This is a genomic window from Chryseobacterium sp. SIMBA_038 (assembly GCF_046535115.1).
Taxonomy (GTDB): Bacteria; Bacteroidota; Bacteroidia; order Flavobacteriales; family Weeksellaceae; genus Chryseobacterium.
Window position 1 is genome coordinate 1 of record NZ_JAWRXH010000012.1, and the last position, 57,671, is coordinate 57,671.

Genomic DNA, 57,671 nt, shown 5'->3' on the forward strand with positions numbered 1-57,671 from the left:
ATTAAAATTACTCTTTTTATGAAAACACTCCTTAAATTTCTAATATCAAATGTCCACTTTTTGCTGACGATTTACACTTTTTTCACTCTACTAAATAACTCTTTTTCAAACTTTTACAAGTATTAAGTGTTGCTTAGTTTTGGATAGAATTGTTCTATTTTGGATCCATTACTTTCTTACGCATTGCTAACATAATAAGACAAGACACTAGAATACAAATTAAATGATAACTACCAACAAGTAAACCATAAGCCATTGGATGCGGAATATTTGGATTGATTGCAATATCAAAAGTATTAGCGACCAAAAAACCAATTCCAATGATTAATGCAAATTCAATAGCAGCTTTTTTTGTGTTTATATTTAGTACTATCATCAATAACGCTGTTGTAATTATAGTGGGGAGAATTGTCAACGGTGGACCATAAAAATAAATAGGATCTGGTTCCACAGGTAATAATCCCAATTTACCTAATGTGCCAGCATATTGGTTAGGGAATAAAACGGTGAACCAAAGCCAGCCAAAAAATGAATAAAACACCAATGATAGTAAAACTGCTAACCAATTTATTTTTGAAATGTATTTAAGCATACTTTTAAAGTTTAATTGTTTGAAGCTGCTAAAGAGTAAAATAAAAAGTCAGTTGAAGGCATTTCTGTAAATCTAAGACTGTGTGCCATTGTTATAATTTGCCCACGATGATAAGTGCTGTGATTAAAAAGATGTTGCAGATATTCAGCAATTGTAAGATTTGCTTCAAACCAAGGTGTTTTTATATGCATACTTTCGGCTAACTCTTCATCTGTAAGCTGCTCAACTTTCCCTGCAATTATTGTAGATCTTTTTAATAACCCGTCAAACACTTCTTTGGATTTCAAGTCTTGCACATCGTAACGATTTACTGCATCATCATTTTTGAAGAGGTCAGCGCACCACATTTCTTCAATAGCCCAAATATGGTTCAGAGTTTTAAGAACTGCGTTAAAACTTGATGGAACATCTTGTTGCAATTGTTCTTCCGATTGCTTGCTTAACCAATTTACGAATTGTTGATTTGCGCTTAAATTGTAAGCAGCATAGCTTGTCATTAATTTCTTGATACTCATTTTATTTTTGTTTAAATTATTTATAATGCAAAATTAAAATGAGCTAGTGACAACTGTATGTCAAGGGTATTTAATGTTCATGATATTTTTCAAAAAATTCTTGTAATGTCATTTTATGAGGTATGAAATTGTCAGATAAGATTTCTAATTTTTTAATTCTGTCCAACCGAAAAAAACGGAATTCTGCCCGTAAACGGCAATAGGCAACCAACAGCCAACTCTCTCTAGTATTAAGCAAGGCAAAAGGTTCAACAATTCGTTCGCTTTTTTTACTTTCGGCATTTATGTAATCTAATTTTATTAAATAAAAGTTGGTCAATGCGTTTTGTAAAGCTGATAAATTATTGCTATTAATTTCAAAGTCTTTAAGTTTATCAAATTTTGTTCTTAATGAAAGTAAGTTAACTTTGTCTTTTTCGCTTTGTCTTAATACCGCTTTTACTTTGTCTATCGCATCGGCATAATCCTTTATTAGCGAACTATCTCTATTTTTTAAAACTAATTGTTCTGCAATGATTAAAGCATTTGCCTGATTTTCGGTAAACATAACTGGTGGAATTTTATACCCTTCCATTAAGCTATAGCCTTTGCCGTCTTCTGTCAAAATAGGAACCCCTGCTTGATCTAATGTTTTTAAATCTCTGTAAATAGTTCGTGTACTTACACCAAATTTTTCAGCAAGCGATGCAGAGGTTATCAATCGTCTTGTTTGCAAAATTGTTAAGATTGCAACAAGCCTTGAAAGTCTATTTATAACAATATCATTCATTTCACAAATATCATAAAATTCTTTTTAAGTTGATTCAACACATTATATTTCACAATAAAGCTTTGAGGAAGTTTGCCTTTCGTAACTGAAATACTTTGATGAACTACAATTTTCAATCTAAACAAACGATAAACTTTGCGCTTTCTTAGGACTCAGCATATCCCGATTTAGGATAAGTAATATATCCGTTATCTTCTCCTGAATAATATGTATTCGGGTCACTTTCTGATAAAGGCAAGTTGTATTTAAATCGTTCAACCAAATCGGGATTAGCAATAAAAAGTTCGCCGAAAGATACTAAATCTGCATCCCCTTTTTTCAGAATTACATTAGCGCTTTCCTTCGAAAAACCTAAGTTCGCCAAGATTCTTCCACGGTAATTATTGCGAAAATGAGTAAAATAATCTTTTTGTAATTCCTCTACGTCAGTGCCTGACAAATCTTCTGACGGTCCTACAATATGTACAAAAGCCAAATTGTAATTTTCCAGTTTATTTAATATATATTTGAATAAAACAATTGTTTCTTCGTCCGGTTTCACAATTCCAACATTGCTTAGCATCACAGGACTAAATTTTATGGCAACACGATGACTGTCCCAAACTTCTGTAACGGCATCTAATATCTCAAAGACAATACGGGTACGGTTTTCAATACTTGCGCCGTATTCATCGGTGCGATGATTGGTGGCTTTGCTAAGAAATTGTGGGATAAGCATGCCTGCTATTGCATGAATCTCAATGCCATCAAAGCCAGCATCTTTTGCATTTTGAGCAGCCTGTCTGTAATCCTGTATCGTTCTGTGAATTTCAGTAACCGTCATTTCACGAGGTGTTACGGTATCTTTAAAACCTTCGGGAGTGAAAGATTTTGATTGTATATTGATTGCTGATGGCCCAACAGGAAGCTCTCCATTCTGCAGATCCGGATGTGCTCCCGCACCAATATGCCCTAATTGTGAAAAAATCAGACCACCGCTTTCATGTACGGCATTGGTTACGATTTTCCATCCTTCCACCTGCTCTTGGGTATAAATACCTGGAACGTTAATAAAACCAATTGACTGCATATTTACCCATGTACCCTCTGATAAGATAAGACCGGTAGAAGCACGCTGTGCATAATATTCCGACATGAGCATGGTAGGTAATAAATCTGGATTAGTAGCTCTGCCACGGGTTAAAGAGGCCATTACTACACGGTTTTTTAATGTCAAATCTCCTAATTGATATTCCTCTAAAAGAGGCTGTGATGCATTTTTCATTGCTTTTTATTTTGAATTTTAGTCTTGGCAAAGTTCATCTAATAGCAATGAAAGAACAATATCGGAGAAATTAAGATCATAGGGATAAATTTATCCCTACGCACATTTTAGGGAATATAATGTATTTTTGTCTAAATTTCAATTTATGTACGAAAGAAAGATTCCTCTTACTATTGATTGCGGTCTACACTTAACAAGAGAAATATTAAATGGAAAATGGAAACCGGCATTACTCAATGCAGTTTCTATGGGTGTGAAACGACCAAGTGAAATTTTGAGAATACTGCCGGATGCCACACGCCGTGTTTTAAATGTACAGCTGAAAGAATTGGAAAAGCATGGTATGATAGAAAAAAAAGTTTTCCATCAGCTACCACCTAAAGTGGAATATTCTCTTACTGAAATGGGTTGGTCAATAATACCCATTATTGATGCTATGAATATTTGGGGAGATAAAAATAGGGACTTTTTAGAGAAAGCCATTACCGAAAATCCGCAAGTAACAAAAATATCAAAGTCTCCCTGCGACCTCATTCAAATAATGCAAACAAATGAAAAATGATATAAACTCCAAATTTCATTTAGAAGTTCCTTTGCAGCAGGTCTTTGGCTAAATATGATTACGTCGCTTATTTTGTCAATCTGTGATCCCCTATTTTTTCTCTTGTACTCGTTTTTTAAAATCTATTGACCATTGTTTCATAAGGTCGAGAATAGGTTTTAGCGTCAACGCTTCATCAGTCAAACTATACTCAACTGTAATGGGTACGGTATTAAATGTTTGACGATTCAGAATGCCAATGGCTTCTAAATCTTTCAATTCTTTGATAAGCATTTTAGGTGAAATTCCTGTTACCTCTCTTTCCAATTCTTTGAACCGCTTTTTACCAAAGTACAAACTGGAAAGAATGAAAAGCTTCCATTTTCCACCCAAAACTTGTAATATAAACTGTAAATCTGCTACATCTACAACACAATCTTTATGATTATCCATTTTATTCACTCTATTAAACTATTGAATTTTAATAAACTAACCAAATGCATATTAATATACTTTATGGTAACTACTTGCAAAAGTATAGTATTAGAATTACATTTGCAAACAAATCAGAAAATTAAGTAAAAAATGAAACCAAGTGGAAATGTAATTTTAATAACAGGTGGTGGAACAGGAATTGGTCTATCATTAGCAGAAAAGTTTTTGAATGAAGGAAATGAAGTGATAATCTGTGGCAGAACCAAGGCAACTTTAGACGATGCTCAAAGAAAATTTCCAAAACTAAAAACAATTGTGGCAGATCTAGTCAATAGTGAAGGAAGAGCAAATTTGATTACAGAGATCAGTGATCGTTTTCCAAAATTAAATGTTCTTATAAACAATGCCGGTGTCTACAGCATTACAGATATTTTAGACAGCAATTATATAGCTACTTTAGAAAAAGAGTTAACCATTAATTTGGTAGCACCCATTTCTTTAATTCAACAGTTATTTCCTATTTTAGAAGGGCAGAAAGATGCTACTATTGTAAATGTAACAAGTGGCTATGCATTTATTCCCTCTGCACAGTCAAGTGCATACAGTGCTAGCAAAATGGGATTAAGAGCTATCACACAAGGTTTGCGGTTTCATCTTCGCAATAATAAAGCAATTCGTATCGTGGAAGTAGTACCTCCGGCCGTTGATACGCAAATGAACAAGGGAAAAAATATTTCTTTGATGACTACTCAAATTTTTGCTGAAAAAGTTTTCAAAGGATTGATTGGTGATGAAGATGAAATTATTATTGGCATGTCAAAAATGGCAAAACTCTTATCTCGTTTAGCTCCAAAATTTGGTTTCAAAAAAATGAATACCGATGAAGAAAAGCAAAGGAATATTGTCGCTGTTTGATATTAAAACAAACTAAACTTCTTAAGGCTCAAAAGGTCAGTAACAGTTGTAGAGAAGTAAGAATTCAGTGTTTTGGCTTCTTGACTATTACCTACGGCTTTCTGTGATTTATTATTCCATATCCTTGGACCGATCTTTTAGCCACAATCTCTGCAGCCTTGCCGTCTACTGTGATTCGTAAGTAGATAGAGCGGTTGCATCTGTTCTGATTTTATTCTTTTTTATAAAGAATAACAGGTTGAATGTTTTGTTCATTGTGTGATAACTTTAGTTGTTTAATAATTTACTTTTTGTTACCACTTTCTGTAAGATGTACAATCGTTAGACTGCTTGTTAGTCGGCTTTCCCTGAATTTTCGTGACACATTTTCAAATTTTCAGGATGGGTCATGGAATAGTTCATATAAATCGTGACCAATTTTGATTTTTTTTGATTCTAGCGCAAAACAAAAAAACGCTGTAAACAATTATGTCTACAGCGTTTTGGCTTATTTTTGTTTCTCAACTTGCGGAGAGAGAGGGATTCGAACCCCCGGACCTGTTACAGTCAATAGTTTTCAAGACTATCGCAATCGACCACTCTGCCATCTCTCCTTAAACTCCGATTGTATCGTTGTTTTCAGTGGTGCAAATATAGAAAGTTTTTCAATTCTGTCAAAACATTTTCGAAAGAATTTCACTCAAAAAACAATAATCACCTATAAATCAACTTAATTATTTTTCGTAAACATCGACTATTACAGTGAAGTTTGAATTTTCATTCCTAAAATTACAGCTCCAAATCCTAAAATAAGGCTTAATAAAACATATAAAGATAAGATTCCGTATTGTTGATTTTGCCACAAAGAGAAATTTTCTACAGAGAAAGTAGAAAAAGTAGTGTAACCTCCGCAAAGTCCTGTAATTAAAAGAAACTTCAATGAGTTGTCATTCTTCACAAAATAAGAAGTCAGAAAACCAATAAGAAGGCAGCCTGTGATATTCACCAAAAAAGTGCCCATCGGAAATGAATTTACATTCCAAAGTTTTTGGGTATAGTTTGATATCAAATATCTTAGAATACTCCCTAAACCACCACCTATAAATATGTAGAAAAGATTTCTCATCGTAAAAAACAAACGCACCAAAAAGGTGCGTTTTATATTTTAAAATTAACTATTAATGTAATTCAGCTAAATATTTTTCAGCATCCATGGCAGACATACATCCACTTCCGGCAGCTGTAATCGCTTGTCTGTAGATATGATCCTGAACATCTCCGGCAGCAAATACTCCAGGAAGATTGGTTCTTGTAGACCCTTTTTCAGTTACGATATATCCGTTTTCGTCAAGGTCGATTTGTCCTGCAAAAATATCTGTATTTGGTTTGTGACCGATCGCGATAAAAATTCCGTGAACATCAACTGTAGATTTCTCCTGAGTCTGGTTGTTAATGGCAACTGCTCTTTCTACCAAATTATTTTCACCTTCAATACCAATCAATTCGTGGAAAAACTTTACTTCAATATTTGGTGTATTCTGAACTCTGTGAATCATCGCTTTTGACGCTCTGAACTCCCCTTTTCTCACCAACATCGTAACTTTATTTACCAATTTGGCAAGGTAAGTCGCTTCTTCAGCTGCTGTATCTCCCGCTCCTACTACCACAACATCTTTTCCTCTGTAGAAAAATCCGTCACACGTAGCACACGCAGAAACTCCTCCTCCATTGTATTTTTTCTCGTCATCAAGACCTAAGTATTTCGCTGTAGCCCCTGTTGAAATAATTACTGTTTTAGCAAAAATCTCTTTGGTTCCGGCATATAATTTATGAACTCCTCCAACTTCTTTAGAAAATTCAACTTTAGTGATCATTTCGTAATGAACTTTAGTATCAAATCTTTCAGCTTGTTTTTGCAAATCCATCATCATTTCCGGACCTGTAATCCCTGCCGGATACCCTGGAAAGTTATCAACTTCTGTGGTTGTCGTTAATTGTCCGCCCGGCTCCAAACCTGTGTATAATTCAGGTTTTAAGTCTGCTCTTGCTGCATAAATTGCCGCTGTGAAACCAGAAGGTCCAGATCCAACGATCACACAATCTAAAATGTTTTGCTCCATAATTTGCTTTTCAAAAGATTTAAAAATTTCCGACTGCTAATTTCGGAATTTTTAATATTTAATTAAAGTTATTTTAATGATACTTGTCAATATTTAATATGTCGAATTTCGATAGTTGATGGTTGATCGTTTTTGGTTAATAGATTTTAATATCCATCAACTGAAAACTAACAACAAGCAACAAAATCAAACTTTCATCTTAATCTTATCAACATTGATAATCTTGTAAACCAATTCTTTGATTAATTCTGCTTCACTCATATTTACAGCTCCTAGGCCTTTTCCTTTCATATCAAATTCTCTTAAAATAGAGATCACTCTTGTGGCATGTTTTAAAGGATATAATCTTGCACTTTCGGCATAATCTTTAACAAAATAAGGATTTATTCCCATCTGCGAAGCGATAACCTGGGGTGGCTGACCAGCCATCGTATTGTAAATGATAACATTGGAAAAGTAACTGTACAAATTCGCCAACATCATTACAAAAGGGTTGTTTTTAGGATTCTTACCCATAAAATGAGCAATTTTAAAAGCTGCATTAGCATTTTTTGTTCCTAAAGCTTTCTGTAATTCAAAGACATTGTATTCTTTACTGATTCCGATGTGGTTTTCAATAATTGTTCCGTCAAGAACTTCTCCTTCTTTAAGGATTATTTTTAATTTATTTAATTCATTGGCGATTCTGGAAAGGTCATTTCCAAGGTATTCTGCCAAGAGATTTGAAATATTGGGGGCTGTTTTTATTTTTAATTTAAGACATTCGTCAGCGATCCATTTTGGGAGATTATTTTCCCTGATAGATTCGCTCAAAAAAAGAGCTTTGGCTTTATCTAAAGATTTCGTAACCTTTTTTCGACTGTCTAACTTCTTGTGTTTGTGAGCAAAAACCAAAACGGTAGATGGAACAGGATTTTCAACATAAGCATCTAGAGCTCTTCCCTCTTCTTCATTTAATTTAAGATCCTGCGCTTCTTTTACAATAATTACCTGCTTGTCTCCCATCATCGGAAACTGTCTGGCTAACGAAAGAATTTCCTGATAAGTAGTATCTTTTCCGTAGGTAACAGTTTGGTTGAAAGCTTTTGCATCTTCTTCCAAAAAGTCGTGTTCAAGAGCTTTTACTGCTAAATCAATAAAATAAGGTTCATCTCCGTGGAAAAAATAAATAGGTAAAACTTCTTTATTTTTAATATTTTTGAGGATTAAATCTAATTCTTTCATCTTACTATAATGGAACTCCCAAAACTGAATTTTCAGGAAACTTTTGATTTTAAATTCAAGAAAGACAAAGATAAGTTTTTTATTTATGATGTCGTTCGTAAAACTTACCTTTTGCTCACCCCCGAAGAATGGGTGCGCCAGCATTGGATACATTATTATTTGACTGTAAAATCATATTCTGTATCGGCCTTAATTACTGAAAAAAAGATCGTTTTAAACGGCTTGACGAAAAGAATTGACCTTTTAGTTACCGAAAAAGCACAGCCTAAAATCTTGATTGAATGCAAAGCTCCATCTATTAAATTAACGGAAAAAACGTTTGAACAAACGGCAAGATATAACTCTATTATCGGAGCAACAGAAATTGTTTTGACGAATGGATTGCAACATATTAATGCGTATTACGAAAATGGCGAGTATCAGTTTTATAAAGCTTAATTTTTTATAACGTTTTATTAATCGTTGTTGTGAGTTATTTTCATTAATTTAGATGAGGATTTCGTCATTGCGAGGAGCGAAGCGACGAAGCAATCTCAAATTAAAAACAATGTTTAGACTTAACTTTTCTTAAATTCTTAATAGAATCTTAATGGTTAGAAAATTGAAACATTAAGATTTATTTAAGTTGTTAAGATTATTAAGAGATTGCTTCGTCGCTTCGCTCCTCGCAATGACAAATATCTGTAAATCCGACAAATACCCTAGCCCCGATTGCAGTGAAAATCCTTTTTTGAAAAAAAAGATTGCAACGGAAAGCGGGAAATAGCTCCTAAAAAAATAAATTACAAAATATGATACGTTCAATATTATTAACAGTCTCTCTAATGGCTTCAGTAATAGTTTTCAGTCAAAATCTTAAAACAGTTTCTTATCAGGATGGTGCTCAAAAGCTGAATGGTTTGGTAACCTCTAATGCTGGTAAAAAACTTCCAGGAGTTCTGATTCTTCCAGCTTGGAAAGGTATTGATGATGAAGCAAAAACTGCTGCTGCTGAATTGGAAAAACAAGGCTATATTGCTTTTGTAGCCGACATTTACGGTGAAGGAAATATTCCGGCAGACAATACGGCTGCGGGGAAAACAGCGGGATATTACAAACAAAATTACGAAGCTTACCAGAAAAGAATTTCCTTGGCTTTAGAACAATTGAAGAAAAACGGAGCAATTTCCAATAAAATTGCTGTGATCGGATATTGTTTCGGAGGAACGGGAGCTTTAGAATCTGCGAGAGGAAGCCTGCCTGTTGTGGGAGTAGTTTCTATTCACGGAAGTATTGGAAAAGATCAAACCAGAAAAAATGGAGCAATCTCTACTAAAATTTTAGTTGAAAACCCTGCAGATGACAAAGGTGTAACACCGGAAGATTACAATAATTTGGTTAAAGAAATGAATGACGGCAATGCGGATTGGCAAATCATCACTTATGCGCACTCAAAACATACTTTTACAGATCCTAAGTCGCCTGATTACAATGAAGTTATGGCCAAAAGAGCTTGGAACCATACGTTGATGTTTTTGAAGGAGATTTTGAAGTAAATTTTAAATATAAAAAGTGCTTCGACTACGCTCAGCATGACATCGCTAAAAATTAACGCTAAAATAAGCTGTTAGTATTAGAAATGTCATGCTGAGCGTAGTCGAAGCATTTTTATAAAATATTGGGTAGATCAAATAACAAAGAGAATGCTTTATACTCAAACTCTAAAACACTCTTACTCTAAAACCCTACCACCCTCAAACAAACTACTCTTCCCTGTTCACCAAATCCATTGAAAAGGCAGGAAGACAAATGGCAACATATTCGCAAGGCTCAGAAAACGGATTGCTGTAACGTACTCTCGCTCCTTTTTCCACTAAAATGCTTTGTCCTTTTTCGAGGATGACAATTTCGCCATCGATTTCAAATTGTTTTTTACCTGAAATAATCATGGTAAATTCATCAAATTGAGGAGTCTGATGCGGTTCACTCCAATCCGGCGGAGCAACCATATGAGCAATTGAAATATTTGAATTTTGGGTAGAATTTCCCCAATGTTCTTCAATTAATTTCCCGTCTGTGGTCGGAACTACGAACGGTGATTTTTGGATTTTAAATTTTTTCATGACCAATTTTCTTTTTTGATTTCGTAAACAAAATTAGTTCTCGTAGGTTCTCCGAAATAGGCAACTTCCTCTTCCGCAATCTTCTCACCTCCAAGTCTTCCCAGAGCAATCTGTGAACGGAAATTCTCTTTACCAATATGGAAAAATACTTTGTCTACAAACTGGAAAATATAATCCAACATTAATTTTTTGATCTTCGGATTAATTCCTTTTCCCCAAGATTTTGTCCCGTAAAAAGTATATCCAACAAAAATTCTGTTTTTATTTTTATCAAAATCATAAAAACGGGTACTTCCCAAAACGTCTCCGGAACTTTTATCTATAATTTTAAAAGCACCTTTACTTTCTATCGCACCTTTGAAAAAGTTTTCAAAAACTTCTCTCTGATAACGATCTTTATTGGGATGCTGTTCCCAAACTTTAGGATCAGAAGCCACTTCGTATAAAGATTCAAAATCCCCTTGCTGTAAGGGGATTAATTGATATTCTTGATTTTCTAAAATAGGTTGAATAGAAAAATCCATCTCTTAGCTTTTTGTTTTTGCAGCGTCTGATTCAATTTTCTTGATCTCTCTCAGTTTTTCAGCAATTTTGGTTACTGCGTCTGGTTTTGCCGGTTTTAAAGCAACTTCTGCCTGAGCAAGATCCCATTTGATTACTAAATTCCCAGAATTTTCATCCGTTGGATTTAATGTAATTTCAAACCACTCTTGTTTGTCTGCCAATTTATTAACAGGTACTGTAACATCTACAACATCCTGTTTTGCGTCATAAGTATAAGCACCCCATTGTTGGAAATCTTTATTCAAGATCACTTTCCATTCTTTTTCTGTCGGAACGATGAACAATCCGTAAGTTCCTGCAGGAACGATTTTTCCACCGAAGTTAACCGACTGTCCGAATGTAATTTTTGTAGAAGAGTTTGCTCCCGCTCTCCAAACTTGTCCGTAAGGAACCAATTCTCCAAAGATCTTACGACCTTTTACGCCCGGTCTTCCGTAATCGATAGTGATTTTAGACATTGAGAACTGCTGCTCTACCTGTTGACGCGGACTTGCTGCCGGTACCGAGTAGTCTTGTGCAAAACTGAAAGCTGAAGCTGATATGCAAAGTGCAAATAGTAACTTTTTCACGTGTAAATTTTTGTTTAAAAATACGAAAATCAAAACAAAATAGCCTTCTCTAGTTCTAATAATTTTTGTTTTCTCCAGATTCCTCCTGCGTATCCTACCAGTTCGCCGTTTGAACCAATCACTCGGTGACAGGGAATTAAAATGGCTATTTTATTGATTCCGTTTGCAGTTCCTACGGCCCGAATTGCTTTTACATTTCCCAAAAATTCAGATTGTTGTTTGTAGGTTCTCATTTCGCCGAAAGGAATTTCGGTCAGCAGTCCCCAAACTTTTGTCTGAAATTCGGTTCCTGTTGTGAATAAAGGAATTTCAAATTTTTCTCTTTTCCCTTCAAAATATTCTTTTAACTCTTCTTCCAATTGATTGAAATGGTGATGATCTCCTTCTACAATTTCGGCATTTAAAACCTTAGTTAAAGATTTAAACTTTTTATCTAAATTTTTTCCATCCGTAAATTCTAGCAAGCAAATTCCCCCGTCAACAGCACAAGCATACATTTCGCCAAGAGGTGTTTCTATTATTTTGCGATATATATTTTTCATCGAATTAAAATTAATAAAATTCTGGCATTTCTTATTTGTTTATTTTGAATCTATAATTTTTTGTTTTAAAACTTGTTTAAACTTTTTATTTTAACCACAAAAGAGACAAAAGCCATGATTGAATGATCTATAATTTAGCTGTTTTGAAAACAAAAGCTCTCAAAAAATAAAAATCAAAGATTTTTAAAGCTAATGTGGTCTTATTTGCGGTTTATTGGTACCTTAAAATATTAATGTGGTTATCTTTTGTGGTTAAAATAAAAAGTTTAATCAGGTTCTTAAGTTTCGAAAATAAAAGGTAATTTACTTCCTTTAAAACATCAACTCATATTTAAATCATCTATGTTCAAAAAAGCAAGTTTTCTCGTTCTTCTTTTCATTAATTTTTTACTTGTAAATGCTCAGGAAAAAATTCCGTTTAGAATAACCAAACATAACAATATCATTGTAAAAACTTTGGTGAACGATAAAGATTCTCTAGATCTGATGTTTCAAATCGCTATGGAAGATGCGTCCATTTCTCCTGAACGCAAAAGAAAAGCCGATCATATTGTTTTTAAAGATGAAATCAGTGAAAATAATACTGTAAAAATCGGAAAATTAACCAAGAAAAATATCCAATTTTTTGATAATGAATTGACTGGTCATGAAGCCGATGGAAAAATTGGAACAGGAATTTTCAAAGGAAAAGCTTTTACAATTGATTATGATAACAATCGGTTTCTTATTTATGATAAAATGCCTGATTTGAAAGGCTACGAATCAACACCTTTACTTTCTGAAAACGGACAATTTTATATTGTTGCAGATAACGTTATTGGCGGGAAGCAAGAGGAAGTTTATTTTCTTTTACAATCCGGTTATTCAGGCGGAATTCTTTACAGCAATGAATTCGCAGACGGAAAAGAATTAGACAAAAAATTAACCATAACAGGCGAAAAAACATTAAAAAATTCTGCAGGAAAAAGCATCGTGACCAAACAGGGAATTTTACCTTTTTTAAAGTTAGGAAACATTGTATTGAAAGATGTTTCGGCAGGATTTTTTGTGGGTGATCTTAAAACTCAAAAAACAAATTATTTCGGAGCAGATTTGCTGAGAAGATTTAACTGGATTTTTGATGCAGAAAGAAAAACGGCTTATTTTAAACCTAGTAAGTATTTTTCTGAAGAATACTATAAGATTAAATAATTTGTTTCGTTTTATAAATTTTCATTATTCTGCGTCTCAAATCCATCTCGTATTGCCGCTACAAGTACTTCAATGTTTATATCTTTCAGTTTTTTGAACTTGATGCAATATCCGGTCACGCTCGCCTTGCCTATCTTTTCGCTATACGTTTCGGATAAATATTTCTTATCTTCAATCCCTAAAATATAGAAAGAAATTCCCGCTGTGTTTGCGCTAAGGCCGATTTGATAAAAATCTCTGGTTTTTCCGTCTGCATATTGTATGGTGTAAAATCCGTATCCAATATTGGGATTGGAAACGACTTTACCTTCACTGTCTTTACCATCCAGAAACCATAATTTGCCTGTTGGTTTTATTTCCAGAATGATGCGGTGTAACTCTTGCATTTCGCTGCGTTTTGGTTCGGGCTGACTCGTAATATATTCTTGGATTTGTTCTTCTATGTTCATTTAAATTATGGATTTATCATTTTTCGAATGTATATAATTTCTGTCAATCAGCAAATCATTAATTTTGATTATATAAAAGCTTTTAGTGTAAATCCTTAATGAATTTGCTATCTATTTAAACTATCTTGTACCATCCTGTACCAACAATTTTTTATTCGGAAAATTTTTATAAATTTAAAAAATGATAAATACTTGGGCTGAGAAATTAATGAGAAGTTAAAAAAGTTATGCAATCGATTAACCTTTGTTTAATTTTTATTAAAAGAACAACAATCAGGTTAAAATTCATAATTCAACACAGGCAAATCATGTAATAAAATATTTCACAAAATAAATTAAGTCAATGAATAATACCCAATCCGGAAACTCGTTTTCTTCTTCTTCAAAAAAGAAAAATTACTACTTTCCTCTGATCCTTATCACGAGTTTGTTTTTCTTTTGGGGATTTATCCATAATCTTGATCCGATCTTAATTAAGCACCTTCGAAGTGCTTTTCATCTGAACCATTTTCAGGCTTCATTAGTCGATTCATCTGTTTTTGCAGCATACTTTTTACTGGCAATTCCTGCCGGAATGATTATTCAGAAATATGGTTACAAAACCGGAATTTTGGTAGGTTTGTTCTTTTTCGCAGTTGGATGTTTTTTGTTTGTTCCTGCAGCCAATACCATTAGTTATCCGTTTTTTCTCGCGGCTCTTTTTGTGTTGTCATGCGGTCTTGCGATTCTGGAAACCGCAGCAAACCCTTACATTACCGTTTTAGGCGCACCTGAAAAAGCAACACAAAGATTAAACTTTGCACAGTCTTTTAATGGTTTGGCAGCATCCATTGCTCCTATCGTTGGCGGAATTTTCATTCTGAGTGAGGAACCAAAATCACAGGAAGAACTTTCCAGACTTGATCAGGCAGCAAAACTGGCTTATATTCATGCCGAAACTTCGCTCGTAAAAGGGCCTTACATCATATTGGGATTGATCATTCTGCTGGTTATGCTCTTATTTTTATTCGTAAAACTACCGGAAGTAACGGAAAGCAAAGAAAAATCAACAAAGAGTTTTCTACAGGTTTTAGGCGTAAAAAATGTCGGATGGGGCGTTCTTGCACAGTTTTTTTATATCGGTGCACAAATTTATGTCTTCAGTTTTCTTTTGGTTTTTGCAGAAGATGCAATCAATATGAAAGGTCAGGAAGCTAAATATTATGCAGGTGTAGCAGGATTATTATTTATGATCGGGCGTTTTGCAGGAACTTTCTTCATGAGATATATTTCACCGCAAAAACTGTTGAGTATTTATAGTGTGATCAGTATTGTTCTTAGCATCTGGGTTATTGCGGGATCAGGAATTTCAACATTATATGCGCTTGTTGCCCTTACATTTTTTATGTCAATTATGTTTCCGACTATTTTTGCTTTGGGAATTGAAGGAGCCGGTGCAGAGACAAAACCTGCCTCAAGTTTATTAATAATGTCTATTGTCGGAGGTGCCATTATACCACCGATTGCAAGTAAGATTACAGATATTTCAGGGAACATTCATTTTTCCTATGTTGTACCTTTAGTCTGTTTTATCATCGTATTTTTATTTTCGTTAAGATTCAGAAGTAAGAAATCCTTGCAATAAATATGGAAAAATCTTTGGGGACTTAGCTAAGTAAAACGCCTTTGCGAACTTAAAAACAATTAGTAGTTAAAAAAATCTTTGTGCTTTTTGCATTAAAAAAGCATTTCACAAAAAAATCCAATTTTAAAACTAGAAATGAGCAAATTAATTTTAAAAATAAATCAAAAAGATAATGTTTTGGTCGCTTTGCAGGATATTCCGGCAGAAACTGAAATTATTTTCGAAGGAGTCACCTACATCACTTTAGAAGCAATCCCTGCTAAACATAAATTCTTTATGAATGACATGAAACAGGGCGACGAAATCTTTATGTATGGTGTTTTAGTTGGTAAAGTACAATACGATCTCGCAGCGGGAACCCGAATGACGACAGATAATACAAAACACGCTGCCGAACCTTACTATTACCGCGATGTTGACTATCATTGGACAAAACCTGACGTGTCAAGATTTTTACATAAAACTTTTAAAGGATATCATCGCTCAAACGGCGATGTGGGTACGGCAAATTACTGGCTTTTTATTCCAACCGTTTTTTGTGAAAACCGTAATCTTGATATTATTAAAGAATCACTTTACGACAACTTAGGATATGCGGTGGATGCAAAATACAAAAGCTACACGCATCAATTGGTAGAAGCTATTTCAAAAGGAGAAAGTATTGATGATATTAATTTTTCGCCCTCAAATATTCCTGCAAAAGACAGAGTTTTTAAAAATGTAGATGGTATCAAATTTCTCAATCACACAGGCGGTTGCGGAGGAACAAGGCAAGATGCCAATACACTAAGCAAACTTTTGGCGTCTTATGCAGATCATCCCAATGTTGCGGGAGTGACTTTGCTGAGTTTGGGCTGCCAGCATCTTCAAATCGATAATTTTAAAAAGGATTTATACAATCGAAATCCTGATTTTGATAAACCTCTACTCGTTTTTGAACAACAAAAAGCGGTAAGTGAAGAAACGATGATCAAAAACGCCATTTTTGAAACCCTTAAAGGACTTTTAGAAATTAATAAAATTGAACGTGAAGACGCACCGATAAGCAAACTTTGTGTAGGTGTAAAATGTGGCGGAAGTGACGGTTTCAGTGGCATTTCAGCGAATCCGGCTGTGGGACATCTCGCCGATATTCTTTCGGTTTTGGGAGCTAAAGTTTTACTGGCAGAATTCCCGGAATTGTGTGGTGTCGAACAGGAATTAATTGACCGTGCTGTTGATAAACCAACCGCAGAAAAATTCATCAAGTTGATGACGGAATATGATGAACTCGCTCATGCAGTCGGTTCAGGATTTTATATGAATCCGTCACCTGGAAATATCAAAGACGGATTAATCACGGATGCCATAAAATCCGCAGGCGCCGCGAAAAAAGGAGGTTCTGCCCCCGTTGTAGATGTTTTAGATTATACTGAACCTGCAACTAAACCAGGATTAAGCCTTGTCTGTACTCCGGGAAATGATGTAGAGGCGACTACAGGAAAAGCTGCTTCGGGAGCAACTTTAATTCTGTTCACGACCGGTCTTGGTACACCGACAGGAAATCCGGTTTGCCCTGTCATCAAAGTGGCGACCAATACCGTTTTGGCAACGAAAATGTCGGATATTATAGATATCGATACGGGTGCGGTTGTGCGTGGCGAAAAAACCATTCAGCAAATGGGTGAAGATATTTTAGATTTCTGTATCGATGTTGCCAGTGGAAATATCATTCCTAAAGCTGTAGCATTGAATCAGGATGATTTTATTCCTTGGAAAAGAGGAGTCAGTCTTTAAGATACAATTTTAAGTAAAAGGTAAAAAGTAAAAAGAGCCAAGTTTGCAACAAGTCGCTTTAAGCTTGAAAAGAAATAAATTCTTTGCGATCTTATTTAAGTGAAACGCCTTTGCCAACTTAAAAACAGTTAGTTCTCAAAAAAAATCTTTGCCCCCTTTGCGTTAAAATAAATACCATAAAATTTAATAATTAATAAAAATGTTTTCATTAAAAAATAAAAAAGCAGTCGTAACAGGCGGAGGAAGCGGAATCGGACAAGCAATTGCGGTTCAACTTGCAGCCAATGGTGCCGAAGTTCACATTCTTGAAATAACAGAGCAAAACGGACAGGAAACTCTGGGAAAAATACAATCTTCCGGAGGAAATGCGACAGTGTATGCCTGTGATGTTTCAAAACAAAAAGATGTTTTGGAGGTTTTCGATCAGATTGGAGCGATCAACATTCTTGTCAATAATGCCGGAATTGCACACATCGGAAAGGCAGACACCACCTCAGAAGAAGATTTCGACAAAATTTATAATGTCAATATTAAAGGAGTCTACAATTGTCTGTTTGCAGCCATTCCACAGATCAGAAAATCAGGAGGCGGTGTGATCATTAATATGGCTTCAATTGCCGCATTGGTGGGAATTCCTGATCGTTTTGCGTACAGCACGGCTAAAGGCGCCGTAAAAGCAATGACCATGAGTGTTGCCAAAGATTATATTAATGAAAATATTCGTTGTAATTCCATTTCTCCGGCGCGAGTACATACTCCTTTTGTAGATGGATTCTTACAGAAAAATTATCCTGATAATATCGAAGAGATGTTTGAAAAACTGTCAAAAACTCAACCAATCGGAAGAATGGCTCAGCCTGAGGAAGTTGCTTCTTTAGCATTGTATTTATGCAGTGATGAAGCCTCATTTATCACTGGTGTAGATTACCCTATCGACGGAGGTTTTACCACTTTGAATAATTAAAATATTAAATATTTTTTTAATCTTGAACAACTTAATTATGAAAAACTCTGTGATCTTAGTTAAGTGAAACGCCTTTGCGAACTTAAAAACAGTTAGTAGTCAAAGAAACCTTTGCGCTCTTTGCGTTAAAAATAATTTAGGACATTAAATTAATAAAAAATGAAATTAATAAAATTCGGAAAACCGGGACACGAAAAGCCGGGAGTAATTATTGACAATAAAAGATATGACGTTTCTCATTTAGTAAAAGATTATGATGAAAACTTCTTTTCCGGTGATGCGATAGAAAATTTGAAATCTGAAATAAATACACAAAATCTACCTGAAGTTTCTCCTGATGAAAGATTGGGTGCACCTTTGGCAAGACCATCCAAAATAATCTGTGTCGGATTGAATTATAAAGATCACGCCGCTGAAACCAATGCTCCAATTCCGCAGGAACCTATTTTATTTTTTAAGGCTACCACTGCAATCGTAGGCCCTAATGATGATTTGATTATTCCAAAAACCAGTACAAAAACTGACTGGGAAGTTGAGTTGGGAATTGTGATCGGAAAGAAAGCAAGCTATGTTTCCGAGGAAAATGCGCTTGAACACGTTGCAGGTTACGTTTTGCATAACGATTATAGTGAAAGAGCTTTTCAGTTGGAAAGAAACGGACAATGGGTAAAAGGGAAAAGCTGTGATACTTTCGCTCCAATTGGGCCTTTTATCGCGACACCTGACGAAATTGAAGATGTTCATAATTTACGTTTATGGCTTAAGGTTAATGGTCAAATGTTGCAGGACGGAAATACTTCCAATCTGATTTTTGATGTGCCATTTATGATAAGCTACATCAGTCAGTTTATGACTTTGCTTCCGGGTGATGTTATCAGTACGGGAACGCCTGCCGGTGTCGGTTTGGGGCAAAAACCTGAACCTTGGTATCTGAAACCGGGAGATGTAGTGGAATTGGGAATTGACGGTTTAGGAAACAGTACACAAAAAGTAAAAGCGTACGGAGAATGAAAAAATTTTGTTTAGCCCTCGATTTGATTGATGATCCTGAATTGATTGCGGGATACGAGAAATATCATAAAAACGTCTGGCCTGAAGTAAAGCAAAGTATTTTGGATTCAGGAATAGTAAATATGGAGATTTATCGTGTTCAAAATCGATTATTTATGATTGTGGAAGCTGATGAAAATTTTTCTTTCGAAGCTAAAAATGAAGCAGATAACAACAATTCAAAAGTTCAGGAATGGGAGGAATTGATGTGGAAATTTCAACAACAGTTACCCAATTCTAAGCCGGATGAAAAGTGGCAGTTGATGGACAAAATATTTTCATTATAAATTGATTTCAGAAAAAACTGATTAAAATGATTATTGATTCTCACGTACATTTTTGGAAATTTGATCCGATTCACGATGCATGGATTAAGAAAGATATGACCGTAATCCAGAAAGACTTTCTGCCTGAAGATTTTTCTGTATATTTAAATGAAAACAGAATTGATGGCTGTATTGCAGTTCAGGCTGATCAAAGTGATGAAGAAACTGAATTTTTGGTAAATTTAGCTAAAGAAAATCCTTTTATTAAAGGTGTTGTCGGCTGGATTGATTTAACTTCTGATAAACTTGAACAGTCACTTCAAAACTATCAGTCTGAAAAGATAATTAAAGGCTTCCGACATATCACTGAAGGAGAAGAACTTGGTTTTTTACTGCAAAAAAATGTACTCAACGGAATCGCTATACTTCATCAATATGGTTATACTTTCGATATTTTATTGAGACAGAATCAGCTTTCTGACGCAGTAAAACTTTCGGAAAAATTACCAAATCAACCTTTCATTCTGGATCATTGCGGAAAACCGGATCTTAAAACAAATCATTTAAAAGACTGGAAATCCAATATTTCAGAACTTGCAAAAAATCCTAATATTTATTGCAAAATTTCAGGGCTTTTGACACAGGGAAATTGGAATAATATTGATGAAAAAACAATTTTTGAAACTTTGGATTTTGTTTTTTCTCAGTTTGGAATTAAGCGTACAGTTTTCGGAAGCGACTGGCCTGTCATGTTATTGGGAGGAAATTATGCTTTGTGGCTGGAATTGATTTCAAAATATGTAAGTCAGTTTTCAAAAGAAGAACAGCAACTTTTTTTCTCCGGAAATGCAGTGAAATTTTACAAACTATAATTTTTTATTACCATAAAACTCACAAAAGTTTTTTAACACTTAAGAATATTTAAGATTAAATTCTTTGCGTGTAGAAGAACACTTAAGTTCTTAAAAATCGAAGATTTTTATTTTAAAATGAATGTAAAAACTTTGTGGTCTTTGTTAAATGAAATGCCTTTGCGAACTTAAAAACAGTTAGTAGTCAAAAAAATCTTTGTGCACTTTGCGTTAAAAAAAACATTATGAATTTAAATTTAGATAATAAAATAATCATCGTAAGTGGCGGTGCAAAAGGCATCGGAAATGCCATTGCGAAAATCTTAGCCGAAGAAAAAGCGTTTCCGATAATCATTGGCAGAAACGAAGACGATAACAAAAAAGCTATTCAGGAAATCCAGGATTTTGGAGGAAAAGCTGATTTCGTTACCGCCGAACTTTCCCAACCTGATGAATGCAAAAAAGCAATCGATGAAGTTGTAAAAAAATACGGAAAAATTGATGGTATCGTCAATAATGCAGGTGTCAACGATGGTATTGGTCTGGAAAATGGCTCGTATGAAGGATTCATGGCGTCATATCACAAAAATGTTGTGCATTATTATCTTTTGGTGCATCACGCACTTCCCTATCTTAAAGAAAGCAAAGGTTCAATTTTAAATATTGGCAGCAAGACAGCAGAAACCGGACAAGGCGGAACATCAGGTTATGCCGCTGCGAATGGCGCAAGAAATGCTTTAACAAGAGAATGGGCGGTTGAACTTTTACCTTACAGCATTCGTGTGAATGCGATTATCGTAGCTGAAGCTTGGACACCGCTTTACCAATCGTGGATTTCTACTTTCGAAAATCCGGAGGAAAAATTGAAAACAATTACTTCAAAAATTCCTTTAGAAAACAGAATGACAACTTCGGAAGAAATTGCAAATATGGTTGCGTTTTTATTATCCGAAAAGTCTTCGCATACAACGGGACAACTAATTCATGTGGATGGTGGTTATGTACATTTGGATAGGAGCTTGGATTAATATAAATCATTTTAATTCTATTAAATTAAAAGAAATTTATAAAATATTTCGAAATAAAATTACTGTTAATTATCTTTTTTGTGTTCTTTCATTGAAGAAAAATTAAAACTAATTATTTTATCTATTATATTTCTATAAACTTCATCACGTTTTTCAACTGATATTTTTTCCACTAGCTGAATAGCGGTTAAAAACTTTTCTGTACTTTGTAAACTTGCATGAAATAAATTAATTTGTGTAATTGCTTTACTATAAAGCCAAAAGAATAACCCAGAAACAACTTCAACAATTCCTCCTGCTATTGTTGTATATGGAATGACATTTTGATCTAAACTAGCTGGATTAAAATATGAAATAATAATCCCTCCTATAAAAACAATAAAACCTAAAAAACAAGTTATTAATGCCGCAGAGAAAGAATTTCTAGCCTGTTGCTTGTTCATTACATAATATTCTTTTAATTCTGCTACATTTTTAATCATCAAGTTTAAAACATTTTTATCTCCTTCATCTATAAGTTTCACAACCTTATCTATTTCTTCTTTTATCTCTTTTTCATCAATAACCGCACTTCTTCTATCTATCTTGTTTTTGGATAAATACATTCCAATTATAGTCACTAATGTTGCAAAAGAAGCTATGAGTAAATTAAATATATCTGATTTCATGGTAAAAAGTTGAAACTTAGTTTTTATTTTTCGAAGGTATATAAATTTCTTTTCAACTACAAATTATTTAGATCAACAAAAAACCTCGCAAGAAAACTTACGAGGATCAAATTTATACTTTATGTTTCGAAATTACATCGTCTCCATTTTGAAGCTCATGCTTTCAATAACCTTCAAGATTGCTTCAACCGTATCCATTGATGTTAAACAAGGTACACCGTTTTCAACACTCATTCTTCTGATCTGGAAACCGTCTCTTTCAGACTGTTTTCCTTTCGTCATGGTGTTGACAACATACTGAACTTTTCCTTTTTGGATCAGATCAATTAAGTTAACGCTATCCTCTCCGATTTTGTATCCGATCTTACAAGGAATTCCCTGTTCTGCAAAGAATTTTGCCGTTCCTTCCGTTGCCCAGATTCTGAAACCAACTTCATGGAATCTTGCTGCCAAATCAGCTGCTTCCTGCTTGTGTTTATCCGCTACCGTGAACAAAATTGAACCGTGCATCGGAACTTTTCTTCCTGCTGCAACCAATCCTTTGTAAAGCGCTTTTTCCAGCGTTGTATCTTTCCCCATAACTTCTCCTGTAGACTTCATTTCTGGGCCTAGCGAGATGTCAACCTTCGTTAATTTAGAGAAAGAGAACACAGGAACTTTTACATAAACTCCTTCTTTGTTTGGAACCAATCCGTTTTTGTAACCTAAATCTTTCAGTTTCTGACCTAAAATTGCTTTTGTAGCAAGATTTGCCATCGGAACTTCCGTGATTTTAGATAAGAAAGGAACTGTTCTTGACGAACGTGGATTTACTTCGATCACGTAAACATTACCATCAAGTAAAACATATTGGATATTCATTAATCCGATCACATTCAATCCTTTAGCTAGTCTTTGCGTGTAATCTACCAAAGTATCGATTTCTGCCTGAGTCACATTCTGTGGCGGATAAACTGCGATTGAGTCTCCTGAGTGAACTCCGGCTCTTTCGATATGCTCCATAATTCCAGGAATCACAACCGTTTCACCGTCACAAATTGCATCAACCTCAACTTCTTTTCCTGTGATATAACGGTCAACTAAAACCGGTTGATCAGGACTTGCATCTACTGCAAACTCCATGTAGTGAGCCAGTTCTGCTTCAGTATAAACAATTTCCATTGCTCTACCTCCCAAAACATAACTTGGACGAACTAACACCGGATATCCGATTTCGTTAGCAATTTTTATTGCTTCTTCTTTTGAAGTTGAAGTTTTTCCTAAAGGCTGAGGAATCCCCATTTCCTGAAGTGCTTTTTCAAACTTATCTCTGTTTTCAGCTCTGTCAAGATCTTCCAATGAAGTTCCAAGGATTTTCACTCCATAACTTGCCAATTTATCAGCTAAGTTGATCGCTGTTTGCCCACCAAACTGAACCACAACTCCCATTGGTTTTTCAAGATCGATGATGCTCATTACATCTTCTTCCGTTAAAGGTTCGAAGTATAATTTATCTGAAATTGAAAAGTCTGTAGAAACTGTTTCTGGGTTATTGTTAATGATAATTGCTTCGTAACCCAATTCTTTGATCGCCCAAACCGAGTGAACTGTTGCGTAATCAAACTCAACTCCCTGTCCGATTCTGATTGGCCCTGAACCTAAAACGATGATCTTTTCTTTATCTGTAACGATACTTTCGTTTTCTTCTTCGTAAGTTCCGTAGAAATATGGGGTTTCGCTTTCAAACTCAGCAGCACAAGTGTCTACCATTTTGTAAACCGGAATTACGCCATTTTCTTTTCTAAAGTTATACACTTCTCTTTGAGTAGACTCCCATAAGTGAGCGATATTCTGATCCGAGAAACCTAATTTTTTAGCTTGAATTAAAATTTCTTTGTCGAATTTATGAGCAGCGATTGTTTTTTCAAAATCAACTAATTTCTTTAATTTCCAGATGAAGAATTTATCAATTTTGCTCCATTCTACGATTTGTTCCCAGTCGTAACCTCTTCTTAAAGCATCACAAATGATAAACAATCTTTCGTCATCACACACTCTGATTCTTCTTTCGATATCTTCGTCTGTTAAAGCTGCAGCCTGTTTTGTTTTTAAACCTAAATGTCTCAAACCTGTTTCCAGAGAACGAACTGCTTTTTGTAAAGACTCTTCGAAGTTTCTTCCGATCGCCATTACTTCTCCCGTTGCTTTCATCTGAGTAGATAATCTTCTGTCTGCCGTTTCGAATTTATCGAATGGAAATCTTGGGAATTTTGTTACTACATAATCCAAAGCCGGTTCAAAACAAGCGTATGTTTTACCTGTAACCGGATTCATGATTTCATCTAAAGTTAATCCAACTGCAATTTTAGCAGCAATTTTAGCGATCGGATATCCTGTCGCTTTTGATGCTAAAGCTGATGAACGAGAAACTCTGGGGTTAACTTCGATGATATAATATTCGAATGAATGTGGATCTAAAGCCAACTGTACGTTACACCCTCCTTCGATTCCTAAAGCTCTGATGATCTTTAATGAAGCGTTTCTCAATAATTGATACTCTCTGTCAGAAAGTGTCTGAGAAGGTGCCACAACGATTGAGTCACCTGTGTGAACTCCAACCGGATCTATATTTTCCATGTTACAAACCACAATCGCATTGTCGTTTGCATCACGCATTACTTCATATTCAATTTCTTTGAAACCTGCGATTGACCTTTCGATAAGACATTGTGTAACAGGGCTATATTTCAGACCTAATTCTGCAATTTCTTTTAATTCGACTTCATTTGAAGCGATTCCACCTCCTGTTCCACCCATTGTGAAGGCAGGACGAACGATCACAGGATAACCAATTTCTTCAGCAAAGCTTAATGCTCCTTCAACCGTTGTTACGATGTCAGACTCAGGAACCGGCTCGTTCAATTCTCTCATCAATTCACGGAACAAATCTCTGTCTTCCGCTCTGTTGATCGCAGAAAGTGTAGTTCCAAGAACCTCAACTTTACATTCTTCAAGAATTCCTGATTTCTCCAATTCTACCGCCATGTTCAAACCTGTTTGTCCACCAAGTGTTGGTAAAAGTGCATCCGGACGCTCTTTTCTGATGATGTGACTTACAAACTGAAGTGAAATCGGCTCGATATATACTTTATCAGCGATTTCAACATCCGTCATAATCGTTGCAGGGTTTGAATTAATCAAAATCACCTTGTACCCTTCTTCTCTCAAAGACAGACAAGCCTGCGTTCCTGCGTAATCAAATTCTGCTGCCTGACCAATGATAATAGGTCCTGAACCGATTACTAAAATTGTTTTTATATCTGTACGTTTTGCCATTTTTCTTTTTAGATATGAGATGCTAGAAGTTAGATGTTAGACTTTTAGCACTGTTTTAGTTAGATTTAATTTTACATATTGTCATTTCATAAGAATCCAAATTTTATTTGTAGAGATTCTTCACTTCGCTTTCGCTTCGTTCTGAATGACAAACTGAGTGTCTTACTTTTTAAAATCCTCCATCAAAGTGATGAAATCATCAAACAAGTAGTTCGCATCTTCTGGTCCTGGACTTGCTTCCGGGTGATACTGAACTGAGAAACAAGGGTGAATTTTATGTTTCAGACCTTCGTTTGTTCTGTCGTTCAATGCGATGTGAGTTTCAATTAAATCTGTGTCTTTTAAACTTTCCTGATCAACCGCGTAACCGTGGTTTTGAGAAGTAATTGCCACTTTGTTTTTCTCTAAATCTAAAACAGGGTGATTTCCTCCTCTGTGACCGAATTTTAACTTGAAAGTTTTCGCTCCACAAGCCAATCCGATTAATTGATGTCCTAAACAGATTCCGAAGATTGGAACTTTTCCTAACAATCCGCGGATCATTTCTAATGCTTGCTGATTGTCTTCAGGGTCACCAGGACCGTTTGACAACATGATTCCGTCTGGATCCATTAATAAAATCTCTTCTGCTGTTGTATCGTGAGAAACCACTGTGATGTCGCAGTTTCTTTGAGATAACTCTCTGATAATCCCTAATTTAGATCCAAAATCTACCAATACAACTTTCAAACCTCTACCCGGATTTGCATAAGAAGTTTTTGTAGAAACTGTTTCTACCTGATTTGTTGGGAAAGTTGTTCCTTTTAATTCTGCAACAACTACATTTTCGTCTGCATCAGCATTTACAATTTTACCTTTTACTACTCCGGAATTACGTAGAATTCTTGTCAGTCTTCTTGTATCAATTCCTGAAATTCCTGAAAGGTTTTTCTTTTTAAATAATTCATCTAAAGTAATCTGAGTACGGAAATTTGAAGGCAAATCACAAACTTCTTTTACAATAAGACCTTTGATAGCCGGCTCGATACTCTCATAATCATCCCTATTAATCCCATAGTTTCCGATTAGCGGATAAGTCATACAAACAATCTGACCGCAATATGATGGATCAGAAATCAATTCTTGATAACCCGTCATTCCGGTATTGAAAACCACCTCTCCTGCAGTCTCCAATTCTGTTCCGAAACCTTCTCCATGAAACACTTCACCGGATTCCAGTATTAACTTTTTCTTCATTTTTTAAATTAGATATTAGATTTTAGAAGTTAGAAGTCAGACTTCTGCATTCTGTTATTTTATTTATTTTTTTTCCTATTTATTTCCACGGGTTTCACCCGTGGCTATTGATATTTCGCCCCTTCGGGGCTCACCAACTTTTTACTTTAGCCTTTAAACTTGGCTCTTATTTAAAAGTATGTCCTTCTTTTTCTAAGGCTTCTTTTAAAATGGCCATTCTTGCGAAAACACCGTTCTGCATTTGTTTGAAAACTCTTGAACGCTCGCATTCTACCAAGTCTGTATCAATCTCCACACCTCTGTTAATCGGAGCTGGGTGCATGATGATCGCTTCTTTTTTCATTGCTTTTTCTCTTTCCTTCGTCAAACCATATTTTCTGTGGTAATCCGAAGCTGAAAAACTCATTTTTGCATCGTGTCTTTCATGTTGGATTCTTAGCAACATTAAAACATCAACATCTTTTATCATTTCATCTACAGAAAGGTACGTCCCGTTGATTAAAGCTCCCTCATCAAACCAATCTTCTGGTCCCGAGAAGTAAACTTTAGCGCCTAATCTTCTTAATGCTTCTGCATTTGAATTCGCAACTCGACTGTGTTTTACATCTCCTACAATTCCTACTTTTAAGCCTTCAAATTTTCCGAATTCCTGGAAAATAGTCATCAAATCCAACATACACTGTGAAGGGTGATTTCCCGTTCCGTCTCCTCCGTTGATTACAGGAATCTTAATGTTTGCTAACTCATCAAAATATCTGTCTTTTTTATCTCTTATCACGACAAGGTTTACTCCAAGACTTTCAATTGTTTTTACCGTGTCATAAAGACTTTCTCCTTTGTTTACCGAACTGTGAGATGCATCGAAAGGAACTACCTGTAATCCTAGTTTTCTTTCGGCAATATCAAAACTTGTTTTCGTTCTCGTACTGTCTTCAAAAAAGAGATTTGAGCAAAAAACTTCTCCTTCAATTTTGGCAGTTTTTCCATTCGCAAAAGCCATCGCTTCAGCCAGTATACTGTTGATTCTCTCGGTGCTTAGTTCTGTAATAGTAAACATAATATTTTAAATTTTTTACAAAAAAAAAGCGAAGAAAATATCTTCGCTTACTATAAATAAATATCGTAAAGGGCGTCTACGCCCGGTAATTCTAATGATATAAATACTGTGTTATTCATTAGGTGCAAAGATACTATAAATTCTGAAACTGACAAAATGAAAGTTTCAAATAAATTAAAAAACTTTAATCATTCTTTACTTTCCATTTTTAAATACTATTTTTGTTAAAACTCAAACCTTGTTTATGGATTTAAAAGACAAAATGATTCTCAGCATCATTCAGGAGGACTCTACTTATTCTGTGAAAGACATTTCAGAAAAGATTGGTCTTACCTTTACTCCGACCTATGAAAGAATCAAACAGCTAGAGAAACAGGGAATTATTGAGAAATATGTAGGTCTCTTGAACCGCGAAAAACTGGGTTTAAATATTGTCGTTTACTGCAACGTACGCCTCAAAGAACAATCCAAAAAAGTATTGGAAACGTTTGAGAAAAATATCATGCAGCACGATGAAGTTCAGGAAATTATCAGTCTTTCTGGCGAATACGATTATATGTTGAAAATTATTGCAAAGGATATTAACTCATATAATGAATTCGCAGTCAATATTATTTCAAATATCCCTAATATTGGACAATATCACAGTTCTATTGTGCTTCACGAGGTTAAAAAATCTACTAAGTTTAAGATTGATTTAGGGTAAAAAGATATAATAATCTAAAGATGCTTCGACTTCGCTCAGCATGACAACTCTAATACTAACTGTTTTATTATAACACGCTTTATTAGCGATGTCATGCTGAGCGAAGTCGAAGCATCTCATAAAAATTTTTAACCCAACAATTTATTTTTCAGTTTATTAAACTGATATTCTATTTTATCTAAACATAGATTTCCAATACTTCCCTGATGAGTATGATTCAGATTTCCGATTTCAAAATCAAACTCATTATTTTCGATCTCCTGCCCTACTTTTACATACGCATCACGGAATGAACTCCCGTTTTTCACTTCTTCATTAATTTTCTCTACGCTGAAAAGATATTTATATTTTTCGTCTTCCAGAATTCCATCTTTCACCTGAATATTCGGCAATGTATAGCTTAAAATCTCAAGACATTCTTTTAAAGAATCAATGGCCGGGAAAAGAATTTCCTTCGTCAGCTGCATATCTCTGTGATAACCTGAAGGCAGGTTATTTGTTAACAAAATAAACTCATTCGGCAACGACTGAATTCTGTTGCAACGTGCACGAACTAATTCGAAAATATCAGGATTTTTCTTATGTGGCATGATGCTGCTTCCCGTTGTAAACTCTTTAGGAAAACTTATAAAATCAAAATTCTGACTTAGATATAAGCAAACATCATACGCAAATTTCCCCAACGTTCCTGCCAAAGTAGCCATTGCCATCGATAACATTTTCTCCGATTTCCCACGCGTCATTTGAGCATAAACCGAATTGTAATTCATCGACTGAAAACCTAAATTATAGGTCGTACTCTCACGGTCGATCGGAAAAGACGAACCATATCCCGCAGCAGAACCTAGTGGGTTTTTATTAATGATGTTTTTAACCGAAAACAACATTTCAACATCGTCCAACAAAGCTTCTGCATAAGCTCCAAACCATAATCCAAACGATGACGGCATCGCAATTTGTAAATGTGTATAACCCGGAAGCAGAACATTTTTATGCTGATCTGCCAGTTTGATTAATATTTGAAAGAATTCATCTGTCAATGCCGTAATTTCACGAATTTCATCAACTAAATATAGTTTGATATCCAATAAAACTTGGTCATTTCTTGAACGCGCTGTATGAATTTTCTTTCCTGTATCCCCTAATTTTTCAATTAAGATAGATTCTACCTGCGAGTGAATGTCTTCCGCAGTTTTATCAATTTCAAAAGTTCCGTTTTCGATATCTTTCAAAATTTCTTCCAAAACAGATAACATCTGCTCTGATTCTTCATTGGAAATAATTCCAACTTCTGCCAACATTTTACAGTGCGCCATCGAGCCTTTGACGTCGTATTTTGCTAAACGCTCATCAAAATCAAGATCTTTTCCGACTGTAAATGTATTGACTAATATATTGGTAGCAAGGTCATCCTTCTGCCATATTTTTTTCATATTTTTTTCTTTAAAAATTTAGTTTGTTTTGACAACTCAACAGGACAACTTATTATTTTGTACAAGTCTTTCATTTCTAATTCAATTTTTGCATAAATCTTTATTAAAAATATTTCAAACTTCATTGCCTGCTGAGTGTATAGTTAAAACAGTAAAAAACTAACATTATATTTTCTTTTGTCTTGAAACAAAAGAAACAAAAATTGACTCCATAAAGTCGTCGAATGTTATTTCAAGACTGGAAACTTACGCTAAAAATTATTTCTGTTATCTAAAAATTCTAAAACTTGTGCGAATTCAATATTTGTTTTTCAATTTAATATTTGTTTCGCGCTTCAAACAGTAGAATTTCTTAACGTTCACAGAATTAATTTTCTTAACGCTCCATTTTCCTAAGTCGTTTTATAAAACTTTTTCAAGGATTTGAATATAAATATCAATTCCTTCTTTTATTTCATCTATATATATGTATTCATCCGCTGTGTGAGAACGCCTACTGTCGCCAGGACCGATCTTTACTGATGTACACGGAATAATCGCTTGATCGGACGAAGTTGGCGAGCCGTAAGTTGTCCTGCCAATTTCCAGACCAGCCTGTACAAACGGATGCTCCATCTCTATTTTTGATGAATTTAACCTGAAAGATCTAGCCGTTAAGCTTGACTTCATCTGCGATTGGATAATTTCAAACGCTTCTTCATTAGAATATTCATCCGTCACCCTAACATCCAACGTAAAAGTGCATGATTCCGGAACTACGTTATGCTGAACTCCGGCATGAATTCCCGACAATGTAACTTTAACTTCACCTAAATAATCTGAAACCTTAGGAAATTTGAAGTTTAAAATTTGCTGCAAATCTTCCATACATTTCACAATCGAGTTATCGCCATTAGGATGAGCGGCGTGAGAAGGAGTACCTTTCATTTCCCCGTCAATGACCAAAAGTCCTTTTTCCGCAATCGCCAGATTCATCTGCGTTGGCTCTCCTACAATAGCGAACTCCACATTCGGAAGTTGCGGAAATAAAGCTTCGATCCCGTCAAACCCTGAAATCTCCTCCTCAGCCGTCAAAGCAATAACTAAATTATATTTTAAATCTTCTTTATCGAAAAAATGTAAAAAAACCTGCGCCATCGAAACCAGAGAAGCTCCTGCATCATTACTTCCCAATCCGAATAACTTTCCATCCTTCTCAATGGCAAGAAACGGATCTAAAGTGTAAGCTTTATTTGGTTTTACCGTGTCATGATGGGTATTCAACAAAATTGACGGCTTGAAAACATCAAAATTTTTATTCACCGCCCAGATGTTATTTTTAAAACGTTTTGTTGGAATCTGATGTTTTTTGAAAAAATTTTCAATCTCCACAGACGTATTAAATTCATCCTTGCTGAATGACGGAATCTCAATCAGTTTTTTCAACAAATCCACTGCATTATTCAGTAATTCTTCTTTACTATAAACAGATTTCAGTTCCTGCATGATGATTTTCTATATGGTTTTTTAGTTCGGTTTCTTTAATTAAGAATACCTTATTGACTTTATTTTTTACAGCTCCCAAAGCGTTTTCCAACTTGGGTAAAATTCCTTTATGCAATTTCCCTTCCTCTTTTAAGGTTGAAAACTCTCCTTCGGAAATATTTTTTATAACAGATTCCGGATTGTTTATATCTTCCAAAACGCCTTCTTTATCGAAACAATACAACAATTCAACATCATATTTTATTGATAAAGCCTGAGCAATCACCGAAGCAATCGTGTCTGCATTTGTATTAAAAAGATGTCCTTTTTTATCATGAGTAATCGCAGAGAATACAGGAACCAATTCAAGCTTCAATAACTTTGAAATCAACTTTCTGTTAACGCTTTTTTCCGTAATATCTCCTACAAACCCGAAATCTATTTCGGCGTGTTCTCTTTTTTTAGCCTTAATTAAATTGGCATCAGCCCCCGAAAACCCCATTGCTTTGCATTTTTTATGCTGAAGTTTTGCCACAATGTTTTTGTTGATTCCTCCCGCATACACCATCGCTACAATATCCAATGTATCTTTATCTGTGATTCTTCGTCCGTTAATCATTTTTTGTTCAACGCCTAGTTTATCAGCCAACGTGGTCGCTAATTTCCCCCCTCCATGAACCAGAATTTTCTTTTCCTGAATATCAGAAAACTGCTCCAGAAATTCGTTCAATAATTCCTCATCATCAATTAAAGCACCGCCGATTTTTATGATGTATAATTTTTCTTTCATTATAAACACTTTTATGATCCTTGTCAAGGTTTAAAACCATGACAAGGATTGAAGGAATTTCTGTTATTTTGAATTAATTTCATCTAAAATTTCAGAGAAAACTGCCTGAGCCGAGAAAATTCGGTTTTTTGCCTGTTGGTAAATGATAGAATTTTCGCCATCCATTACCTCGTCACTCAGTTCCACGTTACGACGAACTGGAAGACAGTGCATTACTTTTGCCTGATTGGTATTTTCAAGTTTTTCATTCGTCAGCATCCAGTTTTCTTTTACTTCAGGTATGACTGCATAATCATCAAAAGACGACCAGTTTTTCACATACACAAAATCTGCATCTTTTAACGCTTCATCCTGATTATGGATTATTTTAACATCTTTGGTGAAGTTTTTATCCAAATCATAACCTTCAGGATTTGCAATCACCAATTCCACATCTATTTCCTGCATCCATTCTGCGAAAGAATTTCCTACCGCATGGGCAATTGGTTTGATGTGAGGCGCCCAAGTTAAAACCACTTTCGGTTTTCTTTCTTCCTTCCAGTTTTCTGTAATCGTGATACAATCTGCCAAACTTTGTAAAGGGTGACGCGTTGCTGATTCCAAAGAGATAACCGGAACTTTTGCATGTTGCTCGAACTGACTTAAAATACTTTCGTTCACATCATCTTCCTTGCTTTTCATTCCAGCGAAACAACGAACCGCAATGATGTCACAATATTGATTTAATACTTCAATGGCATCTTTTATGTGTTCAACAGTGTCGCCGTTCATCACAGCTCCGTCTGCAAATTCCAGATTCCAGGCCTCTTGAGCTGCGTTTAACGTTAATACATTTAAGCCTAAATTTTGTGCCGCAATCTGACTACTTAAACGGGTTCTCAAACTTGAATTTAAAAAGACAAGTCCGATTGTTTTTCCTTTCCCCTTTTCGGTTTTCGAAAGAGGATTTTCTTTAATTTGTAAAGCTTTTTGTATGATTTCCTGTAAGTTTTCAACATCACTTACAGAGGTGAATTTTTTCATTTTGAATTGATTTTAAAGATTTTTTATCTTACATATTTTGGCTGAGTTTTTTAACGCTATGGTCGCTAAGTCTTTTTAATTAAACTTGATTTTTTTTTCGTTCGCAAGGGCGTTTCACTCAGCATTTGAAGGTTGTGCTTGTCATTCTGAGCGAAACAAAGTGTAGTGAAGAATCTCTTGTTCATAATATTAATAGATTCTTCCTTCGTCAGAATGACAGACCGTGTAACTTTCACAGATTAAATTTGCTCCAGTACTTCTTTCAAAGCACCGATAAACAGATCAGTTTCTTCTTTTTTAATGTTAAGCGCCGGAAGAATTCTCAACACATTCTTGTCATTAGAGTTTCCGGTGAAAATATGATGATTGTACAACAGGCTATTCCTCACTTCTGAGCAATCCCTGTCAAGTTCAATCCCAATCATCAAACCTTTCCTTCGAATGTTTTTAATATGTGGAAAATCTTTAATTTCATTTTCAATATATTCGCCCATTTCCTGAGCATTTTGGATGAGATTTTCATCTTTCATCACGTCCAAAACTGCAATTGCAGCGACACAAGCTAAGTGATTTCCGCCAAAAGTTGTTCCCAATAAACCATTGCTTGCCTTAAATTTCGGATGAATCAAAACACCACCAATCGGGAAACCATTCCCCATTCCTTTTGCAGTTGTGATAATATCTGCTTCAATTCCAAATTCCTGATGAGCAAAGAAATACCCGCTTCTTCCATAACCTGACTGAACTTCATCTAAAATCAAAACCGCATCATATTTTTCACACAGTTCTTTGATTTTCGTTAAAAATTCAACCGTTGGAATCATAATTCCTCCAACTCCCTGAATTCCTTCTATAATTACGGATGAAATTTCACTTCCCTGATTTTCAAAAACGGTTTCAAGCTGTTCAATATTATTCCATTCAGACTTGATAAATCTTTCGTCATAATTAACAGGAGCTACGATTTTAGGATTATCGGTTACAGAAACCGCTGCTGAAGTTCTTCCATGAAATGAACCTGAGAAATACAATACTTTGCTTTTTCCGTTATGGAAAGAAGCCAGTTTTAAAGAATTTTCGTTCGCTTCAGCTCCTGAATTACACAGAAATAAATTATAATTTTCCAAACCTGAAAGTTTTCCTAATTTTTCAGCCAATTCAGTTTGCAATTCATTCTGAACCGAATTTGAATAGAAAGATATTTTATCTAACTGGTTTTTTAATTGAGTTTGATAATGCGGATGATTGTGCCCGATAGAAATTACCGCGTGGCCTCCGTAAAAATCAAGATATTTTTTTCCTTTATCGTCCCAAAGAAATGATCCCTGAGCTTTTACCGGATTTATGTTGAATAATGGATATACGTTGAATAAATTCATTTTTTTGTTTTTTTATATTTTTCTTTTGCCTTGAAGCAAAAGAAACAAAAGTTCAAGACTTGGAAACTTCCGCTAAAAATTAAAATTTAATCCTAAAATTTCCAAAACTTGCGCGAATTCAATATTTGTTTTACTTTCAGCATTTGTCTCGCGCTTCAAACAGTGGAAATTTCTTAACGGCTTAATTTTTAATTTTCTTAACGCTCCATTTTCCTAGGTCGGTTTTGATGCAAGCTTTTAAAATTCACTATTGACTATTTGACAATTGACTTTTAATTTTTTTAAAACGCAATTGGTTTCAAATTTAATCCTGAATTTTCTTCCCAGTCCATTGCAATATTCATGTTTTGAACAGCCTGCCCGGAAGCCCCTTTCAACAAATTGTCAATCGCTGAATGAATAACCGCAACATTTCCACTCTTTTCTATATGAATCACACAGCGATTGGTATTGACAACCTGCTTTAAATCAATTGCTTTTTCGCTTACCTTTACAAAAGGTTCATCTGCATAAAAATCCTTAAATAATTGATGAATATCTGAAAGTTCTAAATCTGTTTTCACCGTGGAACTCGTAAAAATCCCTCTCGCAAAATCCCCTCTCCATGGAACAAAATTCAGACTGATTTCATTTGTATTAAAAGAAACTAATTGCTGTAAAATCTCATCCACATGCTGGTGGGTCAAAGTTTTATAAGCTGAAATATTATCATTCCTCCAGGTAAAATGCGTCGTTGCCTGTAAAGACTGACCTGCTCCTGTAGAACCTGTAATTCCCGTTGTGTACACTTCATTCAACAAACCTTTTTGAGCTAATGGAAGCAAAGCCAGCTGAATCGCCGTTGCAAAACATCCCGGATTTGCAATACTTTTCGCTCCTGAAAGTTGTTTTTTGTTGATTTCAGGCAAACCGTAGATAAAATTTCTGTTTGCGAAATTTCCATCTAAACGAAAATCATTTCCTAAATCGATCACTAATGTTGAATCTTTTACATCATTCTGAGTCAGCCAATTCTGGCTTTCTTTGTGAGGAAGACATAAAAATAAAATATCTACCTCTTCTGGTTTATCCGTTAAAACCATTTCACAAACCGTCGCTAAATCCGGGTACAAATCTGAAATCTTTGTCCCCGAATTCGAACGACTATATAAAAAACTCAAAGACACATGAGGATGAAAAGCCAGCAGACGAACCAATTCGCTTCCTGTGTAACCGTTGGCTCCGATGATTCCTGCTGTTTTATTAATTTCAATCATTTTTTATTTTTACCATAGGTTTCACCTAGGGCTACTGTTATTGAACCCTGCGGGTTCTCTGTTTATGTTCAACTTTTTTAATGCATAGGTTTCACCTACGGCTATTCGTATTGAACCCTGCGGGTTCATCATCAAAACGCTGAATTAATCTGATGATATATATTTAAGGAATTACTTACAATTTTCGTGTAGCCTTTCACATCTTCGCCTGTCCATGCTCTGTTTGCTTCACCATAGCTTCCGAATTTATCAGACATTAAATCATGTTCAGATTCAATTCCATTTAAAATAAATCTGTACGGATGAAGCGTTACAAAAACTTTTCCGCTTACTGTTTTTTGAGAATCATCCAAGAAAGACTCGATATTTCTCATCACAGGATCTAAGAAAAGCGCTTCGTGAAGCCAGTTTCCATACCAGTCAGACAATTGAGATTTCATCATCTGCTGATATTTTGAGAGCGTATGTTTTTCCAATAAATGGTGCGCTTTGATAATCACAGACGCTGCTGCCGCTTCAAAACCCACTCTTCCTTTGATTCCAACAATAGTATCTCCAACGTGGATGTCACGACCGATCCCGTAAGCTGAAGCTAATTCTTCAATTTTTTGAATGGCATAAACCGAGTGTTCAAAATTTTCACCGTTTACCGCCACAACTTCACCATTTTTAAACTCAATTTCCAGTTCTGAAGGCTGAGTTTCTTTAATTTGCGAAGGAAAAGCTTCTTCAGGAAGATAATTTCTTGATGTTAAAGTTTCTTTTCCACCGACTGAAGTTCCCCAAAGTCCTTTATTCACAGAATATTGTGCTTTTTGGAATTCCATTTCATAACCGTGGATTTTCAAAAACTCAATTTCTTCTTCGCGAGATAAAGCCATATCACGAATTGGCGTAATGATTTCCACATTCGGACACATTACCTGAAAAATCAAGTCGAAACGTACCTGATCATTTCCAGCACCTGTACTTCCGTGAGCAATAGCATCAGCCCCGATTTCAATCGAAAATTTTGCAATTTCCTGTGCCTGAATCGTACGTTCAGCACTTACAGACAAAGGATAGGTATTGTTTTTCAACACATTTCCAAATATCAAATACTTCACACAAGAATTGTAATAATCCTCCTGAGCATCTACACACCTGTATTCCTTTACCCCAAGATTGAAGGCTTTTTTCTCCAGTTCTTTTTCCTCTTCTTTAGAAAAACCTCCGGTATTTACAGTGACTGCATATACTTCATATCCAAGTATTTCACTCAAATATTTGGCACAGTAAGAGGTATCGAGACCTCCGCTAAATGCTAAGATTACTTTCTTGCTCATTTCTATATTGATTTTCGGGTTGATCACTTACAACACCATTTACTTTATTATTATCGGGAACGAAAAGCATTGCTGTACAAAGGCAGTTTTTACGTTCTTTTTTCATTAAAATTTCATAATTCACACAGTTTTTGCAACCGTTCCAGAATTCTTCATCCTGTGTCAATTCAGAATAAATTACAGGTTTGTAACCTAAATCACTGTTAATTTTCATTACCGCAAGACCTGTTGTCAATCCAAAAACTTTCGCAGTCGGATATTTATCTCTGGATAATTGAAAAACTCTATTCTTTATCAAAGTTGCTACTCCTCTATTCCTAAAATTAGGAGAAACAATCAACCCTGAGTTGGCCACAAACTGACCATGTGACCAAGTCTCTATATAACAGAAACCTACCCATTCGCCGTTTTCAGTGGCTATTACGGCATTACCATCTGAAATCTTTTTACTTAAATATTCTATGGAACGTTTTGCGATGCCCGTCCCTCGTCGCTGTGCAGAATCATACATTTCCTGCTGTATTTCACTCACATACATTAAATGTTCGCATGAGGAAATTTCTATTTCCATTTATTTATCTGAATTTTTTGGCAAATTTAAAGCATTACAACTTTAAAATCCAAATAAAAAAGATATTATTTTTGTTAAATTAAAATAAACAGGTAAAATTATCTTTACAAGAAAATATAATTTTGCTAATTTATTATATATTTGCTAAAATGCTATATATGGAAAGTAATTGTCCCAAATGTAACAGCAATAAAATTGTAAAAAGCGGAATCATCAACGAGAAACAAAGGTTCCTTTGCAAGGATTGTAACTATTATTTTACGGTTAAAAAATTAGGCAAAAAAATTGACGATTATTATGTAACAAAAGCTCTACAATTGTACCTTGAAGGTTTAAGTTTTCGTGAAATAGAAAGAATTATCGGAGTTTCTCATGTCACGATAAGTTCGTGGATCAAAAAATATAATATCACAAGACCACCACATTCTGAATTTCATCCGGTATATAAAATTTTAAAGCAAAATGAATTAATTGAATATATTGCTCAAGAAGAAAATCTTAAAAACTCAGGAATTATTATCACTCAGTTTGCGGATAAATATATGTTGATTAAATGGGAAAGATTTAAGAAATAATACTTATATTCAATTGTAAATAAGTTAATTATGAATTTTACTCTCGCAGCAATTATTGTATTTTGAAAAATTAATTTATAAAATTTTTAACTTTAATTAATATCAAACTATATTATTACCACTAATATATATTAAATTTTCGTAAACAAATTATTAATTACAATTTGGCTTTCACAAAATTAACGCCAAAAAATTGATAATTTATGAAGAAAATATTCACATTTATTGGATTAGCTCTAATCAGTAATTCTTTATACTCACAAGGCTCTCCCGACTACGGAAGTGGACTCAAATTAAACCTCAATCCACAAGGCGATAAATACGTCAGGTTTATCTTATGGGATCAATTTTGGTTAAGAAATACCCAAATGAACCCAGGAAGTATGGTCGGCGGAGAACCAACAGACAATTCCTGGAGCCTAGGAAACAGACGATTACGTGTTTTAGCGCACGCTCAGATTTCCAAAAGATATATAATTCTTGCTCATTTCGGGATTAATAATCAAACGTTTATCAACGGCGGTGGTTCGGGAACTTCCGGAACAGGAGGTTATGGAAATGGGAAAAAGCCTCAAATGTTTTTTCATGATGCATGGAACGAATACGCAGTTATTTTACCTGGAGAAGCCGGAAAATTCAGTTTATCTTTGGGTGCGGGGCTTCATTATTACATGGGACTTTCCCGTATGACAATGGCTTCTACATTAAATTTCCTAACCGTTGACTCCCCTATTTTCACTTGGCCATTGATCGATAACTCAGACCAGTTTGCAAGACAACTCGGAATGTTTGCTAAAGGAAAATATGGCAAATTAGAATATCGTTTCAGTTTAAATAAACCTTTCGCAACAGATTTAGTTCCTGCAAATGTAACTGATCCCACAAAAGCCGTTGCAGTTGACAACAACGGAAATCCTAATTTTTCAAAAGCAGGTTACGTTGAATATCAGTTTCTTGCCGAAGAATCCAACACGCTTCCTTTCAAAGTAGGATCTTATTTGGGAACAAAGAAAGTTTTTAATCTTGGCGCAGGTTTTTATCATCAAAAAGACGGAACGAGAACTTCCGTTAATTCAACTATAGAAAAACATGACATTACACTTGTGGCAGTCGATGCTTTTGCAGATATTCCTTTGGGAAATGCTAAAAATAAAATGGCAGTTTCCGCTTATGCAGGCTACTATAACTATCAATTCGGTCCGAATTATATCAGAAATTTAGGGATTATGAATATTGCTTCATCAGATCCAAATTTTATCGGTGATAAAGCTATCGCAGGAGCAGGAAATCTACAACCAACCATCGGAACAGGTAATATTATCTACGCACAGGCTGGTTTGCTTTTACCCAATCAGGCAGAAAAACCCAAAGTTAGAATTCAACCTTTTGCAGCTTATACTCATAAAAGTTTTGATGCTTTAGAAAAATCATCTTCACAGTTTGATATAGGAGCAAATTGGTTTATAGACGGTCATCACGCGAAAATCACCACGCAATATTCAACAAGACCAGTTTATACAAGTCCGACAGAAAGTCCATCTTCCAAAGGGGAATTTATTATGCAATTTCAAATTTATTTATAAAAACTTCGAAAATTTTAACCACAAAAGATACAAAAGCTATTTCGCTGTTAAGAAAACAAAGTTTACCAAAGATTTCTTAAACTTATATGTTCTTCTTTTTGCAATTTAATAATAAACTTAAAAATAACTAATGTATTAATCTTTTGTCTCTTTTGTGGTTAAATTAAAAATAAACTATAAAAACTCAATATCAATTTTAACTAACATCAAAATCAAGCAATATGAGCGAAAATCATCACGATACCTACGAAAACATGACCGAAAAGCAGAAAAACCGAACCATCTGGAGCGTGATCACCGCCTCGTCACTCGGTACATTGATAGAATGGTACGACTTCTATATTTTTGGAAGTTTGGCCGTTGTTTTAGCTACAAAATTTTTCCCGTCAGACAATCCTACCGCGGCATTTTTATCTACGCTTGCAACTTTTGCTGCCGGATTTGTGGTAAGACCTTTTGGAGCTTTATTCTTCGGAAGACTAGGAGATATTATTGGAAGAAAATATACTTTTTTGGTTACTTTATTAATTATGGGATTTTCAACTTTCCTCATCGGATGTATCCCGAGTTTTGAAACTATTGGATATCTTGCCCCTGTTTTAGTTTTAATTTTAAGATTATTACAAGGATTAGCGTTGGGAGGAGAATATGGTGGAGCTGCGACTTACGTTGCAGAGTACGCCCAGCCTCACAGAAGAGGTTACTGGACTTCATGGATTCAAACGACTGCAACTGCAGGACTTTTCATTTCATTAATTGTTATTTTAATTACTAAAAACACCCTTTCTGCAGAAGAGTTTGATGGTTGGGGATGGAGAGTTCCTTTCTGGATCTCGATTTTAATGGTGGGAGTTTCTTACGTCATTAGAAAAAATATGAAAGAATCTCCGCTTTTTGCCAAGGCTAAAAGTGAAGGAAAAACATCAAAAAATCCTTTAAAAGAAAGTTTTGGGAATAAATACAACTTCAAATTTGTCTTATTGGCATTATTCGGAGCGGCGATGGGACAAGGGGTAATCTGGTACACTGGACAATTTTATGCCATGAGTTTCCTCCAAAAAGTAATGAATGTAGAATCTTCACAGGTCGATTCTTTAATGGCAACTGCCTTATTGATGGGAACACCTTTCTTCGTGTTTTTCGGTTGGTTATCTGATAAAATCGGGCGAAAAGCCATCATGATGACCGGAATGTTGGTCGCAATTTTAGCCTACAGACCAATTTATGATGCGATGTTTAAAAGTGTAAATCTTGAAACCAAAACTGTCGCAGCCAACGGAATTACAGAAAAAAGAACTGCAAAAATTCATAAAGATATCGCCTCGGATAGTCTTGTCACGTTCCATAAAGAAATATTGTACACAGACGGAACTTTAATTAAAAAAGACAGTGTCGTTCATTGGTCGCCGAGCGGTGTTGCAATGAAAGACGGAAAAGCCGAAGAACCAAAAGTTTCTCAAACCGTGAAATTAGCTGATAATACAAAATGGTATTTGGTGTTTTTGGTATTCATTCAAGTAATATTTGTAACGATGGTTTATGGTCCGATCGCTGCTTTCTTAGTGGAAATGTTCCCGGTGAGAATCCGTTACACATCGATGTCTTTACCGTACCATATTGGAAACGGGGTGTTTGGAGGACTTCTTCCTGCCGTTGCAACTTATTTAGTGACCGTTGGCAAAGATGCAGGACATCCGACCTGGTATCTTCAGGGACTTTGGTATCCAATTGGAGTTGCCGCAGTCTGTTTGATCATCGGAATGATATATCTTAAAAATAAGAACAATAATATTCACGATTAACCATTGAATCACTCAATTTTTTATTAATTTTAATACTACTAAAATGGACACACTAAAAAAAATATTTGGCATTATCTGGATCTTAGCAGCTCTCGTGGTGGGATATTTCGGGATAACGGTCATGGGAATTCCGAAGATCACCTCGGGAAAACAGGAAGATCTGGTATTCGGGATCATTATTCTGTTTGTTTTGATGCCGATTATCTCTGGCGGATTAGCGATTTTCGGCTACTATTCTTTAACAGGAGAATATTCTGACGATAAAGCCTAACCCATAAAATCATGAATGATAATTGATAAATGATGAGTTAAAACACCGTCAATTTATCAATTATCATTTATTAATTATCACTTATGAAAAAGAGACACGAACAAAAATTAATACTTCTGAGCATCGGACTTCTAGTTGCCTTCAGCATTCCTATCTCATTGTTATTCAATAATGAAAAGGAAGTTTTCGGCTATCCAATGATTTTGATTTACGTGTTCGCGGTCTGGATGATTTCCATTATTATCTCTTTTGTAATCATAAAAAAATATGATGAGTAGTTTCGCGTTATTTATCGTTGTTTTGATCTATCTAGCACTTTTGTTCTTAGTCGCTCATTTGGCGGAGAAGAAAAAAAGCAAAGTCTGGATCAACAATCCTTACATTTACGCATTGTCTTTGGCTGTGTATTGCACGGCATGGACTTACTACGGAAGCATCGGTGTTGCGGCTACAAGCGGTCTTAATTATCTCCCGATTTACATCGGTCCCATCATGGTAATTCCGGCATGGATTTACATTAATACCCGAATTGTAAGAATTTCAAGAGTTAATAAAATAAGTAGTCTTGCAGATTTTATTTCGTTAAGATATGGGAATAGCAGAAGTTTCAGTGCGATTATTACAATTGTCTGTCTTTTGGCGATTGTTCCTTACATTGGTTTACAGATTAAGGCGATTTCCGAAACTTTTCATTTGGTGACAGAAACACCAATGTCTAAAAATATTTTGACAGATAACGCCACTTTCGTCGTGATATTAATAGCTTTATTTTCATCGTATTACGGAACAAAATATGTTGATGCTTCAGAAAAACGTTTGGGAATTATTTCAGCGATTGCTTTGGAAAGTTTTCTAAAATTATTCTTCATCATTATTTTAGGATTATTTGTTATTTATTATGCTTTTGATGGATTCTCAGACATTTATGAAAAGGCAAGTAAATTTGAAGATTTTAAACAAAAAAATACCTTCAACGGAATTGAGGGCGCTATGAACTGGATGGTTCTTTGTCTGATTTCAGGAACAGCAATTTGTATTCTTCCGAGACAGTTTCACACAGCGATTGTTGAAAACAGACAGGAAAAACATATTAAAACTTCGATCTGGTTTTTTCCTCTTTATTTATTGATTTTCACCATCTTTATCTTTCCGATTGCTTGGGGTGGAAGATTGATTTTTGAAGGACAAAACGTTAATCCGGAGTTCTACTCTATTTTAATTCCACAGTATTTTGATAATACTTTAATTACCGTTTTTGTATTTCTTGGAGGATTAAGTTCTTGTATTTCAATGATTATTATTTCTGCGATAACTTTATCAATTATGCTTTCGAACAATTTAATTATTCCTTACGGTTTGTTGGGGAAATTTAAATCAGAAAATGAAGTTCAGAACACCAGAAACATTACCAACATCAGGAAATTCAGCATTTTCGCATTGATTATCATGGCGTTCGGCTTTTATAAATATTTTATTTTAAAAACTTCGCTCGATTCTGTTGGCTTAATTTCATTTGTCGTAATCGGACAGTTGGCACCCGCATTTTTCGGAGCATTATTTTGGAGAAGAGGAACGTACAAAGGCGCAGTTATCGGATTGCTGACAGGATTAGCAATTTGTTATTTCGGATTGATTATTCCGCAATATTACTTCTCCTATAATCAAGAATTAAAAGGAGTTTTGAGAGAAATGTACAATGCTTTTGATTTTTTCAGCATCTCTTTTTTGAGTAAAATTCCGCAGATTTTCTTTTGGTCAATGCTGGTGAATACTGCTTTATTTACCATTATTTCTGTGAGTGTAAAAGGAAATTATCGCGAAAGAAATTTTGCAGAATTATATGTTGATATTGATAAATACATTCAAAATCACGAAAATGCTTTCATTTGGCGTGGAACAGCTTATGTTTCAGACATTAAAAATATTTTAGAACGCTTTTTAGGTAAAAATAAAACTGAACAAGCATTAAGAATTTTCAATTTAAAATATAATATTGATTCTCAAACTGAAACTGCAGATTCAAGATTCATTAAATTCTCGGAAAACCTTTTGGCGGGGAGAATTGGCACCGCTTCTGCAAAGATTTTAATTGAAGGAGTCACCAAAGAAGATAAAATATCTTTAAAGGAAGTTTTAAACATTTTAGAGGAATCTAAAGAAAATATTACACTCAATAAAAAGCTAACCGAACAGTCGGATGAACTTCAAAAACTATCGGATGATTTAAGAAAAGCCAATGAAAGCCTAATTATTAAAGACCATCAAAAGGATGATTTCCTAGATTCTGTTGCTCATGAATTAAGAACTCCAATCACAGCAATTCGTTCGGCCGGAGAAATTTTAGCCGATGACGACGATATTCCTTTAGACATCAAAAGAGAATTTTTAAACAATATCATCACAGAATCCGACAGATTAAGTGAAATTATTAATGGTATTTTGTATCTGGATAAATTGGAACATGGGGAAATTGCTTTAAATATTCAACAGAATAACATTCTTGAAACCTATAAAAAATCTGTAAATCCACTCCTTCATTTAATTCATCAGAAAAATATTCATTTAAGCGAGGTGAATCTTTTAAATCAATTTATATTTGAATATGATGAAGCAAGGATGATCCAGCTATTTCAGAATATTCTAGGAAATGCCTTGAAATTCACAGACGATCAAGGAACAATACAAACTAAATTATCCGAAAAAGAAAATGAATTAACGATTAAAATCTTCAACACAGGAAAAACAATTCCTGAAGAAGATCTGGAAATGATCTTTGATAAATTTTATCAATCTAAAAATCAAAATATCCTAAAACCAATAGGAAGTGGGCTTGGATTGGCGATTTCAAAGAAAATTGTACAAGCTCAAGGCGGAACCATAAAAGCAGAAAACAGCGGATTGGGCGTAACTTTTATAATTACTTTGCCAAACAATAACTATGCAAACAACGACGAACCCGAAGGGTTCAACAACAGTAGCCGTAGGTAAAACCTATGGAAACGAATGAATAAAACACAAACCAGAACCCAACAGGGTTCAATAATAAAAACACAAATGAAAAATGGGAACATATCGACAAATATTTTATCATATTGTTTTCGGAACAAAACATCGGAAACCAACAATTAATGAAAATAATGAATCAGAGCTATACAAATATATTTGGGGCATTTTAAAAAATAAAAAATGTAAATTATACAGAATTAATGGAATGCCAGACCACATTCATATTTTTTGTGACCTGCATCCAAACATAAATCTCAGTAATTTGGTAAAAGATATAAAGGTTGCAAACAATTTATGGATGAAAGAATCGGCATTGTTTCCTGAATTTGTCGGATGGCAGGAAGGATACGGAGCATTTACCAGTTCAATGAGAGATAAAGAAAGAATTATAAATTATATAAAAAATCAAAAAGAGCATCATAAAACGGAAACTTTTGAAGATGAATTTAAAAAGCTTTTAACAGAACATGGAATCGAACCAGAACAAACATTAAATTAATAATATTCAACCCTTTCGGGTTGTTTTAATGCAAATTATAATACGTATACGTATTCCATATTCCATAGGTTTCACCTACGGCTATTAAAATTGAATCCTTCGGATTCTCTAAAAAATATGAAAACAATGCAGTTGAATCATAAAGAAAATACATAATGAAAAAGATAATCATTGCAGATGATGAGCACAAAATATTAATGTCACTGGAATACAGTTTCAAGAAAAACGGCTACGACGTTTACATTGCGAGAGACGGAACCGAAGTATTGGAATTTTTAAAAACCATGATTCCCGACGTCATCCTGCTCGACATTATGATGCCAAATTTAGACGGATACAGTACATTAGATATCATTAAACAAGACGAAAAATTAAAAGATACAAAAGTCATTTTTCTGAGCGCGAAAAACAATCCGAGAGACATTGAAAAAGGCTTAGAAATGGGAGCTGATGCTTATGTAACAAAACCTTATTCTATTAAAAAATTGATGCAGCAGATTGAGGAAATGTTTTAATTTAAACACAAATAGCACTAATAAATTACACGAATAACACAATTATCATTCGTGCCATTTGTGAAAAGATTTGTGGCATTAGTGTTTAAAACCAAACACAAAAAATTAATATGAACACAGAGAGTTTATTTAAACAAAGCATAGAAGACAAAGAGAATTTCTGGAAAGAACAGGCTCAGGAAATCGATTGGTTTGAATTTCCCACCCAAATTCTTTCTAAAGACCAAAATGATTACACCCAATGGTACTCCGATGGAAAACTGAATATGTGCTATTTGTGTATCGATAAACATATTGAAGACGGTTTTGGAGAGCAAATTGCCATTATTTACGACTCTCCGGTTACCAATCAAAAAATACAATATACTTTCAATCAGGCGAAAGAAGAAATTTCAAAATTAGCGGGAGGTTTAGCTTCTTTAGGGTTAAAAAAAGGAGACACCGCTGTTATTTACATGCCGATGATTCCGCAAACGCTTTTTGCGATGTTGGGCTGTGCAAGAATCGGAGTGATTCATAATGTTGTTTTTGGAGGTTTTGCTCCTAACGAATTGGTGGTGAGAATCGATGACTGCAAACCAAAAGCATTAATCACAGCAACCGCAGGAGTAGAAATCGCCAAGAGAATTCCTTATTTACCATTGGTTGAAAAAGCGATTGAACTCGCTCAGGACAAAGTTGAAAATATTATCGTTTACAACAGAAAATTAGTCGAAAATCAACATGAAATGTTTGATGGATTAATTGATTACGAAGAATTGGTTCAAAAATCAGAACCTGTTGATTGTGTTTCTGTTGAGTCCACCCACCCACTCTATTTGCTGTATACCTCAGGAACAACGGGAAAGCCTAAAGGAATCACCCGCGACACAGGAGGTTACGCTACAGCTTTGAAATTTTCAATGAAATACATTTATGGAATTGAGCAAGGAGAAGCATTTTGGGCAGCGTCTGATTTTGGTTGGGCAGTTGGTCACAGCTTTTCGGTGTATGGACCCTTAATCAACAGAAATACCACCATTATTTTTGAAGGGAAACCCATCATGACTCCCGATGCAGGAACCTTTTGGAGAATTATTTCAGAATATAAAGTTTCTGCTATGTTTACAGCTCCAACAGCCATTCGAGCGATAAAAAAAGAAGATCCGAATGGAGAATTGGTTAAAAAATACAATTTAAGTCATTTCAAAAAACAGTTTTTGGCAGGCGAAAGATGTGATGTCGCCACATTAGATTGGTTTGAAAAACATATTGGAGTTCCCGCAATCGATCATTGGTGGCAGACAGAATCCGGCTGGCCAATGTTAGGTTTAATGACTTTCGACGATAACTATAAAATTAAAAGAGCTGCTGCAGGAAAACCAATTCCGGTATATGATATTAAAATTTTTGATGAAAACGGATATGAATCGGATGCTCATCAAGAAGGCTATTTAATTATAAAACTTCCGCTTCCACCAGGTTCATTATTAGGAATTTGGAATGATAACGAGAGATTCCAAAGCAGTTATTTATCACAATATAAAGGCTATTATTTTTCAGGCGATGGAGCCATAAAAGATGAAGACGGTTATATTTTCATCACAGGAAGAGTTGACGATGTCATCAATGTAGCAGGACATCGACTTTCAACCTCAGAAATGGAGGAAATTGTTTCGTCACATCCCGATGTTGCAGAATGCGCCGTGGTTGGAATTGATGATGATTTAAAAGGTCAGATTCCTTTTGCAACGGTTGTTTTAAAGAATGGTTCAACAATTTCGGAAGAAGAGGTTGAAAAGGATATTGTAAAATCGGTTCGTGAAAAAATCGGAGCTGTTGCATGCCTTAAAAATGTGATGATTGTCAAACGTTTGCCCAAAACACGTTCAGGAAAAATTTTAAGAAAACTCATCAGAACATTATTAGATGGCAAGGAATTTCAGATTCCGTCAACGATTGATGATGAAAAAATCATTGAAGAAATTCAGCAAAAAATCGAGGAATATAGGGCTTAAACAAGAAATTAAGCATAAATTTAATTATAAATAAATTCAAATTTCAAAAACGAAAGGGATATGAGAAATTACTTAATAGAAGATCTTCCGCATTATTTTGAAGAGTATAAAAACTCTATTAAAAATCCTAAAAAATTCTGGGACAAAATAGCAGATCAGAACTTCGTATGGTACCAAAGATGGAGCAAGGTGGTGAAATACGATATGAATGAAGCAAAAATCGTTTGGTTTAAAAATGCAAAATTAAATATCACCAAAAACTGCATCGACAGGCACTTAAATGAAAGAGGCGAAAAAACCGCCATCATCTGGGAACCCAACGATCCGAAAGAAGCAGCACAACATATTTCTTACAACGAATTATATACCCGTGTCAACAAAACAGCCAATATTCTTAGAGATATGGGCATCGAAAAAGGCGACAGAGTCTGCATTTATCTTCCGATGATTCCTGAACTGGCAATTACAATGTTAGCTTGTGCAAAATTAGGCGCGGTACATTCTGTTATTTTTGCAGGTTTTTCTGCATCTGCAGTTGCGTCAAGAATTAATGATTGTGAAGCGAAAATGATCATTACATCAGACGGAAGTTACAGAGGAAGCAAGGTTTTAGATCTAAAAAGCATTGTGGATGAAGCATTGGAAAAAACCCCTACCATCGAAAATGTTTTGGTTGTAAAAAGAACTCACAACGAGATCAAAATGAAAGAAGGCAGAGATCATTGGATAGCTCCTCTTTATGAAAAAGCCTCTCCGGATTTCGTAACTGTAATTATGGATGCAGAAGATCCGCTTTTTATTCTATACACATCAGGATCAACAGGAAAACCGAAAGGAATGCTCCATACTTGTGCCGGATACATGGTTTACACCGCTTATACTTTTAAAAATATTTTTAATTATCAGGAAAACGACATTTATTGGTGTACTGCAGACATCGGCTGGATCACAGGACATTCGTACATTCTTTACGGCCCTCTTTGTAACGGGGCTACAACCGTAATTTTTGAAGGAGTTCCTACTTATCCTGAGCCGGATCGTTTCTGGGAAGTTATTGAAAAACATAAGATTACGCAATTTTATACTGCTCCAACCGCAATTCGTTCATTAGCGAAAGAAAGTGCAGAATGGGTTGATAAACACGATTTGAGTTCATTAAAAGTAATCGGATCTGTTGGAGAACCAATTAACGATGAAGCTTGGCATTGGTTCAATGATCATGTTGGAAGAAAAAAATGTCCGATTGTAGATACTTGGTGGCAGACAGAAACAGGCGGAATTATGATCTCCCCGCTTCCGTTCATTACCCCAACAAAACCTACGTACGCTACTCTACCCTTGCCTGGTGTTCAGCCAGTTTTGATGGATGATAAACGCAATGAAATCACAGGAAACCAAGTTACCGGAAACCTTTGCATTCGTTTTCCTTGGCCGGGAATTGCAAGAACAATTTGGGGTGATCACCAAAGATATAAAGAAACTTATTTCACTGCTTTTCCGGGGAAATATTTCACTGGTGATGGTGCTTTGAGAGATGAAGTTGGATATTACAGAATTACAGGTCGTGTGGATGATGTTATTATTGTTTCAGGGCACAATTTAGGAACCGCTCCGATTGAAGACAGCATCAACCAACATCCTGCCGTTGCGGAATCTGCGATTGTTGGCTACCCTCACGACATTAAAGGAAATGCTTTGTACGGCTACGTTGTTTTAAAAGAAACGGGAGAAAGTCGACAAAGAGAAAATCTGAAAAAAGAGATCAATCAGTTAATTTCAGATCAAATTGGGCCGATTGCTAAATTGGATAAAATTCAGTTTGTTTCCGGACTTCCTAAAACTCGTTCAGGTAAAATCATGCGTAGAATTTTGAGAAAAATAGCGGAAGGTGATTTTAATAGCTTTGGAGATATTTCAACGTTGTTAAATCCTGAAATTGTAGAGGAAATCAAGAACGAAAAAATATAGATTAGGCTTAATTTTGAGATTTTAAAAGTTGATAAAATTCACCTTAAATTTAAACGACAAGATCAATAGGAACGGGCTTTAGCCCGTTTTTATTTTTAAGAATACAATCGATTGACTTTAGTCAAAACCTGAATTATAAATTAACATAAATTTAAACACGCATTCAATAGACATTCTCATAAATTTTAACAATTAAATATAGATAAAACAATATAATATCAATTTTATTAAATTAAATATAAAATATATGAGATTTAATTATTATCTTTAAGTACAAATTTAAAAACTATTGCTTATGTCAAATATATTAGCTGGGTTATTTGAACATCACAGCGATTACAAACAACTCGAAACTGATCTTGAAAGCTCGGGATTCGGAAGTTCAGATTACATCGTATATCTTGATGATACACACCATTACTCTCAGTATATGACAAGTGTTTCTGTAAGAGATAAGGATCAAGCAGACAATGCGAAGAACATTTTTAATCAAAATTCTGTAGTAAAAACTTACTTATTTGAGAATGTAAGTATAGAACAGGCAGATTATAATAACATCAAAAGGCTTATTGACGCTAGAAACAGAGCGGAAATACATAATTGTCCCGATGTCAAAATAAAAGCTTCAAGCCATGGCATGGACTCTGAAGTAAAATTCTAGAAACAAAATTAAATACTAATAACCGAAAATCCGTAGAACGTTCTGCGGATTTTTTAATGCTTTGAAAAGTGGGAAAATTTTCGTATTTTCGTTTAAATATAGGCTTTTACACAAATGAGTTACGACTTAGAACAGGAAAATAAAGAGATTCTTGCGAGATATAAGGATCTGATTTCGAACACCTACAGAACTTTGGATGAGGAAAATAATAAACTTATCCGAAAGGCATTTGATATTGCATTAGATGCCCACAAAGATCAAAGGAGGAAATCCGGCGAACCTTATATCTACCACCCCATTGCCGTGGCGAAAATCGTAGCGACAGAAATTGGTTTGGGAGCAACTTCCATTGCCTGTGCTTTACTGCACGATGTAATCGAAGATTCAGATTACACTTACGAAGACCTCAAAAAGATATTTGGAGAAAAAATCGCCAATATCGTGAATGGATTAACCAAAATATCCATCATGAATCACCAGAATATCTCCGTACAATCTGAGAATTACAGAAAGCTTTTGCTTACTTTATCTGAAGATTTCAGAGTTATTTTGATTAAAATTGCCGACCGACTTCACAATATGCGAACATTGGAAAGCATGGCACCCGACAAACAGAAGAAAATCGCTTCTGAAACGGTCTATATTTATGCTCCGATGGCGCACCGTTTAGGTCTATATAATATTAAATCTGAACTTGAAGATCTTTCTTTAAAATATAATAATCCCGAAGTTTTTAACGAAATCACGGAAAAATTAGAGCTAGCCAAGGAAAACCGTGAAAGATATATTGATGAATTTAAAAAGGAAGCTTCCGAAAGATTACAGGAGGAAGGATTAAATTTCACCATTAAAGGCCGTGCAAAAGCAATTTCTTCCATTTACAGAAAAATGCTGAAGCAGGGAGTTTCTTTCGAGGAAGTATTTGATAATTATGCGATTAGAATTATTTATAAATCTGATGCTAAAAATGAAAAATTCCTAGCCTGGAAAATTTATTCTATCGTAACAGATGTTTATCACAGTAATCCGTCCAGAATGCGTGACTGGATCACTCAGCCCCGTTCTACAGGATATGAAAGTTTGCATTTAACCGTTCTTGGTCCCGATAAAAAATGGATTGAAGTTCAAATTCGTTCCGAAAGAATGGACGAAATCGCTGAAAAAGGGGTTGCAGCACATTACAAATATAAAGAAGGTTACAAGCAAAGTTCCGATGATAAGAATTTTGAAAGATGGGTAACAGAAATCCGTGATGTTCTTGAACAACAGCAGGATCTTTCTACTTCTGAGCTTTTAGATAATATTAAACTTAATTTATATTCAAAAGAGGTTTTTGTATTCACTCCAAAAGGTGAAATTAAAATCTTACCAACCAATGCAACGGCTTTAGATTTTGCATTTTCAGTTCACTCTGACCTAGGAATGAAGTGTTTAGGAGCAAAAATCAATGGTAAATTAGTTCCAATTTCCTATGTTCTTCAAAACGGAGATCAGGTTGACATTCTTTCTTCTCAGAATCAAAAACCGAAATTCGATTGGCTGGAATTTGTTGTTACTTCAAAAGCCAAATCAAAGATCAAAGGTTACTTGAATTCTCAAAAAAACCAATTGGTTGAAGAAGGAAAAGAGACTTTACAGAGAAAACTTCGTCATGCAAAAATCAATTTTAATGATGAAGAGATCAACAAGCTTCAAAAATTCTTTAACTTAAAAACTTCTCAGGAATTATTCCTGAAATTTCAGACGAACGAACTGGATGCAAGTAGTTTAAGAAAATACATTGAAAGTAAAAATGTATTTAACAATTTACTTTCAAGATTCAGAAAATCTCCGACAAAAAATACGGCTTATATAGAACCGAAAGAGCAGAATCTTGACATGATTGTCTTCGGAAAAGATGAAGAAAAGCTGAATTATACCTATGCAAAATGTTGTACAGTAATTCCTGGAGACAAAATTTTCGGATTTATTACCATTTCGGAAGGTATAAAAGTTCACAGTGACAATTGTCCGAACGCCATCAACCTTAGAGCGCAATACGATTACAGGGTGATTCCTGCGAAATGGGTAAATGCTGAAAGCTTCCAAAACAGAGTGAAAATTGAGATCGAAGGTCTCGACAGAATGGGGATGATCAATGATATAACTGCGGTCATCAGCGGTTCTATGGGAATGGATATGAAAAGTATGTCTATTGAATCCAACAACGGAATTTTCACAGGAAACATCAATCTTGAGGTTAAAAATAAAAGTCAGTTGGAGGAAACATTTACAAAACTGAAAGATATTAACGGAGTTTCAAGAGTGAGACGATTACAATCATAATATGAATTTATCTGTATATTTTAAAAAATTTTTCAACAACAGTCAGTCATCAGGAATTATACTTATTTTTTGTGTATTAGTTTCGTTACTAATCGCAAATTCTTCTGCTGGAGAAGGTTTCCAGCATTTTTTGGATAATGAAATTGGTTTAGATCTTTTTCATTTAAAATATCCTGTTAGCATTTGGATTAATGATGGTTTGATGGCCATTTTCTTCCTTTTGGTTGGATTGGAAATAAAAAGAGAAATGGTAGAAGGTGAACTTTCATCTTTTAAAAATGCTTCTCTTCCAATTTTTGCAGCCATTGGCGGAATGGCTGTTCCGGCAGGAATTTACAGTATTTTCAACGCAGGAACTCCCTACGCGAATGGCTGGGGAATTCCGATGGCAACGGATATTGCTTTTTCATTGGCAATTATTTCAATGTTGGGAAGTAAGATCCCAAATTCTATTAAAATTTTTCTTGCCGCATTAGCTATTGTTGATGATTTGGGAGCTATTTTGGTTATTGCAATTTTTTATACAGAACAGATTCATTGGACCTATTTATTGCTGTCTTTTGGAGTAACTGCTTTATTATTTTTATTGAATTTTTTAAAGGTTACAAAGATTTATTTTTATATTATTCCGGGGGTATTTTTGTGGTATTTTCTGCATCATTCGGGAATTCATGCTACAATTGCGGGAGTTTTATTAGCGTTTTCAATTCCGACAAACGCTTCTAATGTAAAAATTTCACCTTTAGAAAAATTAGAACATACATTGCATTTTCCTGTAAGTTTTTTAATCATGCCCATATTTGCATTGACCAATACCAATATTGCTTTTAATAATGGAATGATCGAAGGTTTAACGAGTACTTTAGGTTTAGGAATAATTGGCGGATTGATTATAGGAAAATTAGTAGGAATTAATCTATTTTCACTGATTGCCATTAAATTTAAACTAAGTTCACTTCCTCAAAACAGCTCTTGGACGCAAATGATAGGCGTCGGTTTCTTAGCCGGAATTGGTTTTACGATGTCTATTTTCATCGCACTTCTTTCCTTTAAAGGAGAAATTGAAATTCAGGATCAGGCTAAATTTGCGATTTTAATTGCTTCTTTTTTGGCAGCTTTTTTAGGATATCTGATTTTAAATTTAGGATCTAAAAAGAAGGAAGTAATTGAGAATTAATTTTTTGAAACCAACCAAGTTCCGTTTAAATTACCCATTTTCCATGTTCCGGATTTGCTTTCTAAATTTCCATATAAAGTAAATCCTGAGTTAGAGGTTGTACTGTTTATTGATGAACCTATAAGTCCCGAATAAAAAGTCTCTTGGTGGCCTTGGGAAATTTTAGCTCCTTCTATTGTTCCGCTTTTGCTTACATTTAAAATTAAAGTTCCACTTTGATCTCCCGAATAGCTTCCACTCCATTTTCCCATGTAGGGAGAGGTATAGTTTTCTTCCTGCTTATCGCGTTCTATTTCGTCAAGAACATGCTGGCATGAAAAGACGGTTAATAATGGAAATATGATTAGTAGGTATTTAATTTTTAGTTTCATTTAGTTTCTAACTTTTCTAATATCTTCTTTGTGAACATCTGAGCCATTGGATTTTGATAACTTGTAAAGCTAATAAAATTCCCATTACTATCTAAAATAAAACTTGTAGGATATGATGATACTTCCATTTTATTCAATAACATCTTTTGACCCGATAAATGAATAAAATTAAATGGAGTTTTTTCAAGAAACTTTTTTAAAACATTTTCATCATCAAACGTAATGGCGATAAAATTTACTTTATCCTTATATTCTTCCTGAAGTTTATTTAAATCAGAAATTTCGTCTATACAAGGATTACAGTGAGTATACCAACAGTTTATAAAGTATGGTTTTGATTTATCAATACTTTTATTAGAACGTATATTTACCAGATTAGTAAAATTAATATTCTTTTTAAATGTCTGTTCAAAATAGGTCTGACTATCAAAAAAATATTGAGAATTATCCGATGATTTTATTTCTAAACGAGGTAAAATAAAAATGCTGTCATTCTTTTTAAAAGTCAAAGCTATACTTTCCGTAATTTTTCCTTTTGCAGAAATGCTGTCCTTAAAATTTTTATACTCTTTTTCATTCAGAACCTTAGTTCCGTTTAATAAAAAATATTTATTTTGAGAGAATCCTAGGATTACAATTAACATGAAAAGGAGCGAAAATGTTTTTTTCATTGTTACTGAATATTATTATCTACCATACAGATAGAGTTAGTATAAAAGTTAATATTTCTTAACCAGATTTTGCATTCCATAAAAATGTATAGCTTTTTGTTTCAAAGGATTTGTACTCCACTCTTCCCATTCTCCGGTGTATGGATCATAGCCACATTTTAACGGTTTAGAAATATCTAATCCATTTTCATTGGTGTGAGTCTGTTCCGTATAAGCTCTACAATCTGTACAGACATATCGAAATTCACAGTCTTTGCAAACCTCTATTTTATCTTTGGTAAGATTCCAGTATTTTTTGAAATCCTGATGATTCAAAGCTTCTTCTAAAGTGATATTTTTGATATTACCAAAGCTTCGTGACATTGATGGACAGTTTTTGATATTTCCGTCTTTGTCTATTGATATTTTTTTGTGAAGACAGGAGTTGTGACACTGCGACTCTAAATAAAAAGAACGGTTGAGATTGACATTCTTCAAATCAATTAATCCACAGCTTATTGGAATTTTCAGATACTTCTTTATAGTAGTGATATTAATGTGATTTAAAGAATAAAAATCTTCTTCATTAGATGAGTGAAAAGTAAAATGAAGAAATTTACTTGAAATTGTATAAATGTTTTCTCTAATAAATGATAACAGTTTAAAATCGTATTTTGCAATAATAGAAATTTCATTTACAGTAGAATTGTTAAGCCGATTTATAATTGAAATCGCCTGAATTATAGTGCTAGAAATTAATTCTTCCGAAAATCGGATTTGTAAATATTTGATTTTTAAATTACAAATTTCATTTATTAAATTATCATTTAAAATATCTAAATTATTAATATCTAAAATTAAGTATTCAACATTGGAAGGCGTTACATAGAAATTAGATGAAGCCTTGAAGCTGAATAATTCTTTTTTTGATTTCACTATAAATCCCAAATTATTATCTAAAATAAAATCGAAATATTCTTCCAATATTTCTAAACTATCATTATCTAGTTGTTTCTTCAATAATGAATAATCTTGTTGGTCATTTGATAGTAAATCAAAAAGCGCATTAGGAATTAATTGTAAAAATCCTGTATTAGTATCAAAAATAATAGAGCTTTTTGCTCCTTTGGTTATTTTTACAGATTCAAATAGTTTTAAAAACATATTTAATACAAAAGTGAATAATGTTTTGTTGAACGAAAAATTTTCGTCTTACTGCTTTTTTTATCTTTATTTTCAGAATATTTAACCTGAGATATATTGTTGCATTTTTTCCATTCTTGCAACGAAAATTCAACTCCTTTTAAGTAAAGTTCTTTTTTATCTTTCATAATAAATCAGCAATATATTTTTCAATCTGGTAGTTTCCGTAATAGCTAACTTGGTAAAACTGCCCTAACGGATTTACTTCTAAAAAATAAAAATCATCATCAGATTTTATTAAATCTATTGTTCCACATTTTAAATCTAGCACTTTTGCCATTTTAATAATCTTTCTTTTTATTTCAGCAGGAAGTTTATATGGAAGATGTTTTTTATCATTTTCTTTCATATTCCTAATATCAATATTAGCTGAAAAATCAAACACCGCAATTGCCCAAATCATCTTCTCAAAGAAAAACACCCTTATTTCGTATGTTTTATTAATTCTCTCCTGAATAAGAGAAGGTATAATATTTTCCTTTTTGCTCTGAATTGTATTAAGGTTTATTTCACGAGTATAGTTTAAGTACAATTCATTTTCAATAAAAATAGGTTTCATTTCGGAAACAGCTTTTGTAATGTATTTCTTAGAAATATCAACTTTTTCTAAGTCTTTTAACTGAGACAAAATATAAGTATCGGGTATTTTTAAACCTATCGATTCCACTAAATATAAAACCTCTAACTTATTAACCTCTTTAGTAAAAAGATTTCCAAAAATATTTGCTCCATTTATTTTTAAATAAAAGCAAATAAACTCTGTTGTTGATTCAATTTCTGAATTATAAAATTCTGTTAGATGATTATCAATTTCTTCTTTATCAAGACTAAAATAAATCCCACCATTTCTATAGAAAACAGATGTAAAATCGTTTAAATCATATTCAATATTATTGATAGAGATTTTGAAAATATTCTTACTGAAATCAAAAAAAGCTTTTGTGATATGTTGATTCTCGCTAAGCCTTACAAATTCTTTATTTTGATATGATAGCCATGTACATATTTCATCGGTCATTGTATCATTATCAACACTAATGAGCAGTATCATCTAACTTAATTAAGTTCTTTTTCATGAGTTCTGCATCACTATCATTTTTAAAATTCCAGCTTTCTATTGCTTTGTTTAAAAAAGCATAATCTTTATTATTTAATAAAAATATATTTTTCTGGATTTCATCTTCAGTTGAAGATAGCCCCATCTGTTTTCTCTTATTATTAACATTATTAATTATATCATTAACTTTATCATTCCTCCTTTCTGGCAAAAATGTACTTGAAACATAACAACAATCAATTTTTCCTTCATTTGACAAGAATTGATAAATTTTAAAATATGAATAATTATTTGTCCCATTATTCAAATCAAACAAAAAACCTGCAATATCTGATCTTATTTTACCTTCGTTTAACGCCTTATTAATTTCATTAGAAAAATTGACTTTTTGATTACTAATATTATTAGTGGCTAATTGATGCCAAATTATTAAACAAAATTTTTGAAAAAATATATCA

At 34.3% G+C, this 57,671-nt stretch carries 56 protein-coding genes and 1 tRNA gene (1 of these 57 running past the window's edge); 26 read left to right on the forward strand and 31 right to left on the reverse strand.

The window, feature by feature from the left end:
* Window positions 1-154: 154 nt before the first annotated feature.
* The 4 genes from SB689_RS21895 to SB689_RS21910 all read right to left on the reverse strand — a co-directional run bounded on the left by SB689_RS21895 (window position 155) and on the right by SB689_RS21910 (window position 3,140).
* Window positions 155-592: a DUF1761 domain-containing protein gene (locus SB689_RS21895; protein WP_410694201.1), complete on the reverse strand. Its 438-nt coding sequence runs from the start codon at window positions 590-592 to the stop codon at window positions 155-157.
* A gap of 11 nt (window positions 593-603) precedes the next feature.
* Window positions 604-1,107: a DinB family protein gene (locus tag SB689_RS21900; RefSeq protein ID WP_410694202.1), complete on the reverse strand. Its 504-nt coding sequence runs from the start codon at window positions 1,105-1,107 to the stop codon at window positions 604-606.
* 70 nt (window positions 1,108-1,177) lie between these two features.
* Complete coding sequence (locus SB689_RS21905; protein ID WP_410694203.1) at window positions 1,178-1,876, reverse strand: helix-turn-helix transcriptional regulator; 699 nt, start codon at window positions 1,874-1,876, stop codon at window positions 1,178-1,180.
* Between the two features lie 145 nt (window positions 1,877-2,021).
* Window positions 2,022-3,140, reverse strand: a complete 1,119-nt coding sequence (locus SB689_RS21910) for an alkene reductase (RefSeq protein ID WP_410694204.1) — start codon at window positions 3,138-3,140, stop codon at window positions 2,022-2,024.
* 145 nt (window positions 3,141-3,285) lie between these two features.
* On the opposite strand from SB689_RS21910, the gene SB689_RS21915 reads away from it, so the two are divergent.
* Window positions 3,286-3,702 (forward strand): winged helix-turn-helix transcriptional regulator, encoded by a 417-nt coding sequence (locus SB689_RS21915; RefSeq protein WP_410694205.1) that lies wholly within the window; start codon window positions 3,286-3,288, stop codon window positions 3,700-3,702.
* Window positions 3,703-3,792: 90 nt separating this feature from the next.
* On the opposite strand, the gene SB689_RS21920 is transcribed toward SB689_RS21915, so the two are convergent.
* Window positions 3,793-4,134, reverse strand: coding sequence for a winged helix-turn-helix transcriptional regulator (locus tag SB689_RS21920; RefSeq protein ID WP_410694206.1), 342 nt, complete (start codon window positions 4,132-4,134; stop codon window positions 3,793-3,795).
* A 132-nt stretch (window positions 4,135-4,266) separates the two neighbouring features.
* Here SB689_RS21920 and SB689_RS21925 point away from each other — a divergent pair, with 132 nt between their 5' ends.
* Entirely contained in the window at window positions 4,267-5,031 is a 765-nt protein-coding gene (locus SB689_RS21925) for an SDR family NAD(P)-dependent oxidoreductase (RefSeq protein WP_410694207.1), read from the forward strand.
* A 508-nt stretch (window positions 5,032-5,539) separates the two neighbouring features.
* Here the strand turns inward: SB689_RS21925 and SB689_RS21930 are convergent.
* The 4 genes from SB689_RS21930 to holA form a co-directional block, all read right to left on the reverse strand.
* Window positions 5,540-5,624 (reverse strand) — tRNA-Ser (locus tag SB689_RS21930).
* 143 nt (window positions 5,625-5,767) lie between these two features.
* Window positions 5,768-6,154 carry a fluoride efflux transporter CrcB gene (crcB, locus tag SB689_RS21935; RefSeq protein ID WP_410694208.1) on the reverse strand — a complete coding sequence of 129 codons (387 nt, stop codon included), beginning with the start codon at window positions 6,152-6,154 and terminating at the stop codon, window positions 5,768-5,770.
* A 34-nt stretch (window positions 6,155-6,188) separates the two neighbouring features.
* The gene (gene trxB / locus SB689_RS21940) at window positions 6,189-7,130 is read right to left on the reverse strand and encodes a thioredoxin-disulfide reductase (protein ID WP_066750132.1); all 942 of its coding nucleotides are present in this window, start codon (window positions 7,128-7,130) and stop codon (window positions 6,189-6,191) included.
* 186 nt (window positions 7,131-7,316) lie between these two features.
* The gene (gene holA, locus SB689_RS21945; RefSeq protein ID WP_410694209.1) at window positions 7,317-8,354 is read right to left on the reverse strand and encodes a DNA polymerase III subunit delta; all 1,038 of its coding nucleotides are present in this window, start codon (window positions 8,352-8,354) and stop codon (window positions 7,317-7,319) included.
* Window positions 8,355-8,363: 9 nt separating this feature from the next.
* Between holA and SB689_RS21950 the strand changes: the two genes are divergently transcribed.
* The gene (locus SB689_RS21950) at window positions 8,364-8,792 is read left to right on the forward strand and encodes a type I restriction enzyme HsdR N-terminal domain-containing protein (protein ID WP_066750135.1); all 429 of its coding nucleotides are present in this window, start codon (window positions 8,364-8,366) and stop codon (window positions 8,790-8,792) included.
* A 353-nt stretch (window positions 8,793-9,145) separates the two neighbouring features.
* The gene (locus tag SB689_RS21955) at window positions 9,146-9,889 is read left to right on the forward strand and encodes a dienelactone hydrolase family protein (RefSeq protein ID WP_410694210.1); all 744 of its coding nucleotides are present in this window, start codon (window positions 9,146-9,148) and stop codon (window positions 9,887-9,889) included.
* 207 nt (window positions 9,890-10,096) lie between these two features.
* On the opposite strand, the gene SB689_RS21960 is transcribed toward SB689_RS21955, so the two are convergent.
* From SB689_RS21960 to SB689_RS21975, 4 genes are read right to left on the reverse strand one after another with little or no spacing between them, the layout of a single operon-like run.
* A complete protein-coding gene (locus tag SB689_RS21960) occupies window positions 10,097-10,456 on the reverse strand; it encodes a cupin domain-containing protein (RefSeq protein ID WP_410694211.1) in 360 nt (119 codons plus the stop codon).
* On the reverse strand, window positions 10,453-10,980 hold the full coding sequence (locus tag SB689_RS21965) for a GNAT family N-acetyltransferase (protein ID WP_410694212.1): 528 nt from the start codon (window positions 10,978-10,980) through the stop codon (window positions 10,453-10,455). Before SB689_RS21965 ends, SB689_RS21960 begins: the two co-directional genes overlap by 4 nt.
* Before the next feature lie 3 nt (window positions 10,981-10,983).
* Complete coding sequence (locus SB689_RS21970; protein WP_410694213.1) at window positions 10,984-11,589, reverse strand: DUF2911 domain-containing protein; 606 nt, start codon at window positions 11,587-11,589, stop codon at window positions 10,984-10,986.
* Window positions 11,590-11,618: 29 nt separating this feature from the next.
* Complete coding sequence (locus SB689_RS21975; RefSeq protein ID WP_410694214.1) at window positions 11,619-12,131, reverse strand: methylated-DNA--[protein]-cysteine S-methyltransferase; 513 nt, start codon at window positions 12,129-12,131, stop codon at window positions 11,619-11,621.
* 342 nt (window positions 12,132-12,473) lie between these two features.
* On the opposite strand from SB689_RS21975, the gene SB689_RS21980 reads away from it, so the two are divergent.
* Window positions 12,474-13,322 carry a hypothetical protein gene (locus SB689_RS21980; protein ID WP_410694215.1) on the forward strand — a complete coding sequence of 283 codons (849 nt, stop codon included), beginning with the start codon at window positions 12,474-12,476 and terminating at the stop codon, window positions 13,320-13,322.
* 11 nt (window positions 13,323-13,333) lie between these two features.
* Here the strand turns inward: SB689_RS21980 and SB689_RS21985 are convergent, their stop codons facing one another.
* Window positions 13,334-13,771, reverse strand: a complete 438-nt coding sequence (locus SB689_RS21985) for a DUF1801 domain-containing protein (RefSeq protein WP_410694216.1) — start codon at window positions 13,769-13,771, stop codon at window positions 13,334-13,336.
* A gap of 343 nt (window positions 13,772-14,114) precedes the next feature.
* Between SB689_RS21985 and fucP the strand changes: the two genes are divergently transcribed.
* The 7 genes from fucP to SB689_RS22020 all read left to right on the forward strand — a co-directional run bounded on the left by fucP (window position 14,115) and on the right by SB689_RS22020 (window position 21,330).
* Window positions 14,115-15,395 carry an L-fucose:H+ symporter permease gene (fucP, locus tag SB689_RS21990; protein WP_410694217.1) on the forward strand — a complete coding sequence of 427 codons (1,281 nt, stop codon included), beginning with the start codon at window positions 14,115-14,117 and terminating at the stop codon, window positions 15,393-15,395.
* 135 nt (window positions 15,396-15,530) lie between these two features.
* Entirely contained in the window at window positions 15,531-17,171 is a 1,641-nt protein-coding gene (locus SB689_RS21995) for a UxaA family hydrolase (RefSeq protein ID WP_410694218.1), read from the forward strand.
* Between the two features lie 199 nt (window positions 17,172-17,370).
* Window positions 17,371-18,135 carry an SDR family NAD(P)-dependent oxidoreductase gene (locus SB689_RS22000; protein ID WP_410694219.1) on the forward strand — a complete coding sequence of 255 codons (765 nt, stop codon included), beginning with the start codon at window positions 17,371-17,373 and terminating at the stop codon, window positions 18,133-18,135.
* A gap of 159 nt (window positions 18,136-18,294) precedes the next feature.
* Window positions 18,295-19,146, forward strand: coding sequence for a fumarylacetoacetate hydrolase family protein (locus SB689_RS22005; RefSeq protein WP_410694220.1), 852 nt, complete (start codon window positions 18,295-18,297; stop codon window positions 19,144-19,146).
* Window positions 19,143-19,472, forward strand: coding sequence for an L-rhamnose mutarotase (locus SB689_RS22010; protein ID WP_410694221.1), 330 nt, complete (start codon window positions 19,143-19,145; stop codon window positions 19,470-19,472). Before SB689_RS22005 ends, SB689_RS22010 begins: the two co-directional genes overlap by 4 nt.
* A 26-nt stretch (window positions 19,473-19,498) precedes the next feature.
* Complete coding sequence (locus tag SB689_RS22015; protein ID WP_410694222.1) at window positions 19,499-20,323, forward strand: amidohydrolase family protein; 825 nt, start codon at window positions 19,499-19,501, stop codon at window positions 20,321-20,323.
* A 224-nt stretch (window positions 20,324-20,547) separates the two neighbouring features.
* Window positions 20,548-21,330 (forward strand): SDR family oxidoreductase, encoded by a 783-nt coding sequence (locus tag SB689_RS22020; RefSeq protein WP_410694223.1) that lies wholly within the window; start codon window positions 20,548-20,550, stop codon window positions 21,328-21,330.
* A gap of 65 nt (window positions 21,331-21,395) precedes the next feature.
* Here SB689_RS22020 and SB689_RS22025 read toward each other — a convergent pair whose 3' ends face one another.
* From SB689_RS22025 to SB689_RS22040, 4 genes are all read right to left on the reverse strand, one after another.
* Entirely contained in the window at window positions 21,396-21,998 is a 603-nt protein-coding gene (locus SB689_RS22025; RefSeq protein WP_410694224.1) for a TRADD-N-associated membrane domain-containing protein, read from the reverse strand.
* A 132-nt stretch (window positions 21,999-22,130) separates the two neighbouring features.
* Window positions 22,131-25,313, reverse strand: coding sequence for a carbamoyl-phosphate synthase large subunit (gene carB / locus SB689_RS22030; protein ID WP_410694225.1), 3,183 nt, complete (start codon window positions 25,311-25,313; stop codon window positions 22,131-22,133).
* 162 nt (window positions 25,314-25,475) lie between these two features.
* Window positions 25,476-26,549, reverse strand: coding sequence for a carbamoyl phosphate synthase small subunit (locus SB689_RS22035; protein WP_410694226.1), 1,074 nt, complete (start codon window positions 26,547-26,549; stop codon window positions 25,476-25,478).
* Window positions 26,550-26,715: 166 nt separating this feature from the next.
* A complete protein-coding gene (locus SB689_RS22040) occupies window positions 26,716-27,606 on the reverse strand; it encodes an aspartate carbamoyltransferase catalytic subunit (RefSeq protein WP_410694227.1) in 891 nt (296 codons plus the stop codon).
* A 244-nt stretch (window positions 27,607-27,850) separates the two neighbouring features.
* On the opposite strand from SB689_RS22040, the gene SB689_RS22045 reads away from it, so the two are divergent.
* The gene (locus tag SB689_RS22045; protein ID WP_066750163.1) at window positions 27,851-28,312 is read left to right on the forward strand and encodes an Lrp/AsnC family transcriptional regulator; all 462 of its coding nucleotides are present in this window, start codon (window positions 27,851-27,853) and stop codon (window positions 28,310-28,312) included.
* 128 nt (window positions 28,313-28,440) lie between these two features.
* Here SB689_RS22045 and argH read toward each other — a convergent pair whose 3' ends face one another.
* The 8 genes from argH to SB689_RS22085 all read right to left on the reverse strand — a co-directional run bounded on the left by argH (window position 28,441) and on the right by SB689_RS22085 (window position 37,553).
* A complete protein-coding gene (argH, locus tag SB689_RS22050; protein ID WP_410694228.1) occupies window positions 28,441-29,745 on the reverse strand; it encodes an argininosuccinate lyase in 1,305 nt (434 codons plus the stop codon).
* Between the two features lie 402 nt (window positions 29,746-30,147).
* Entirely contained in the window at window positions 30,148-31,230 is a 1,083-nt protein-coding gene (locus tag SB689_RS22055; RefSeq protein WP_410694229.1) for a M20 family metallo-hydrolase, read from the reverse strand.
* Window positions 31,205-31,999, reverse strand: coding sequence for an acetylglutamate kinase (gene argB, locus SB689_RS22060; RefSeq protein ID WP_410694230.1), 795 nt, complete (start codon window positions 31,997-31,999; stop codon window positions 31,205-31,207). The genes SB689_RS22055 and argB overlap by 26 nt, the downstream gene beginning before the upstream one ends.
* A gap of 63 nt (window positions 32,000-32,062) precedes the next feature.
* Window positions 32,063-33,022 carry an N-acetylornithine carbamoyltransferase gene (locus tag SB689_RS22065; protein ID WP_410694231.1) on the reverse strand — a complete coding sequence of 320 codons (960 nt, stop codon included), beginning with the start codon at window positions 33,020-33,022 and terminating at the stop codon, window positions 32,063-32,065.
* Window positions 33,023-33,261: 239 nt separating this feature from the next.
* The gene (locus SB689_RS22070) at window positions 33,262-34,401 is read right to left on the reverse strand and encodes an aspartate aminotransferase family protein (RefSeq protein WP_410694232.1); all 1,140 of its coding nucleotides are present in this window, start codon (window positions 34,399-34,401) and stop codon (window positions 33,262-33,264) included.
* Window positions 34,402-34,682: 281 nt separating this feature from the next.
* A complete protein-coding gene (argC, locus tag SB689_RS22075) occupies window positions 34,683-35,657 on the reverse strand; it encodes an N-acetyl-gamma-glutamyl-phosphate reductase (protein WP_410694233.1) in 975 nt (324 codons plus the stop codon).
* Window positions 35,658-35,788: 131 nt separating this feature from the next.
* Entirely contained in the window at window positions 35,789-36,982 is a 1,194-nt protein-coding gene (locus SB689_RS22080) for an argininosuccinate synthase (protein WP_410694234.1), read from the reverse strand.
* Entirely contained in the window at window positions 36,954-37,553 is a 600-nt protein-coding gene (locus SB689_RS22085) for a GNAT family N-acetyltransferase (protein WP_410694235.1), read from the reverse strand. Before SB689_RS22085 ends, SB689_RS22080 begins: the two co-directional genes overlap by 29 nt.
* Before the next feature lie 158 nt (window positions 37,554-37,711).
* Between SB689_RS22085 and SB689_RS22090 the strand changes: the two genes are divergently transcribed.
* The 13 genes from SB689_RS22090 (at window position 37,712) to nhaA (ending at window position 53,932) form a co-directional block, all read left to right on the forward strand.
* Complete coding sequence (locus SB689_RS22090; protein ID WP_410694236.1) at window positions 37,712-38,128, forward strand: transposase; 417 nt, start codon at window positions 37,712-37,714, stop codon at window positions 38,126-38,128.
* Window positions 38,129-38,331: 203 nt separating this feature from the next.
* Window positions 38,332-39,711, forward strand: coding sequence for a porin (locus tag SB689_RS22095; protein WP_410694237.1), 1,380 nt, complete (start codon window positions 38,332-38,334; stop codon window positions 39,709-39,711).
* Between the two features lie 221 nt (window positions 39,712-39,932).
* Window positions 39,933-41,513, forward strand: coding sequence for an MFS transporter (locus SB689_RS22100; RefSeq protein WP_410694238.1), 1,581 nt, complete (start codon window positions 39,933-39,935; stop codon window positions 41,511-41,513).
* A gap of 43 nt (window positions 41,514-41,556) precedes the next feature.
* Entirely contained in the window at window positions 41,557-41,784 is a 228-nt protein-coding gene (locus SB689_RS22105; RefSeq protein ID WP_066750187.1) for a DUF6814 family protein, read from the forward strand.
* Between the two features lie 83 nt (window positions 41,785-41,867).
* Window positions 41,868-42,062, forward strand: a complete 195-nt coding sequence (locus SB689_RS22110) for a hypothetical protein (RefSeq protein WP_410694239.1) — start codon at window positions 41,868-41,870, stop codon at window positions 42,060-42,062.
* Window positions 42,055-44,772, forward strand: coding sequence for an ATP-binding protein (locus SB689_RS22115; protein WP_410694297.1), 2,718 nt, complete (start codon window positions 42,055-42,057; stop codon window positions 44,770-44,772). The genes SB689_RS22110 and SB689_RS22115 overlap by 8 nt, the downstream gene beginning before the upstream one ends.
* A gap of 73 nt (window positions 44,773-44,845) precedes the next feature.
* Window positions 44,846-45,289, forward strand: coding sequence for an IS200/IS605 family transposase (gene tnpA / locus SB689_RS22120; RefSeq protein ID WP_410694240.1), 444 nt, complete (start codon window positions 44,846-44,848; stop codon window positions 45,287-45,289).
* 155 nt (window positions 45,290-45,444) lie between these two features.
* A complete protein-coding gene (locus tag SB689_RS22125; protein WP_410694241.1) occupies window positions 45,445-45,804 on the forward strand; it encodes a response regulator transcription factor in 360 nt (119 codons plus the stop codon).
* A gap of 110 nt (window positions 45,805-45,914) precedes the next feature.
* Window positions 45,915-47,801, forward strand: a complete 1,887-nt coding sequence (locus tag SB689_RS22130) for an AMP-binding protein (RefSeq protein WP_410694242.1) — start codon at window positions 45,915-45,917, stop codon at window positions 47,799-47,801.
* 30 nt (window positions 47,802-47,831) lie between these two features.
* A complete protein-coding gene (gene acs, locus SB689_RS22135) occupies window positions 47,832-49,769 on the forward strand; it encodes an acetate--CoA ligase (RefSeq protein ID WP_410694298.1) in 1,938 nt (645 codons plus the stop codon).
* A 295-nt stretch (window positions 49,770-50,064) separates the two neighbouring features.
* On the forward strand, window positions 50,065-50,430 hold the full coding sequence (locus SB689_RS22140) for a hypothetical protein (protein ID WP_410694243.1): 366 nt from the start codon (window positions 50,065-50,067) through the stop codon (window positions 50,428-50,430).
* Window positions 50,431-50,544: 114 nt separating this feature from the next.
* The gene (locus SB689_RS22145) at window positions 50,545-52,755 is read left to right on the forward strand and encodes a RelA/SpoT family protein (RefSeq protein ID WP_410694244.1); all 2,211 of its coding nucleotides are present in this window, start codon (window positions 50,545-50,547) and stop codon (window positions 52,753-52,755) included.
* A 1-nt stretch (window position 52,756) separates the two neighbouring features.
* Window positions 52,757-53,932, forward strand: coding sequence for a Na+/H+ antiporter NhaA (gene nhaA / locus SB689_RS22150; RefSeq protein WP_410694245.1), 1,176 nt, complete (start codon window positions 52,757-52,759; stop codon window positions 53,930-53,932).
* Here nhaA and SB689_RS22155 read toward each other — a convergent pair.
* From SB689_RS22155 to SB689_RS22175, 5 genes are all read right to left on the reverse strand, one after another.
* Window positions 53,929-54,303, reverse strand: coding sequence for a hypothetical protein (locus SB689_RS22155; RefSeq protein ID WP_410694246.1), 375 nt, complete (start codon window positions 54,301-54,303; stop codon window positions 53,929-53,931). The two genes, nhaA and SB689_RS22155, sit on opposite strands and share 4 nt — an antisense overlap.
* Window positions 54,300-54,974, reverse strand: a complete 675-nt coding sequence (locus SB689_RS22160) for a TlpA family protein disulfide reductase (RefSeq protein ID WP_410694247.1) — start codon at window positions 54,972-54,974, stop codon at window positions 54,300-54,302. Before SB689_RS22160 ends, SB689_RS22155 begins: the two co-directional genes overlap by 4 nt.
* Window positions 54,975-55,022: 48 nt before the next feature.
* Window positions 55,023-56,117 carry a grasp-with-spasm system SPASM domain peptide maturase gene (gwsS, locus tag SB689_RS22165; protein ID WP_410694248.1) on the reverse strand — a complete coding sequence of 365 codons (1,095 nt, stop codon included), beginning with the start codon at window positions 56,115-56,117 and terminating at the stop codon, window positions 55,023-55,025.
* Window positions 56,118-56,280: 163 nt separating this feature from the next.
* Window positions 56,281-57,207, reverse strand: coding sequence for a hypothetical protein (locus SB689_RS22170; protein WP_410694249.1), 927 nt, complete (start codon window positions 57,205-57,207; stop codon window positions 56,281-56,283).
* Window positions 57,191-57,671, reverse strand: the final stretch of a protein-coding gene (locus tag SB689_RS22175; protein ID WP_410694250.1) for a hypothetical protein. Its footprint extends 560 nt past the window's final position; 481 of the gene's 1,041 nt are visible here — the last part of the coding sequence; its start codon lies off the right edge, out of view; it ends in the stop codon at window positions 57,191-57,193. Before SB689_RS22175 ends, SB689_RS22170 begins: the two co-directional genes overlap by 17 nt.

Bases quoted from the DNA above. Each gene is read 5' to 3' on its own strand.
- tnpA (WP_410694240.1), top strand. From the start codon at position 44,846: ATGGGAACATATCGACAAATATTTTATCATATTGTTTTCGGAACAAAA.
- SB689_RS22010 (WP_410694221.1), top strand. From the start codon at position 19,143: ATGAAAAAATTTTGTTTAGCCCTCGATTTGATTGATGATCCTGAATTG.
- SB689_RS22160 (WP_410694247.1), bottom strand. From the start codon at position 54,974: ATGAAAAAAACATTTTCGCTCCTTTTCATGTTAATTGTAATCCTAGGA.
- SB689_RS21905 (WP_410694203.1), bottom strand. From the start codon at position 1,876: ATGAATGATATTGTTATAAATAGACTTTCAAGGCTTGTTGCAATCTTA.
- SB689_RS22015 (WP_410694222.1), top strand. From the start codon at position 19,499: ATGATTATTGATTCTCACGTACATTTTTGGAAATTTGATCCGATTCAC.
- SB689_RS22005 (WP_410694220.1), top strand. From the start codon at position 18,295: ATGAAATTAATAAAATTCGGAAAACCGGGACACGAAAAGCCGGGAGTA.
- SB689_RS22145 (WP_410694244.1), top strand. From the start codon at position 50,545: ATGAGTTACGACTTAGAACAGGAAAATAAAGAGATTCTTGCGAGATAT.
- SB689_RS22065 (WP_410694231.1), bottom strand. From the start codon at position 33,022: ATGAAAAAATTCACCTCTGTAAGTGATGTTGAAAACTTACAGGAAATC.
- SB689_RS21920 (WP_410694206.1), bottom strand. From the start codon at position 4,134: ATGGATAATCATAAAGATTGTGTTGTAGATGTAGCAGATTTACAGTTT.
- SB689_RS22100 (WP_410694238.1), top strand. From the start codon at position 39,933: ATGAGCGAAAATCATCACGATACCTACGAAAACATGACCGAAAAGCAG.
- SB689_RS22000 (WP_410694219.1), top strand. From the start codon at position 17,371: ATGTTTTCATTAAAAAATAAAAAAGCAGTCGTAACAGGCGGAGGAAGC.
- SB689_RS22130 (WP_410694242.1), top strand. From the start codon at position 45,915: ATGAACACAGAGAGTTTATTTAAACAAAGCATAGAAGACAAAGAGAAT.
- argH (WP_410694228.1), bottom strand. From the start codon at position 29,745: ATGAAAAAAATATGGCAGAAGGATGACCTTGCTACCAATATATTAGTC.
- SB689_RS22025 (WP_410694224.1), bottom strand. From the start codon at position 21,998: ATGAAATCAGATATATTTAATTTACTCATAGCTTCTTTTGCAACATTA.
- SB689_RS21975 (WP_410694214.1), bottom strand. From the start codon at position 12,131: ATGAAAAATATATATCGCAAAATAATAGAAACACCTCTTGGCGAAATG.
- SB689_RS22125 (WP_410694241.1), top strand. From the start codon at position 45,445: ATGAAAAAGATAATCATTGCAGATGATGAGCACAAAATATTAATGTCA.
- SB689_RS22045 (WP_066750163.1), top strand. From the start codon at position 27,851: ATGGATTTAAAAGACAAAATGATTCTCAGCATCATTCAGGAGGACTCT.
- fucP (WP_410694217.1), top strand. From the start codon at position 14,115: ATGAATAATACCCAATCCGGAAACTCGTTTTCTTCTTCTTCAAAAAAG.
- SB689_RS21955 (WP_410694210.1), top strand. From the start codon at position 9,146: ATGATACGTTCAATATTATTAACAGTCTCTCTAATGGCTTCAGTAATA.
- SB689_RS22110 (WP_410694239.1), top strand. From the start codon at position 41,868: ATGAAAAAGAGACACGAACAAAAATTAATACTTCTGAGCATCGGACTT.
- SB689_RS21925 (WP_410694207.1), top strand. From the start codon at position 4,267: ATGAAACCAAGTGGAAATGTAATTTTAATAACAGGTGGTGGAACAGGA.
- gwsS (WP_410694248.1), bottom strand. From the start codon at position 56,117: ATGTTTTTAAAACTATTTGAATCTGTAAAAATAACCAAAGGAGCAAAA.
- SB689_RS22035 (WP_410694226.1), bottom strand. From the start codon at position 26,549: ATGAAGAAAAAGTTAATACTGGAATCCGGTGAAGTGTTTCATGGAGAA.
- SB689_RS21910 (WP_410694204.1), bottom strand. From the start codon at position 3,140: ATGAAAAATGCATCACAGCCTCTTTTAGAGGAATATCAATTAGGAGAT.
- SB689_RS21985 (WP_410694216.1), bottom strand. From the start codon at position 13,771: ATGAACATAGAAGAACAAATCCAAGAATATATTACGAGTCAGCCCGAA.
- SB689_RS22080 (WP_410694234.1), bottom strand. From the start codon at position 36,982: ATGAGCAAGAAAGTAATCTTAGCATTTAGCGGAGGTCTCGATACCTCT.
- trxB (WP_066750132.1), bottom strand. From the start codon at position 7,130: ATGGAGCAAAACATTTTAGATTGTGTGATCGTTGGATCTGGACCTTCT.
- SB689_RS22170 (WP_410694249.1), bottom strand. From the start codon at position 57,207: ATGATACTGCTCATTAGTGTTGATAATGATACAATGACCGATGAAATA.
- SB689_RS22040 (WP_410694227.1), bottom strand. From the start codon at position 27,606: ATGTTTACTATTACAGAACTAAGCACCGAGAGAATCAACAGTATACTG.
- SB689_RS21915 (WP_410694205.1), top strand. From the start codon at position 3,286: ATGTACGAAAGAAAGATTCCTCTTACTATTGATTGCGGTCTACACTTA.
- SB689_RS22140 (WP_410694243.1), top strand. From the start codon at position 50,065: ATGTCAAATATATTAGCTGGGTTATTTGAACATCACAGCGATTACAAA.
- SB689_RS21980 (WP_410694215.1), top strand. From the start codon at position 12,474: ATGTTCAAAAAAGCAAGTTTTCTCGTTCTTCTTTTCATTAATTTTTTA.
- SB689_RS22095 (WP_410694237.1), top strand. From the start codon at position 38,332: ATGAAGAAAATATTCACATTTATTGGATTAGCTCTAATCAGTAATTCT.
- SB689_RS21895 (WP_410694201.1), bottom strand. From the start codon at position 592: ATGCTTAAATACATTTCAAAAATAAATTGGTTAGCAGTTTTACTATCA.
- nhaA (WP_410694245.1), top strand. From the start codon at position 52,757: ATGAATTTATCTGTATATTTTAAAAAATTTTTCAACAACAGTCAGTCA.
- argC (WP_410694233.1), bottom strand. From the start codon at position 35,657: ATGATTGAAATTAATAAAACAGCAGGAATCATCGGAGCCAACGGTTAC.
- carB (WP_410694225.1), bottom strand. From the start codon at position 25,313: ATGGCAAAACGTACAGATATAAAAACAATTTTAGTAATCGGTTCAGGA.
- SB689_RS22020 (WP_410694223.1), top strand. From the start codon at position 20,548: ATGAATTTAAATTTAGATAATAAAATAATCATCGTAAGTGGCGGTGCA.
- SB689_RS21965 (WP_410694212.1), bottom strand. From the start codon at position 10,980: ATGGATTTTTCTATTCAACCTATTTTAGAAAATCAAGAATATCAATTA.
- SB689_RS21950 (WP_066750135.1), top strand. From the start codon at position 8,364: ATGGAACTCCCAAAACTGAATTTTCAGGAAACTTTTGATTTTAAATTC.
- SB689_RS22070 (WP_410694232.1), bottom strand. From the start codon at position 34,401: ATGAATTTATTCAACGTATATCCATTATTCAACATAAATCCGGTAAAA.
- SB689_RS22090 (WP_410694236.1), top strand. From the start codon at position 37,712: ATGGAAAGTAATTGTCCCAAATGTAACAGCAATAAAATTGTAAAAAGC.
- SB689_RS22105 (WP_066750187.1), top strand. From the start codon at position 41,557: ATGGACACACTAAAAAAAATATTTGGCATTATCTGGATCTTAGCAGCT.
- SB689_RS22055 (WP_410694229.1), bottom strand. From the start codon at position 31,230: ATGCAGGAACTGAAATCTGTTTATAGTAAAGAAGAATTACTGAATAAT.
- SB689_RS22085 (WP_410694235.1), bottom strand. From the start codon at position 37,553: ATGGAAATAGAAATTTCCTCATGCGAACATTTAATGTATGTGAGTGAA.
- SB689_RS22155 (WP_410694246.1), bottom strand. From the start codon at position 54,303: ATGAAACTAAAAATTAAATACCTACTAATCATATTTCCATTATTAACC.
- holA (WP_410694209.1), bottom strand. From the start codon at position 8,354: ATGAAAGAATTAGATTTAATCCTCAAAAATATTAAAAATAAAGAAGTT.
- SB689_RS21995 (WP_410694218.1), top strand. From the start codon at position 15,531: ATGAGCAAATTAATTTTAAAAATAAATCAAAAAGATAATGTTTTGGTC.
- SB689_RS21900 (WP_410694202.1), bottom strand. From the start codon at position 1,107: ATGAGTATCAAGAAATTAATGACAAGCTATGCTGCTTACAATTTAAGC.
- SB689_RS22115 (WP_410694297.1), top strand. From the start codon at position 42,055: ATGAGTAGTTTCGCGTTATTTATCGTTGTTTTGATCTATCTAGCACTT.
- argB (WP_410694230.1), bottom strand. From the start codon at position 31,999: ATGAAAGAAAAATTATACATCATAAAAATCGGCGGTGCTTTAATTGAT.
- SB689_RS21960 (WP_410694211.1), bottom strand. From the start codon at position 10,456: ATGAAAAAATTTAAAATCCAAAAATCACCGTTCGTAGTTCCGACCACA.